Source organism: Amycolatopsis sp. NPDC045836 (assembly GCF_056431745.1).
Window position 1 is genome coordinate 1 of record NZ_JBWKKF010000003.1, and the last position, 57,671, is coordinate 57,671.

Genomic DNA, 57,671 nt, shown 5'->3' on the forward strand with positions numbered 1-57,671 from the left:
CTGGACAAGCGGATCATGGACAAGTACGGCAAGGCCACCCCGGAGGCGCTGGCGGAGTCGGCGCTGTGGGAGGCGAGCCTGTTCGCCGAGCACGACTTCCGCGACCTCAAGATCTCGGTCAAGCACAACGACCCGGTGGTCATGGTGCGCGCCTACGAGATCCTCGCCGAGCAGTGCGACTACCCGCTGCACCTGGGGGTGACCGAGGCGGGTCCGGCGTTCCAGGGCACGATCAAGTCCGCGGTGGCCTTCGGGGCGCTGCTGCGCCAGGGCATCGGTGACACCATCCGCGTGTCGCTGTCGGCGCCGCCGGTGGAAGAGGTCAAGGTCGGCATCCAGATCCTGCAGTCGCTCAACCTCAAGCAACGCAAGCTCGAGATCGTGTCCTGTCCCTCGTGCGGTCGTGCGCAGGTCGATGTCTACACCCTGGCCGAGCAGGTCACCGCCGGGCTGGAGGGCATGGAGGTGCCGCTGCGCGTGGCGGTGATGGGCTGCGTGGTCAACGGGCCGGGTGAGGCGCGCGAGGCCGACCTCGGGGTCGCCTCGGGCAACGGCAAGGGCCAGATCTTCGTCAAGGGCGAGGTCATCAAGACCGTGCCCGAGCACGCCATCGTGGAAACGCTGATCGAAGAAGCCATGCGCATCGCCGAAGAAGCAGGCGAGACGGCCGGTGCGGGCGAACCCACCGTCACCGTCGGCTGAGCGAACACCATCACCCCACGTCGAGGAGAAACCCAGGCCATGACAGACGTCGACATCACCGTCCCGCCCTTCTACTGCCCCGTTGCTCCCGCGATCCAGCCACACGCCCGGGAACTGGCCGAAAGCTCCGTGCACTGGGCCGAACAGATCGGGATCTGCCCGGACCGGGGCCACCACGCCCGGGTGCTCGCCTCCGCCTCCGCGGAATTCGCCGCCCGCACCGCCCCCCACGGCCGCACCGACCGCCTGCGCGTCTACGCCGACTTCGTCCACTGGGCCTTCGCCTTCGACGACGTCCGCTGCGACGGGCAGGACCTCACCGAACTGATCTCCCTGGTCGCCCGCCTGCTCCGCATGCTCGACGGCGTCAACGACCGGCTGTGCGGCACCGACCCGTTCCTCGTCGCGCTGCACGACATCGCGCTGCGCTTCCAGGACTGCGCCACCCCCGTCCAGTTCCGCCGCTGGATCGAAGCACACCGGCAATGGCTCTTCGGCGTCGTCCAGATCAACGCCCGGGCACGCCCCGGCCGCCCCCTGCCCGTGGACGAGTACATGATCGCCCGGCTGCACGACGGCGGCGGCCCGGTCGTCACCACCATGATGGAGGCGATGGAACTGGGCCCCGGGCGCGACGTGCCCGGCCAAGACATGGACGCACCCGCCGTGCGAGCGCTCACCGAAGCGTGCTGGACCATCGCCATCTGGGACAACGACCGGATCTCCCGGTACAAGGAAATCCGCGGCCGCACCGATCGGTGCAACCTCGTCGACGTCTTCATGGAAGCCAACGCCTGCTCCCCGGAACACGCTCTCCACGAAGTCGTCACACTGCGGGACCAGGCCCTGCACCGCTTCCTCGAACTACGCGAACAGCAACTGGCCGGCGCCGGCCCCGAACTCCGCGACTACCTGCTCGGACTCGGCCACGTCATCCGGGGCAACATCGACTGGAGCCTCTCCGTCGCCCGGTACAACACCGTCTTCGACCCCGACGACTGGTCCATCACCGAACACCTCGACATCAACGCCCGGGTCACCGGAAACGAGACGACCGGCAACCACTCCGCACCCGCGGTCCCCGCCATCGCCTGGTGGTGGGACTTGGGCTGAGGCGGCGTCCCACGTGGGTCGGTCATGATCTGTCCGTGGTGACGTCCAGCGGGTAGTTGAACAGCACCGTCACCGTGTCGAAGAGCAGTGAGGCCGCGAGCGGCGACGGCCGGGCCGAATCGCGGCCACGACCGCGCTGGGTGGCCAGCTCGGCGGCGACCGGGTCGGTCGTGGCCGGGGTGTGGAAGGGCGTCCGCAGCGAACCGGCTCCACCCCGGCGGGACGCCTGAGGGTTGCACCGGTCAGGCGCGGGTAGCCGGACGGCGAGAACGGCGGAGCGAAGGAGTGGCTGCCATGCCCGGACGGGAAGACCTGCCCAGCACCCTGCTGCGATCACCGCGCAAGGCGCAGAGCACCTGGGTGAAAGCCCACGATTCGGCGTTGCGCACCTACGGCCCCGGACGGCGGGCGCAGCAGACCGCCTACGCCGCGCTGAAGCACACCTTCGAGAAGGTCGGCGACCACTGGGAGCCGAAATCCCGGCGGGGCCCCTCCGACCAGCAGGCCGCGCGCGGCGCCGGGCAACCGCAGCGGCCCACTCGCGGCGGAGTCGACGCCAACGCCACCAAAACGCACCTCTACCAGCGAGCCAAGCAACTCGGCGTCCCCGGGCGCTCGCGGATGTCCAAAGCAGAACTGGTGCAGGCGCTGGAGAAGGCCAGCAACCGGGAGACCGCGAAAGCCAGGAAACGGAACTGAACCGGCTCGGGTGACCGGAAAATGCCCCGGTCGATCACGAATGAGGACGGTCGGGGCGGGTAATCGCCCCGATACCGGAACGGTATCGGTGTTCGGCCCCGGGTGCACTGGACCGCCGTTCCCGCAAGAGCCACCCGCAACCGAGATTCCCAGGAGGTCCGGCATGCACCGCGAAAGCGACCTGCACTCACCCCGCGAAGACGACGAACTGAAAGCCGAACTGGAAGGCACCCCGCGCAGCGGCGGCCCCACCCGCGCCGACGAAGCCCGGGACCCCGAAGGCCCCGCCGACGACGACCCCGACGTCCCACCCCTCGGCGGTGGCGCCTGACCCAGCTCAATCCGGTAGCGCCCACTGGGTTGAGCAGTCAACAGTGGACTGTCACACACCGTCAGCTCGTGTCATGTGATTCCGGACCGAACCCACTGCGCCGCCTTGGCCTCATCAGCGGCGCCAGTCCCGCCGGGCCGCACCGACGGTGGCAGCCACCGTGGCACGCAGGGGCGGACGGCCCGGCCGGAGCCTTGGCACCGCACCCGGCCGAACTGAGCACCCGCAACCGAGCCCGGTACCGGCAATCGATCAGCTGACGTTGAAGTTCTGCGCCACAGCGCCCGCCAGGCCGTCGAGGGCGCGGTCGAGGTGCTCGGCCACCCCGGCGGCCGAACCCGGCGGCTGCACCCGCAACTCGGCGACGCTGGACCCGGCCCCGCCATCGGACACCCGCAACTGTCCCGGCCAGCCACCGGGGTCCGCGGGCGTCCAGGACAGCGTTTGGCGCGCCGGGTCGAGAACGACCTGGTAAGCGAGCTCACCGCCATCACCAGCCGCGACGTGAACCGTGCCGTCACCGGCACGCACGTCGATCTGCCCCGAGTTCACCAGCCGCACCGAGGCGGGCAACCAGGCAGGCACCTGCACCACGTCCGCAGCGGTGTTGAGCACCAGTTCGGCCGGCGCGGCGATCGACCGCTGCCGGGCGACGAAATCGTCCTGTCGTTCAACCATGCCCCTCGCATACCCGGTGAACGGTCCCCGCGAACCGTCTCAGCCGGAAACCGGCGTCGAGCAGAACCGCGTCACCGCGGCGGTGGTCCGCCAGGGAGGTGCGCGGAGCAGGCAGAACGCCCCTTCGGGGGTGGGGCCGCGGCGGGCCACGAGGATGCCCCTTGGCCTCGCCGACGACGTCCCGTGAGTCGATCGCGCGCCGCATCCGCCGGCCCATCGGCTCCCGCTGGGTGACCACTGTGACGTGGGTCAGCGCCAGGGAGGTCTGGGTGGCCACCCGCAGCGCCACGACATGGTCGGCGTCGTCGAGCCCGCGTGCGCGGCGGGCTGGAGCGCGGTGGAGAGCACGGCGCCGAACCCGCGGGTCGGCAGCGGCCGGGCCGAATCGCGGCCCGGAACGCTCAGCGGCCGGGTTCACGCTGGTCGCGGCGGCGTTCAGGCACGGGAGTCGGCACCCGAGCCAACCGGATTCCCGGTGGCACGTGGTCCGAACCGGCAGCGAAATCCTCCGAGACGCAGCTTGGATCGCTGGCAGGTCGGCACGTCCGCCACGGTGGCTCGGCGGCTTCGGCTGCGGAGATTCCATCGCTGTCCACTTCGGGCAAAGTCGTGTGCCGACCGGTCCCGGACACGACCGGCGCTCCGGAATCGCTGTCTGCCATGCACAGCACCGCGTGACGACCCGGCCACGACAGCCGTGACCGGTTGCGTTCGCAGCAGGTCGTGATCGGCATCCGTCGTTTATCGTGGCAGCGCCTGGGCACCCCGACCCCCATGGGACGTCCGCGCGGTGTGGTCGACAGTTCGTTGTCCGTGTTGCTCGAGGGTTACAGCTGGCTGCCGACCAGGCGCGCGCGGTCGGCGTCGGGGGTGGCGCACACCCGGGTGCTGGGCCAGCGCGCGGTCGGGCTGTGCGGTCCCGAGGCCGCGCGGTTCTTCTACGACGAAGACCACGTGCGCCGGCACACCGCGATCCCGTGGCCGGTGCAGAACACGCTGTTCGGCCGCCGCGCGGTGCACACGCTCGACGGCGACCGGCACCGCACCCGCAAGGGCATCTTCCTGGGTGCCGTGACGCCCGCGACCACGCGGGCGCTGGCCGAAGGAGTCGCGGCCGAGTGGGACGAGGCCGTTACTTCGTGGCGCCCGGGACAGCCGGTGGTGCTGTTCGACGAAGCCGCCCGGATCATCACCCGGGCCGTGTGCCGTTGGGCGGGTGTCCCGCTCATCGAGGTGGACGTGCCCGTCGTGGCTCGGGACCTCGTGGCGATGGTGGACGGCTTCGCGACTCCGGGGCCCCGGCACTGGAAAGCGCGGATGGCTCGTGGCCGCCGGGAAGCCTGGCTCGGGCGGTTGGTGACCGAGGTCCGCGAGGGTGGCACCACCGCGGCCCCGGGTTCGGTTCTCGAAGTGGTCGCCCGGCACCAGGAGGCCGACGGTGAGGAGCTGTCCCCGCGGCTGGCGGCGGTCGAATTGCTGAACACCATCCGGCCGACGGTGGCGGTCAGCTGGTTCGCCGCCTACGCCGGGCACGCCCTGCACCGCTGGCCCGAGCACCGCGAGCGGCTGCGTGAGGGGGACACCGCGTTCGCCGAAGCGTTCGCGCACGAACTGCGCCGCTTCTACCCGTTCGCGCCGTTCATCGGCGGCCGGGCGGTCCGGGACCTGACCTGGCGCGGTGAGCGCATCCCGAAGCACGCGATGGTGCTGCTCGACCTGTGGGGCCACAACCACGACGAACAGCTGTGGGCCGATCCCTACGCCTTCCGGCCGGAGCGCTTCCTCGGCCACGAAATCGGCGCGTTCGAGCTGGTGCCGCAGGGGGCGGGCGATCCGCACACCGGCCACCGCTGCCCCGGTGAGCCGTTCACGGTGTCGATCCTGGGCACCCTGGCCACGCGCCTGGCCCAGCTCGGCTACCAGGTGCCGGAACAGGACTTGACCATCTCACTGCGGCGGGTGCCCGCCCGCCCCAGGAGCGGGTTCGTCCTGGAACCAGCGAGCCAGGTCCCGACCGGCTGAGCAGCCTGGTGCTTGAAGCCAGCTGGACGAAGAAGCTGCGGATTCCACCGGTGCCCCAGTCCGGAGGAGGGGTTTCCGCGATCAGCCGGCTCGGCCACATCGAAGGCGGTGGCCGCGGCTCCCCGCTGCCCGAGCACGGCATCGAGCCGGTCTGCCCGGCCGGGTGGGCCCGGAACTGATCAGGGGAAGTAGATCGAGTATCCGGCGGGCATTGTGAGGGTTTCGCCGCGGTGGAGGAACCGCTGGGTGAAGTGCTCGGATGTGCACTTGGTGGCGGCGAAGATGTATCCGACCGTGTCGGTCCTGTTGAAGAAGGTGGCGCTTCCCCTGGCGGGGTCGCTGGCGATGCAGGCGCGGGTGGCCGGGTTGGCGTGCGTGGTGGTCTGGCCGTTCTGCGTGATGTACAGCGCGCCGGTGGCGGCACTGGCCGGTGCTGCGGTGAGCAGGCCGGCGGTGACCAGGGCGCTGATCGCGGTGCCGATTCTGCGCATGCCTTCTCCTCGTGCTCGGTGGTCTTCGGTGACCTCTGTCGAACCGTAGTGCCCGTCACCGGCTGGATCGCGATTTGTCCCCCATACGAATGGCGCACACCGTTGCTCGCCGGAAAGGGCTACGGTGACCGTACCTCGGCAAACTCGCGGTCAGCCCGTCTCCGGCGGCTGGCCACTTCCGAGGGAGCGTGATGGCCTGGCATGGACCGCGAGCACGAGAATCAGCTCGTCCTTCCCAATGGCTCATCGTCGATAACCCCCGGTCGTTTTCCGCAGGCCGCGAGGCCGTGGATTCGACCCGCGCACTCGATCTCCTCGTGCCGTCTCGCCGCATTTCCCGGGCATGGCCTGCCACAGCGATGCGGCTTTTCGAATCATCCCTCGCACCGAGCCGGGCAACCACGGCTGGCCAACCACACCACCCTTCCACCCGAAAGGCCGTCATGAGCGAGACGACACGTCGCGACCTTCTCCGATTCGCCGCCGCGACCGCCGTGGCGGGCGTCGCCGGAGCTGCCTCGGGCCGCGCGCCGTCCGAGGCGGCCGCCGAGGGACAGGAGCGGACCTTCCTCGCGCAGAGTCCGGACGCCATCCGGGGTCTGAAGTGGCGCGGGGCGCAGCTCACGCCGCCGCCCAACCCGACGCTGACGGCCCGGTTCGACACCCGCGGCCTGCCCTACGCCACGGCGGCGTTCTCGCTGGCCAACAACAACCTCGACACCGTGGCGCTGCGGGTCGCGAACACGGGCGACCTGCCCGACGGCACCACCCGGCAGCAGCGCGACGACGAGGTCCTCGCGCTGCTGCGGGAACTGCACCGCCAGGGGGTCAAGGCCTACCTGTTCAAGCGGCAGTGGTTCCAGCGCAGCGGCACCATCATCAGCTACCAGCGGCCCTTCACCGAAGCCGGGGCGGACGAGTTCATCGACGACATGAGCAGATTGATCAACCGCGCCCGGCAGGAGGGCACCGCGGGCGCGCTGCACGGCGTGGCCGCGATCGAGACCAACCTCAACAACTGCGCCGAACTGCGGGAACGCGCTCTCCACGTGGCCCGGGGCATCAACGCCCGTACCGGCAACTGGCTCAGGTCCCGCACGCTGCTGGTACCCGGTGCGGGCATGGGCCCGTACTTCAAGGGCATCCACAACGGCGGCGAGGCGTGGCTGACCCAGCTCCGGGCCCAGACCGGCCAATTCGCGTTGATCTACAAGCACATGCGCAGCCAGGAGAACGGCCTGTGCCGGCTGGAGAGCCTCAACGAGCAGTGGGACCAGGCCGTCGGCTGGGACGCCGCCAGGACTCCGGAGCAGCAGATCGCGTTCCTGCGCACCACGATGGGCATCTCCGACCTGGAGTGGTACTTCCGCACCCACCGGGCCGAGTACCCCGGCCACACCCACGTGGTGTTCTGGGGCGACCAGGGCGACGGCGTGGCCGGCCTGTCGGCCCGCGACGGCCAGCCCCAGTGGAACTACAACACCCTGCGCGCCCTGCACCGGTTGCTGGTCAAGACCAACCGCTGGCACGGCTACTTCTTCAACTTCCCCTTCACCCGCGAGGGCGCCACCGAGCACGACCTCTGGCGCTACCTGATCACCGTCGCCGGCGACGGCACCAACACCCGCAGGAAGAACTGGGAGTGGAACCGGTCACACACCCACAGGGTCTGGGACGAGTGGCACCTGTGGCCGCAGGAGAACGCGGCGTACTGACAGCTCCGCCGCCAGCCCCACGCCCCGGCGGCCATCACGCGGGGCACCTTCTCAGGACCACCCGGCCGCAAGGCCCGGCACGGAAGAGACACGGTCGACATGAAACCGAAGAAGGCACTGTTCACCGCTTTGGTGATGGCGGGGGTGGTGGCCGCCACCGTGGTGCCGCCCGCCGCCGCGACCCCGGACGCGCCCTCCTCCGGCACCGGCGACGCCGCGGTGCACAACCCGGCCGCGGACGTGTACTGGAGCGGCTCCTGGGCGGCTGCGCAGCAGCCGCTCAACCCCTACGTCCCCGGTTGGTCGCAACGCGGTTTCACCGACCAGTCGCTGCGGCAGGTCGTCCGGCTCAGCGTCGGCGGCACCCACGTGCGCATCCGCCTGTCCAACCGCTACGGCGACACCCCGCTTCCGGTCACCGGCGCCACCATCGCCCGAGCCGGGACCGGTGCCGCGCTGCAACCCGGATCCCAGCGCCACCTCACCTTCGGCGGCCGGCAGTGGGCCCAGCTCCCCGCCGGGACGGAATTGGACAGCGACCCGCTGCTGATGCGCACCTCACCGCTGGAACAGCTCACCGTGACGCTGTACTTCGCCCGCCACACCGGCCACGCGACCTACCACAGCCGAGCGACCGCAACCAGCTACCTGGCCAACGGCGACCACCGGGTCGACCCCGCCGCCACCGCGTTCACCGGCAAGTCGGGTTCCTGGTACTTCCTGACCCGCGTGGACGTCCGAGGCGACCAGTCCCGCCCACCCGACGGAATCGTCGCCCTGGGCGACTCCATCACCGACGGCTACGGCTCCACCCCCAACGCGAACAACCGCTACCCGGACGAACTCGCCGAACGCCTGGAGCGCCACAACACCCCCCGCCCGGTCCTCAACGCGGGCATCAGCGCCAACCGCGTGCTCAGCGACTCACCCTGCGGCGGGGAATCGGCCATCGCCCGGTTCCGGCGCAACGCGGCCACCCAGCCCGGCGTGCGCACGGTCATCGTGCTCGAAGGCGTCAACGACATCCGCACCCGAGGCGGCACGACCGGCTGTGCGCAAGGCGCGCCGGTGATCACCACGCAGCAGCTGATCGACGGCCACCGGTACCTGATCAAATGGGCACGCGAACGCGGGCTCACCGCAATCGGCGCGACCCTCCCGCCATGCGGCTGCGCCGGCGGTGAGGAAGCCATGCGCACCGAGCTCAACCACTGGATGCGCACCACCGCGGGCACCGCGGGCGGCTACGACGCCGTGGCCGACCCCGACACCGCACTGGCCGACCCCGCCAACCCCCGCGCGCTGCGTCCCGCCTACGACAGCGGCGACCACCTCCACCCCAACAACGCCGGCTACCGCCGCATCGCCGACACCATCCCCCTCGCAGAGCTCTGAGCCTCCCAGCGACATCACCGACCGGTTCAGCAGCAGGTCGGCGGACGCCCGGTACCCCGCTGGGAGCGCCCGTCAACGGGCAGGCAGCCGGGAGTGTGCGCAGGACCCCACGCCTTTCGGTCCTCGATGCGAGCGATGGCAACGACCACGGGGGGCTCGGCACGGGTAGCAGCGGAGCTTGGCGAAGCTTCCAGCCCTTGAGCAGTGGCACGGCGCGTTCACCGAGGGCGCGGATGCGGGCGTGACCGCCTTCTGCCCGTGTGGCAGCTTCGAGCCACTGGCTCTGGGGTGGACGGCGAGTTCGGCTACCCGCGGCTCATCGCCTCGATCAGGGACTTCGGCCGCAGATCGGTCCAGTAGGCTTCGACGTAGTCCAGGCAGTCCTGGCGGCTCGCCTCGCCGTGGACCCGGGTCCAGCCACCGGGGACGTCGATGAAGGCGGGCCACAGCGAATGCTGGCCCTCGTCGTTGACCAGCACCAGGAACACGCCGTCTTCCTGGTCGAACGGATTGCTCATCGGCAGCGCCCTTCTCCCGGTTCCCACCTTTTGTAGTGGACCACCGCGGGCGCGTTCCAGTGTTCAGCACTGCGCCACCCCCAGCTCGGCCGGATCGTCGTCCTCCAGCGAGGCCGCCAGGTCCGTCCACGCCGCGGCGTACATCCGCGCGAAGCTCGCCACCGGTGCGGTGCTGTGGCTCGGCACCGACCGGGCGAGCTGCGCCCACTCCTCCATGCCCCCGGCGTGCCGGTCGAGCCACCGCAGCAGGCCCCGGCCGGTCTCGCTGAACCGCAGCGCCGGATCCCGCTTCATCCGCTCCAGCGACCGCCGCAGTTCCACCGCCGACACCCGCCACGCCCGGCCACCGGCGGGCAGCCGCTCAGGGGCCCGCCGCGGCGCGGGCACCGGGTCGTCCCCGGCCCGCAACCGCCGTCGCACGTCCTGCACGGTGGCGGGCGAGACCCCGGCCCGCCGCGCGATCGAGCGCAGCGAAGCGTCCGGGTTCTCCGCCAGCAGTTCCCCGGCCAGGCGGCGGCCCGCCGCCGCGTCCACCGGCCGGCGGCGGCCGTCGCGGCCCACCCGGACGTTCGACTGCTCACCCTGGCCGGTCGAACGCTCGCGCAGCGCCGCCACCGTGCCCGCGGCCAGCCCGGCCGCCGCCGCGACCCGCCGGTTCGACCAGTGCGGGTGCGAGGCGAGGATCCGCTGCGCCGCCGCCCGCCGGTCGGCCCGCGCCAGCGGCAGCCCGTGTGCGGTGTTCAGGTACACCGACAACACGAACGCGTCCGCCTCGCTGCCCCGGTAGCACCGCGCCGCGATGTGCGTGCTCCCGCGCACCAGTGCCGCGCGCACCCGGTGCGCGCCGTCGATCACCCGCATCGACGGGCCGTGCACCAGGATCGGCGGCAGCTCGCCGTGGGCTTCGGCCAGCGACTCCACGTGCGCCTCGTCCTCGCCCGCGCGCCGCGGCGAGCCCGAGACCGACAACCCGGCGACCGCCACCAGCTCCACCGGGCACCCCTGGAGCTCGGCGCGGACCCAGTCCGCGCAGGCCCCCGACGCACCTCGAACGCCACCACCCTGCTGCACCATCAGCACCCCCACAGGAACAATCGGTTCACGGAACAATTCTGGAATCCATGGTTCAATGAGACCGGCGGACGCAATATTGGCGTGCGATCGGCAGACGACCCCCCAGGCCCCACCACGTCAAGGCATACTGACAATCCGAGCCTAGCAACGGGAGTTTCGCCTCCGCAACAACGCGGAATTCCGCCGCGCGGCGTCGCCGTGCCCGCGAATGACCGGTTTGTCCGAGTGATTCACCGGCGGGTAGAATGATCACCGTGACTTCGTTCGTCCAATTTGGACACGGCCGCGAGGAGGAGTCGTGAGCGCACCGCCCGGCCCACTGGCCGGGCTCCGAGTCCTCGAACTGGCCGGGCTCGGGCCCGCACCGCACGCCGCGATGCTGCTGGCCGACCTCGGCGCCGACGTGGTCGGGGTGGACCGGCCCGGCGGCGGGTTCGACCTCACCGGCGGCCGGCCGGACCACCTCCAGCGCGGCAAGCGGGCGCTGGTCGCGGACCTGAAGTCGGCCGGCGGGCTCGACCTGGTGCGCCGCCTCGCCTGCCGCGCGGACGTGCTGCTCGAAGGGTTCCGGCCGGGGGTCGCCGAACGCCTCGGCCTCGGCCCGGACGACTGCCACGCCCGCAACCCCCGGCTGGTCTACGGGCGGATCACCGGCTGGGGCCGCACCGGCCCGCTCGCCGACCGCGCCGGCCACGACATCAACTACCTCGCGCTGACCGGTGCGCTGCACGCGATCGGCACCGGCGAGCGCCCCGCGCCCCCGCTCAACCTGGTCGGCGATTTCGGTGGCGGCTCGTTGTTCCTGGTCGCCGGGGTACTCGCGGCGCTGTGGGAGCGGGAGCGCTCCGGGCTCGGCCAGGTGGTCGACGCGGCGATGATCGACGGCACCGGGTTGCTCATGCAGATGATCTGGATGCTGCGGGGTTACCGGTCCTGGCAGGACGAACGCGGGGTCAACCTGCTCGACGGCGGCGCGCCGTTCTACGACACCTACACCTGCCGCGACGGCCGCTGGGTCGCCGTCGGGGCGATCGAGCCGCAGTTCTACCGCGCCCTGCTGGACGGGCTCGGCCTGGCCGGGGCGGACCTGCCCGGCCAGGCCGACCGCGACGGCTGGCCGGTGCTGCGCGCCCGGTTCGCCGGCGCGTTCGCCGCGCACCCGCGTGACCACTGGACCAAGGTCTTCGAAGACACCGACGCCTGCGTCAGCCCGGTGCTCTCCCTCGACGAGGTCGCCGAGCACCCGCACCACCGGGCCAGGGGCCGGTTCTTCACCCGCGACGGGATCCGCCAGCCCGCCCCGGCGCCGGAGTTCTCCCGTACCGGCGCGGGGACGCCCGCCGCGCCCCCGCCGCCCGGTGCGCACCACGAAGCGGTGCTGCGCGACTGGGGCGCCTGAGAGAGGAAAGCCATGCCCGCACTGGGGAACTACAGCGCCGCCGGGGTTCGCGCGGCGGTCGGCATGCCCGCGGCCGTGGAGGCGGTCCGCGAGGCGTTCGCCGACCTGGCTTCCGGGCACTTCGCCCAGCCGCCCCGGCTCGTCTTCGGCACCGACGACCAGGCGGTACTGGTGATGACCGCGCACCACGCCCCCAGCGGCGCGGCCGTGGTGAAGACGGCGGGCGTGGTGCTCGACCGCGATCCGGCCATCGTGGCGACTCTCGTGTGGACGGACGACGGGGGCCAGCTCACCGCCGAGGCCGGGGCGGTCACCGCCCTGCGCACGGGCGCCGTGGCGGGAGTCGCGACGGATCTGCTCGCCGCACCGGATGCCACCCGGCTCGCCCTGCTCGGGGCCGGAGCGCAGGCCGCCGACCAGGTCCGCGCGGTACTGGCGGTCCGGGAAATCCGCGAGCTGAGCGTGTGGAACCGGAGTGCGCGGCGGGTGGGCCCGCTGCTGGACACCCTGGCCGCCGAGTTCCCGCACTTGCACCTGAGGGTCGCCGATAACGCGGCCGACGCGGTGGCGACCGCCGACGTGGTGTGCTGCGCGACCTCGTCCGCCGATCCCCTGTTCGAGCTTTCCGCACTCCCGGAACGCGTGCACGTCAACGCGATCGGCTCGTTCCGGCCGTCCATGCGCGAGCTACCCGCCGAGTTGCTCGGCACCGCGTCGGTGGTGCTGGTCGACCAGTTCGCCGCCGCCGAAGAAGCCGGGGAAATCCGGCACGCGCTGGACAACGGGCTGCTGCGGCGCGGTGACGTGCTCGAACTCGGGGACGCGTTGTCGGCGCCCCCGGAGGCGAACGGCCGCACGGTGTTCAAATCGGTCGGCGTGGCCGCCCAGGATTGGGCCGTCGCACGTTTGCTGGCACAGCACGCCCGTCGCTGACAGAACGCCGCCCGATCGCATTCCGCTCGGTTTTCCGCGTCTCATTTGGCGTTCAATGGAAGACGTTTTCCGGACGCATTCCCCTCGCTAGTTTGACGGTTGCCGGTACCGCACGAGCGAGGGGTTTTCCGTGGCCAGTCCCAACCTGTCCCGCGTCGCGGCCGAGCAGCGCGCGGCGTTGCTGGCCGTCGAGTCGTACCGGATCGCGCTCGACCTCACCGGCGGCCCGGCCTTCTCCTCGACCACCACGGTCCGGTTCACCGCTTCCCGGCGCGCGCCGAGCTGGATCGACCTGATCGCCGACCGGGTCCACTCCGCCACGCTCAACGGCACCCCGCTCGACGTCTCCGGCTACCGCGAAGAGGACGGCATCGCGCTGCCCGGACTGGCCGAGACCAACGAACTCGTGGTGCACGCCGAGTGCCGGTACACGAACACCGGCGAGGGCCTGCACCGCTTCGTCGACCCGGTCGACGGGGGCGTCTACCTCTACACGCAATTCGAAACCGCGGACGCCAAGCGCGTGTTCGCCTGCTTCGACCAGCCCGATCTGAAGGCGAGCTTCGAACTCGAAGTGACCGCGCCCGCCGAGTGGTCGGTCGTCAGCAACACCAGCCCCGCCACCACTCGGCCGGCCTCGAACGGCGCGGTCACCACGGTGTTCGCCCCGAGTGGCAGGCTCTCGACCTACCTGGTCGCGCTCGTCGCGGGCCCGTTCGCCTCGTGGCACGACACCTACGTCGACAGCCACGGCGAGATCCCGCTCGGCATCTACTGCCGCGCCTCGCTGGCCGAGCACATGGACGCCGAGCGGCTGTTCACCGAGACCAAGCAGGGCTTCGCCTTCTACCACGAGAAGTTCGGCACCCCGTACCCGTTCGGCAAGTACGACCAGCTGTTCGTACCCGAATTCAACGCGGGCGCGATGGAGAACGCCGGCGCCGTCACCTTCCTCGAGGACTTCGTGTTCCGGTCGCGCGTCACGCACTACGCCTACGAACGCCGTGCCGAAACCCTGCTCCACGAGATGGCGCACATGTGGTTCGGCGACCTGGTCACCATGCGCTGGTGGGACGACCTGTGGCTGAACGAGTCGTTCGCCACCTTCGCCAGCGTGCTCGCCCTGACCGGGGCGACCGAGTACCGCAACGCGTGGACCAGCTTCGCCAACGTCGAGAAAGCCTGGGCGTACCAGCAGGACCAGCTGCCCTCGACGCACCCGATCGCCGCGGACATCGTCGACCTGCACGCGGTCGAGGTGAACTTCGACGGCATCACCTACGCCAAGGGCGCGAGCGTGCTCAAGCAGCTCGTCGCCTACGTCGGCCAGGACAACTTCCTCGCCGGGCTGCGGCTGTACTTCGGCAAGCACGCCTGGGGCAACGCCACCCTGGCCGACCTGCTGGCCGCGCTCGAAGAGGCCTCCGGCCGCGACCTGTCGTGGTGGAGCGCCGAATGGCTGGAGACCACCGGGCTGAACACCCTGCGCCCGCGGTACGAAGTCGATGGCGATGGCCGGTTCACCAGCTTCGCCGTGGAGCAGAGCGGCGCCGAGCCCGGGGCCGGTGAGCGCCGGACCCACCGGGTCGCCATCGGTGTCTACCGCACCGGCAACACCGGGAAACTGGTCCGCGCCCACCGGGTCGAGCTGGACGTCACCGGCGAACTGACCCCGGTCCCCGCTCTCATCGGCACTCCGGCGGGCGAGCTGGTGCTGGTCAACGACGACGACCTGACCTACTGCAGCCTGCGCCTTGACCCGCGGTCGCTGACCACGCTGCTCGACCGCATCGCCGACATCACCGAGCCGCTGCCGCGCACGCTGTGCTGGTCGGCGGCCTGGGAGATGACCCGCGAAGCCGAGTTCCGCGCCCGGGACTACGTCAAGCTGGTCGCCGGGGGCATCCCCGCCGAGACCGAGCTGAGCGTGGTGGAAGCGCTGCTCACCCAGGCGCGGACCGCGCTCGATTCCTACGCCGAGCCCACGTGGGCACAGCAGCAAGGCTGGCCCGAGTTCACCCGCGTGCTGCGGAAACTGGCCGCCGACGCCGAGCCCGGCTCCGACCGGCAACTCACCTTCGTCAACGCCCTGGCCGCCGCCCCGCTGGACGGCGAACTGCTCGACCAGCTCGCCGGCTGGCTGAGCGGGATCGCACCGCTGGCCGGGCTGACCGTGGACACCGACCTGCGCTGGCGGCTGCTGCAGGCCCTGGTCGCCCACGGCCGTTCCGGCGACGAGGAAATCGACGAAGCACTCCAGCTCGACAACACCGCCGCGGGCCGCCGCCAGGCCGAACGCGCCCGCGCCCTGCGGCCCACCCCGGAAGCCAAAGCCGAGGCGTGGCGGCGGGCGCTGACCGACGACGAACTGCCCAACGCGGTCAGCGACGCCATCATCAGCGGCTTCCGCCACCCCGCGCAGCGCGAGCTGCTGGCCGGGTACGGCGCCCGCTACTTCGCCGAGATCGGCGAGCTCTGGGCGCGGCGGTCCAGCGAGCGCGCGCTGCCCGCGGTGGTCCACCTCTTCCCCGGCTGGGAACCCACGCCGGAGAACCTGGCGGCGGCGGACGACTGGCTCACCGGGCCGCACCCCGCCGCGCTGCACCGCCTGATCGTCGAACTGCGCACGGAAATGCTGGTGCGGCCGCTGGCTGCCCGCGAACGCGACTCGACTCCCCCGACCACCTGCTGACGAGAGGGCATCCTTCGGTGGACTTCAGCATCACTGCCGAGCAAGCGGCGCTGCGCCGGTCGGTCATCCGCTTCGCCAGGACGGAGCTGAGCGAAGCGGCGGCCGAGAGCGACCGGCAGGCCCGGCTGGACCGGGACTCGTGGAAGAAGTGCGCGGCCTTCGGCCTGACCGGCTGGCCGATCCCCACCGGCTACGGCGGTTCCGGGCTCGACCCGGTCACCACCGCCGTCGGGCTGGAGGCGCTCGGGTACGGCTGCCGGGACAACGGCCTGGTGTTCGCGCTGAACAACCACCTCTGGGCGTGCGCGGTCTACCTGGTCGAGCACGGCACCCAGGAGCAGAAGAAGCGCTTCCTGCCGGGACTGGCCGACGGTTCGCTGATCGGCGCACACGCACTGACCGAGCCCGAATCCGGCTCGGACGTGCTCGGCATGCGCACCACCGCCGTGCGCGAGGGCGGCGAATACGTGTTGCACGGCACCAAGACCTTCATCTCGAACGCTCCGGTCGCCGACGTGTTCCTGACCTTCGCCCGCACCGGCGGCCCGGACGCCCCGGCGGCCCGGGCGCTGACGGCGTTCGTGGTGACCAGGGACCTTCCCGGGGTCACCGTGAGCCGCAGCTGGGACAAGGCCGGGCTGCGCTCGACCGAGATGGGGCAGGTGGAGCTCGACGGCTGCCGGGTGCCCGCGGCCAACCTGCTCGGCGCCGAGGGCAACGGGTTCAACCTGTTCACCAGCTCCATCGACTGGGAGCGCAGCCTGCTGTTCGCCAGCCAGATCGGCGTGATGGACCGGGTGCTCGACGACTGCGTCGCACACGCCCGCGACCGCGTGCAGTTCGGCAGGCCCATCGGCGCGAACCAGGCGGTCCGCCACCGCATCGCCGACATGAAGGTCCGCCTGGAGCTGGCCAGGCTGGCCCTGTACAAGGTCGCCTGGCGCAAGCGCGAAGGCCACCTGGCGCCACTGGACGCCGCGATCGCCAAGCTGGCGATCAGCGAGAGCCACCTCAGTTCCATGCTCGACGCGGTCCAGTTGCACGGCGCCCGCGGGTACCTCACCGAGTTCGGCGTCGAACGCGAGCTCCGAGACGCCCTCGGCGGCACGATCTACGGCGGTACCTCGGAAATCCAGCGTGACATCGTCGCCAGCCTGCTCGGCGTGCCCAGCTGAGCGCTACCGCCGAGGAGGCACCCATGGCCGAACACCGCATCGCGCTGACCGAACCGCTCCCCGCCGAACTGGCCGGTGAACTGGCGCAGCGCATCTACTTCCTGTCCGAGTCCATAGTGGACTTCGAACTACCCGGGCACGGTGGCGACCTCACCGAGGTGGTGCTCAGCACCGAGGGGCCCGCCGATGCCGCCGAGCTGGCGGCCAAGGTCAACCGGATGGCCGACGAGGAGGTCCGCCCCCAGCGCGCCGGGCCGCCGCGGGTCGTCTGGACCTCGCCGCACGCCGGTGGGGTGCACGACGTCGCCGAGGAACTGCTCGCCTCGGGGGAACTCGTCCACCTGGGGCCGGGGCAGTTCGCCCTCGGGCCGACCGTCACCGCGCTGCTGGAGTACTTCGACCGGCGGCTGACGGACCTGGTCACCGCCGAGTTCGGCGCGCGGCAGTACCGGTACCCGACGCTGATCGCGACCGAGACGATGCGCCGGTGCGGGTACTTCACCTCGTTCCCGCACTTCCTGATGCTGGTCACCCGGCTGCACGCGGACGCGGACAACTACCGCGGCTTCCTCGGCGACGTCCAGGCGGGCGCCGGTGAGCTGCCCGGCCTGCTGGACTACTGCGGCGACACCTCGCACTGCCTGCCGCCGACCATGTGCTACCACACCTACCGGCACCTGCAGGACCAGGCGCTGCCCGGCCCCGGCCTGGTGATCACCGCGCGTGGCAAGTCCTTCCGGCACGAGTCGCGGTACTGGCGCTCGCTGGAACGCCTGTGGGACTTCACCATCCGCGAGATCGTCTTCCTCGGCACGCGGGAGCGGGTGCTCGACCAGCGCCGCCGCATGCTGGAGCTGACCACCGCGTTCGCCGCGGAACTGGGACTGGGCGGGCACTGCGAGGTCGCCAACGACCCGTTCTTCGGCAGCGTCGAGTCCCCGCAGCGGGCGTGGTCGCAGCGGATGCTGGAACTCAAGTACGAACTGCGGCTGCCGATCGGACCGGACCGGACCCTCGCCGCGGCCTCGTTCAACTTCCACGACGACTTCTTCGGCCGGTCGTTCGGCATCCGGCCGCACGACGGCGGTCCCGGCCCGGTGCTCACCGGCTGCGCGGGCATCGGCCTGGAGCGGTTCACCTACGCGTTCCTGTGCCGCCACGGCTTGGACCCGGCCGGGTGGCCGGTGGACGTGCGAATCGAGACGAATCCGAGGGTGAGGCTGTGATGGCTGGCAAAGAGCACATCGGGGTGGTCGGTGCGGGCACGATGGGCACCGGGGTGGCGCACCTGTTCGCCGCGGCCGGGCACCAGGTGGTGCTGGTCGACACCGCCGAGGCGGCGCTGACCAGGTCCCGTGAGCTGATCGAGCAGAACGTCGCGGGCTACCCGCTGGTCGACGCCTCCCTGCCGCGGCTGGACCCGGCGGAGGTGACCGGCCGCATCGTGTTCTCCACCAATCCGCACGACCTGAAGAACAGCGACTTCGTGGTGGAGAACGTCACCGAGAAGCGGGAGGTCAAAGAGGCGCTGTACCCGCAGCTGGACTCGATCTGCCCGCCGCACTGCGTGATCGGCGTGAACACCTCGGCCATCTCGATCACCCGGCTGGCCGGGCGCACCGAGCGGCCCGACCGGGTGATCGGCACGCACATCATGAACCCCGCGCCGCTCAAGCCGCTGGTCGAGGTGATCCGCGGGACGCACACCTCCCCCGAGACGGTGGCACGCACCCAGGCGCTGTTCCGCGAGACCGGCCGCGACAGCATCGTGGTCAACGACGCGGCGGGCTTCGTCACCAACCGGGTGATGATGCTGACCGTCAACGAGGCGATCTTCCTGCTGCACGAGGGCGTCGCCGATTCGGCCGCCGACATCGACCGGTTGTTCAAGGACTGCTTCGGGCACCGGATGGGGCCGCTGGCCACCGCCGACCTGATCGGCCTCGACACCGTCCTGCTGTCGCTGGAGGTGATCCACGACAGCCTGCGGGACAGCAAGTACCGGCCGTGCCCGCTGCTGACCCGGCTGGTCGACGCCGGCCTGCACGGGGTGAAGAGCGGCCGCGGCTTCTACGCATACCCCTGAGCGAAAGGTGCCACCCATGGAAAACCGCGAGAACCACCTGGCCACGGTGCGCGAGTACATCACCGCGCACCTCGGCGGCAAGACCCTGCCCGACGACGAGGACCTGTTCACCGGCGGGCACCTGAACTCGCTGTTCGCCGTGCAGATCGTGGTCTGGCTGGAGAAGGAGTTCGGCATCGCGGTGCGCGGCGGAGACCTCACCCTGGACAACTTCCGGTCCATCGGGGACATCGCCGCCTTCATCGAGAAGAACAGCGCCCCGGTCGGCTGAGTTCGTCGTGCGAGGCCCCCGCTCCCGCTGGGAGCGGGGGCTTTTCCTTGGCCGGGCAGCAGCGCGGCGAAGGGCCCCGATCCCGGCGCGGGATCGGGGCCCTGATCGGTGGAGCCGCTCTCAGCTGTCGTCGCGGTCGGTGTAGAGCTTGGCCGACGAAAGCTTGTCGATCTTGGCGTTGAGGTCGTCGAGCGAGGCCTTCAGCTCGGTCAGCTCGTTGATGTGCGCGGTGTTGTCCCCGCTGCTGACCGGCGCCTTGATCGAACCCCAGATGTCGTTCTCGGCGTACTCCACCTCCCGCAGCACGCGGTCGATGACGCCCTCGGTGCTGCGCACGATGCTGGCCAGGTACAGGAAGATGGTGTTCTTGTCCCGCTCGACCAGGTCCTTGGTGCTGCCGAGGATGTCGTTGATGTAGTTCTTGATGAAGTTGCCTTCTTCGGTCTTCTTCTCTTCGGTCTCGGCCATTTCGTTCCTCTCCTTGGGTCTCAGGGTCGCCTCCGCGCCCCGGTCACGCCCGGCGCACCGCCACCGGGATCCGCCGCGGCGCCCACATGCCCTGCTCGTAGAAGGGCAGCGGGTCGCCGCTTTCGATGCGGAGGTCGGCGAAGCGGTCGAACAGCAGGTTCGCCGAGACCGCCGCCTCCATTCGGGACAGCGGGGCGCCCACGCAGAAGTGGATGCCGTGCCCGAAACTGATGTGCCCGTTGGGCGTGCGGCCGATGTCGAACTCGTCGGGCCGGTCGAAGCGCCGCTCGTCGCGGTTGGCCGAGGAGAACCACAGCATCACCAGCGACCGCGCCGGGATCGGGGTGCCGGCCACCTCGGTGTCCTGGCTGGTCACCCGCATGAACCGGGTGCCGGAGGGCCGGTACCGCAGCACTTCCTCGACCGCGGCCGGGATCAGGCTCCGGTCGGCGCGCAGGCGGGCCGCCACCCCGGGGTGCTCGTCCAGGCAGAGCAGCATGTTGCCGATCAGCCCGTTGGTGCTGAAGTGCCCGACGAACAGCAGGGCCAGGCAGATGTTGACGACCTCGTCCTCGTCCAGCCTGCTGCCGTCGTCCTCGGCCGCGGCGAGCTTGCTGATCAGGTCGTCGCCGGGGGTGGCGAGCCTGCTCCGGTACTGCTCGGTCAGGTAACCGCGGATCTCGCCGGTGACCCGGCTCATCTTGCCGCCGTACCCCTCTTCGTCGTCGGTCGGATCGCCGACCTGCAGCGAAGCGAGCTTGTCCGCGTAGCTCAGGAACAGCTGGCGGTCCGAGACCGGTACCCCCAGCAGTTCGGCGATCAGCATCGCGGGCAGCGGCCAGACGAACTTCTCCACCAGGTCGAACCGGTCCTGGCCGTCGAGTTCGTCGAGCAGTGCGTTGCCCAGCTGGTAGGTGCGCCGCTCGTACTCACGCACGCTGGTCCGGGTGAACGCCTGGCCGACCAGCGCGCGCAGCCTGCGGTGGTCGGGCGGGTCGGTCCACGCCGGGTTGCCGCGGGTGATGTCCTCCGCGCCGAGCACATCGCGGTTGAGCCCGGAGGAGAACACCCCGGGATCACTGGCCACCCGCCGCACGTCGTCGTACCGGACGATGTGGAACACCCCGTGCTCGTCGCGGTGCACCGGTTCCTCGGCCCGCATCCGCCGCAGCCACTCCAGTTGTGCCGCGCCGCCGTCGGTCAGCGGCGGTGGCGGCCCCGGGTGCGTGGCGGCCGCTGTGGTTTCGGTCATCTCAGCCCTCTTTCCACTGACTCGCGCTCAGCCGTTCCAGGCGCTGGTGCAGTTCGTCCACATAGGTCTCGGACTCGGGTTTCATCAGCACGCTGCGCAGGATCCGCGTGGCCTTCGCGTCCGGCCGCACCGCCGGGTGCAGTTCGGTGAAGGCGTCGCGTTCGATCCGCATCAGGCTGAGGAACACCGGGTCGGCGCCGTCGTGCATGCCCACCTCCAGCATCGCCGCGCACTCGCGGTCGATCCCGGACAGCGACGCCCCGGCCATCCGGGGGAAGTAGGTGACGATGTCCAGATCGGGTTCCTGGTGCAGTTGCAGCCGGTCCGAGTCCGCCATCAACCCGGCCAGGCGCAGCGCGGCCCGCCGGTTGGCCGCGAGCACCTCACCGAGGCCGTCCGCGGTCGGCGGCAGCAGCTGGAAGGTGAACCACAGCGCGGCGGCCGCGGCGCCGGCCCGCGAACACTCCAGGCTGATCTCGCCGAGGTGCAGGTCCGCCGGGGTGAAGTAGGTGTACGGCGAGTCGTGCACGTAGAACTTCGCCACCGCGGGATCGGCGAAGATCACCGAACCGCAGCCGTAGGGTTGCAGGCCCTGCTTGTGCGGGTCCACCACCACCGAGTCGCAGGCGCGGATCGCCGCCCACGGCGCCGGGTCCAGCCCGTGCGTACCCGCGAGCACCGAGTAGAACCCGCCGTACGCGGCGTCGACGTGGAACCGCACGTCGTACCGCTCACGCAGGTCCATCGCTTCGGCCAGCGGGTCGATGGCGCCGACACCGGTGGTGCCGAGGGTGAACACGACCGTGCCCACCCGCCCGGTGCGCAGCAGGTCCTCCAGCGCGTCGAGGTCCATCCGGCCGTACCGGTCGGCGGGCACCGCGTGGGAGTCCATGCCCAGCAGCCGGGTCATCCGCTCGTGCGTGTAGTGGCTGGCCGAGCTGTAGGCCACGCCCCGGTCCGGGTGCAGGCAGCGGGCGACGTAGAGGGCCTCCAGGTTCGCCATCGTGCCGCTCGAGGTGAGGTGCCCGAGGTGGCTGTCGAAACCGAACATGGTGGCGAGCTGGTCGATCACCTCGCGCTCCATCCGGTCGGTGACCGGGCCGCCGTCGGAGGAGTGGTTGTTCGGGTTGATCAGCATCGCGCTGAGGTAGGCGACCACCGCGGCCTCGTGCGGTGGCTTGAGCATCTGCCCGATGTAGCGGGGGTGGAAGAACGGGTAGTTGCCGTGCAGCAGCTTCTCGTAGTTCTCGAACACCGTGCTGAAGCGGTCGTCGCTGATCTCCAGCGAGGGGTGCCGCGCGTACGGCGCGAAGGTCGACGTCCACTGCCCGTGCCCTTCGACCGCACGCCCGATCCAGTAGGGAAGATCCACCGTGTCCAGCCTTTCGACGAGCTTTCACCTGGTGACGGTCACCGGCAGCGTCTTGATCCCGTTGACGAAGTTGGACCGCAGCCGGGTCACCGGGCCCGCGAGCTGGATCTGCTCCACCCTGGCCAGCAACTCCTCGAACAGGATTCGCAGTTCGAGGCGGGCCAGTGCGGCGCCGAGGCAGAAGTGGGGACCGCCGAGCCCGAAGGTCAGGTGCTCGTTGGGCCGGCGCCCCACGTCGAATTCGTACGGCTTCTCGAAGGCGGCCTCGTCGCGGTTGCCGGAGGCGAACCACAGCACCACCTTGTCGCCCTCGCGCACGCGCTGCCCGCTGATCTCGGTGTCCCGGGTGGCGGTCCGGCGGAAGTGGTAGACCGGCGACGACCAGCGCAGGAACTCCTCCACCGCGGTGTCCAACAGCGACGGGTCCGCCTTGAGCCGCCACCACTGCGCCGGGTGCTCCGCGAGCGCGTGCACCGCGGCCGAGATGGCGTGCCGGGTGGTCTCGTTGCCCGCGACCACCAGCAGCAGGAAGTAGTTGTCGAAATCGGTCGGGGTGAGCGGGACCCCGTCGCGGGGCACGGTGTTCACCAGCCTGCTGACCAGGTCGGTGCCGGTCCCGCCACGGCGTTTCTCGGCCAGCTCCCGGCCGTACTCGAAGATCTCCAGCGCGGCCGGGCTGCGGAACGGGACGTGCTTGTAGCGCTCGCTGTCCTCGCTCTCCAGCAGCACGTCGGCGCAGTCCGGGTCGTTGTTGCCGATGATCCGGTTGCCCCAGGCGATCAGCCTGCCGGTGTCCTCGGCGGGCACGTCCAGCATCAGCCGGGCCAGCACCATGATCGGCAGCTCGGCGGCGATCTCGGCGACCAGGTCGAACGAATCCGCGGCCAGCGCGTTGTCCAGCGTGGAGGCGGTCAGCCCGCGCAGGAACACCGCGTACCGCGAGACCAGCTTCGGGCTGAACTCACGGCTGAGCAGCAGGCGCATGGCGCGGTGCCGCTCACCGTCGGTCTCCATCAGCGAACGCCGCCGGTCCCGCAGCGCCGGATCGGTGACCTCCTCCAGGTTGGTGAACTGCTCGGAGGTGAAGGTGGCCGGGTCGCGGTTGACCGCGACCAGGTCGTGGTAGCGGGTGACCGCCCAGAACCCGCTGTTCGGCGCCGCTTCGGGCTGCCAGTGCACCGGGCTCTGCTCGCGCAGGACGTCGAACATCCGCCACGGGGCCGCTGGCTCCAGGAAACGGTCCACATCGGACAGGTCGACTTCGTCCAGGCGCATCGGGAATCCTCGTCAGCTCGGTCTCGGGAGTGCGTCACAGGTGCGGCAGGTACTCACGCAGTTCCCAGTCGGTCACCCAGCGCCGGAAGCGGGCCGTCTCGTCGCGCTTGACCCGCTCGAAGGCGGCCACCAGGTCCTTGCCGACCGCGTCGGCGAACTCGTCGTCGGCCACCAGCGCGTCCAGCGCGGCGTCGAGCGTTTCCGGCAGCGCGGGCGCGCGGGTGCCGTCGTAGCCGTAGCCGCTGGTCGGGTCGGGTGGTTCCACGCGGCCCTCGATGCCCAGCGCCACCGCGGCCAGCACCCCGGCCACGGCCAGGTACGGGCTCGCCGCGGCGTCACCGAGGCGCACCTCCAGCCGGGTGGCGGCGCCGCGCTCGGGCGGCACCCGCACCATGGTGGAGCGGTTGTCCATCCCCCAGTCGGCCAGCGCGGGCGCCAGCGTGTCCGGCCCGAGCCTGCGGTAGGCGTTCACCGTGGGCGCCAGCAGCGCGCACAGCGCCGGGGCGTGGCGGAGGAGGCCGCCGACGGCGTGCCGCGCGGTGGCCGACAGCCCGGCGGGCGCGCCGGCGGCGGCGAACTGGTTGTGGCCGTGCTCGTCGATCAGGGACAGGTGCAGGTGGAAACCCGACCCGCCCTCCTCGTTGAACGGCTTGCCGACGAAGGTCGCGGTCAGCCCGCGCTGGGCGACGAACTCGCGCACCGCGTGCTTGAACCGGAAGGCGCGGTCGGCGGCGTCCAGCGCGGCCGAGTGGCCGAGGTTGACCTCGAACTGCCCGGCGGCGAACTCGTGGTTGACCGCGGTGACGTCCAGCTCGGCCGCACGCAGCACGGTCAGCAGTGCCGGGGCCAGCCCGTCCGGGTCACCGCGGTGCCCGACGCGGTAGACGTTGCCCGGGGAATCCCCGTAGCGGGTCCAGCCACCATCCTGGCCGGACAGCACGAAGAACTCCAGTTCCGGCCCGATCACCGCGCGGCTGCCGAGCCCGGCGAGCCGCTGGACCGCCGCCTTCACCGCTCCGCGCGGGCACTCCCCGATCGCCAGTCCGGTCGCCGGGTCGAGCACGTCGCCGAGGCAGGACTGGTAACCGGGTTCCCACGGCATCGGGGCCAGCGTCGAGCGGTCCGGCTGGAACACCACGTCCGGCAGGCCGTCGGACAGCGAGTGCTCACCGTCGAGCGTGCCGCCCTGGGTGGTGGTGTAGTAGACCGCGCGGCAGAAGTGCAGTCCGCCGGAAAGGGAACCGAATACCTCCGACGGCAGATCGCGGCCGCGTTCGGTGCCGATCAGGTCGGGATACTGGATCCGCACCGTTCCGGCGTTCTCCACGATGAACCATCGCCTTTCCGGGAAAATGGTGGGGCAGAGACAGGAATGGCCACGGTGGCCGGCGCGTCGTCCGCGATCTCGGTTCAGCGTAGCGAGCCAGAAGACGCCTAGCCACGGGAAAACCGTCTCCATTGGCGACCGGTTGTCTCGGATGGCCATTGGCTCCGGTGCAGTTGATTGCCGCAGCGGCAGCACGCGGATAACGTCACCGCTGTCCACGCAGAATTCGTTCGAGGGAGCCACATGCCGGTTACGACGGTTTCCGGAACCCCGGTCGGCACCGGGCACTGGATCGGCGGGAAACGGGTCGAATCCACCGAGCGCTTCACCTCCTGGTCGCCGATCGACGGGCGCCCGCTCGGGGAGTTCGCGCGTGGTGGCGCGGCCGAAGTGGACGGTGCCGTGCGGGCCGCGGCCACCGCGTTCGAGCAGTGGCGCCGCACCGATCCGGCGCGGCGGGCCGAAGTGCTGCACCGGATCGCCGACGAGGTGGAGCGCCGCACGCCGGAACTCGCCGCGGTCGAAACCGAGGACAACGGTGCCCTGTTGCGCTCGCACCTGCTCGGCGTGATGCCGAGGGTGGCGCACAACTTCCGCTTCTTCGCCGACTGGCTCACCGGCGAGCTGGGCCACCCCGACTTCGACACCCGGGGGCACCGCAACCGCGTGTCGTGGGACCCCGCCGGGGTCTGCGCGCTGATCACCCCGTGGAACGCGCCGCTGATGCTGGCGTCGTGGAAGATCGCCCCCGCGCTGGCCGCGGGCAACACCGTGGTGCTCAAGCCGGCGGAGTGGTCGCCGATGACCGCGTCCCTGCTGGCCGACATCACCGCCGGTGCCGGACTGCCCGACGGGGTGTTCAACGTGGTGCAGGGGCTCGGCCCGGAGGCCGGCGCGCCGCTGTGCGCGCACCCGGACGTCCGGCGGATCAGCTTCACCGGCTCCGAGGCGACCGCCCGGCGCATCTCGGTGGCCGCCGCCGACCACCTCACACCGGTGTCGATGGAACTGGGCGGCAAGTCACCGCTGCTGGTCTTCGACGACGCCGACCTCGACCTCGCGGTCGACCTGGCGGCCGGGCAGTTCGACAACGCGGGCCAGGTCTGCCTGGCCGCCACCCGGATCCTGGTCCAGGCCACCGTCGCGGCGGAGTTCACCGCGCGCCTGCGGGCCGCCATCCGCGGCCTGCGCCAGGGTGATCCCCGGCTGCCCGAGACCGACCTCGGCCCGAACATCCACCCCGACCACGTCGAGCGCGTCGACGGTTTCGTCCGGCGGGCGGTGGCCGAAGGCGCCCGGGTGCTCGAAGGCGGTGGCCCGAACACCGATCTCGGCGGCAACTACTACCGGCCCACGCTGCTCGCCGACGCGCCCGCGGAGGCGGAGATCCTGCGCGAAGAGGTGTTCGGACCGGTGCTGACGCTGGAGGAGTTCACTTCCGAGGAGGAGGGCGTCGCGCTCGCCGGGAACACGCGCTTCGGGCTGGCGGCCACCGTCGTCACCGGCGACCCGGCCAGGGCGGAACGGGTGTCCGCCGCGCTGACCGCGGGCACGGTCTGGGTGAACTGCTTCTTCGTGCGCGACCTGCGCGCACCGTTCGGCGGTGCCCGCCGCTCCGGGATCGGCCGGGAGGGCGGCACCTGGAGCTTCGACTTCTTCTGCGACGTCAAGAACACCGTGACCAGCCCGAAGGGATGGATGTAGATGGGTGAGATAGCCGGCGGCGGGCTGCTGTCCCACGTGCCGACGATCATGCTGCCGGAACCGGTGCGGCGGGAACTGAACCACGGCAACGAGTCCACCCTGGCCACCGGACTGCACCGGCTGCGCTCGGAGGTCTTCGACACCGCCGACTACGACACCGTCGTGGTCTTCGACTCGCACTGGGCGACCACGGTGGAGTTCGTGGTCGCCTCGCACGCCCGCCGGGCCGGGCTGTTCACTTCGGACGAGCTCCCGCGCGGCATGAGCCGGATCCCGTACGACTACCCCGGCGACCCGGAACTGGCGCACGCCCTGGCCGCCCGCGCCGGTGCCCACGGCACCTGGATCACCCCGATCGACGACCCCCACCTGCCGGTTTCCTATGCCACCTTGAACCTGTGGGTGTATCTGGGGGTTCCCGGGAAGCGCTGGCTCAGCATCGGCGTCTGCCAAACCGGCGACGCCGAAGACCACCTCCGCCTGGGCCGCGCCCTCGCCGACGCCGTCGCGGCCACCGATCGCCGGGTACTGCTGATCGCCTCGGGCGCGCTCAGCCACCGCTTCCACGCACTGCGCGAGCTGCGGGACCACGAGGCGGCGGGCCCCGAGCACATCCACAGCCCGGAGGCGGTGGTCGCCGACGCCGAGCGCATCGACTGGCTCGAGTCCGGTGACCACGCGAAGGTGCTGGCCACCATGCCGGACTTCCTCCGGTTCAAGCCGGAAGCCGGGTTCGCGCACTACCTGATGCTGGCCGGTGCGCTCGGCGAACAGGACTGCACCGCCCCCGCGCGGCGGTACAGCGAATACGAGAACGCGATCGGCACCGGTCAGGTCCACCTGTGGTTCGACCGGCCGGCCGGCGGATGGACAGGAGCAACCCGATGACCACCGAGTACCGACGAATCCTGCTGGACGGCACCCCCACCGAAGTCCGCCGCGACGGCGACACCCTGCTGGCCCCGGACGGCCGCACGGTGGCCGCCGAGACCGCCATCCACCTCCCGCCGGTCACGCCGAGCAAGATCATCGCCGTGCACCTCAACCACCGGAGCCGGTTCGAGGAGTTCCGCGCGAAACCGCGCTCGGCGCCGACCTACTTCCACAAGCCGGTGTCCACCCTGACCGGGCACAACGGCCACGTGGTCCGGCCGGAGGGGTGCAGGTGGCTGAACTACGAGGGTGAGATCGCCGTGGTCATCGGCCGGACCGCCCGCAACATCGGCGTGGACGAGGCCCCGGCGTACATCCGGGGTTACACGCTGGCCAACGACCTGGGCCTGCACGACTTCCGCGACACCGACGAAGGCTCGATGCTGCGGGTCAAGGGCGCGGACACGCTGTGCCCGCTGGGCCCGGGCCTGGTCGAGGGCTGGGACCCACGCGGCCGGTGGCTGCGGACGCGGGTGAACGGCGAGGTGGTCCAGGAAGGCACCACGGACGAGATGACCTGGGACGCGCACTACCTGGTGGCGGACATCGCCCGGCTGATCACCCTGCACCCCGGGGACGTGCTGCTGACCGGCACCCCGGCGAACTCGCGCCCGATCCAGCCGGGCGACACCGTCGAAATCTCGGCGGACGGCCTGGGCGTCCTGCGGAACACCGTGGTCACCGGGCCGGTCCCGGTCACCGGCCCGATCGGTGCCCAGCCCACCGAATCCGAACAAGTCCTCTCCACCGCCCAGGGCGGCGACTGGGAATTCCGCGGCATCCGCCCCCCGCACCCCGCCTGACCCGAGGCACGCGGCCCTTCCGTGTCCCTCCCGGGCCCACCACCCCGGCACCCGCAGGGAGCCGGGGCCCAACCCCACCCCCGGACACCCACCGCCCAAGCCAGGCGCCCCAATCCCAGGCACCCACCACAAACCAGACACCTCACCACCACCCAGGCACCCCAGCAGCCAGGCACCTCAACACCCCCAGCCACCCACCGGAAGCCGGGCACCCCAGCACAACCACCCACCCCCGGACACCCACCAGAAGCCAAGCACCCATCGCAAGCCAGGCACCTCAACACCCACCCACACACCCACCGAAAGCCGAGCACCCAACACCTCCCCCACACACCCACCACAAACCAGACACCCACCCCCACACACCCACCCACCGGAAGCCGGGCACCCAACGCAACCACCCGCCCACCCAGCCCTCCCCCATCCCCGGTCCACAGCCAAGAACACGGCGAAGGCCCCGATGTCAAGGCATCTTCCCGCCTTGACATCGGGGCCTTCGCCGTAGTCACAATAAAAAACCGGGGGCCCCCAGCGAAGAATCACACCTGAACCGCCACCCAATCCCCACCCAGGATCGGCACGTTCTCGTCGTACCGCCCCGCCGCCGCCTGCCCCGTCAGGTACAGCCAGGCGGGCACCTCCGCCCACTCCCCGTTCGCCGCGAGGTAGGCAACCGGCCGCGTCACCCGGGTGTACAGGCAGTCCCCGGGACGGTCGGGGTGGTACCGCTCCAGCCGGTCCAGGTCGGCCATCGCCGCCTCGTAGCCGGCCTCGGTGAGCACCATCAGCTCACCGATCACCTGCTGCCCCGGGCGTTCCAGCGCGAACGGGATCCGATCCCCGAACAAGCCCAGCCCGCTGACCCTGGCCGGGAACCGCTCGGCCACCCGCTCCGCGATCAGCCCGTGGTTGCGCTGCCCGCTGCGCAGGGTCCCGTACACGAAAACCGGAAGCCGTTCCACCGCGACCACCACCCTCCACTCAGTACCAGCGCAGCACGGCCGCGCCGGCGGTCATCCCGGACCCGATCGCCGCCATCATCACCAGGTCACCCCGCTCGGCCTCCAGCTGGCTCAGCACCAGCGGGATCGACGCCGAGCCGGTGTTCCCGCTGTAGACCCCGGGCACCGGGCACTTCGCCGGGTCCAGCCCCATCGTCTCGATGCAGTCGGCCAGCATCTGCGGGTTGGCCTGGTGGAAGACGAAGTGGTCGATCTGGTCCAGCGAGACCCCGGCCTGCTCGGCCACCTCGTGCACCAGCTTCGGCACCACGTCCTCGAAGTACTCGCGCACCGGGCGCCCGTTCATCACCATGTACCGCTCACGCGAGTCCACCGTCTCCGCGTCGAGCGGGCGGCGGCTGCCACCGGCGGGCTGGCCGACGAAGTCGGCGTTGCACCCGTCGGTGATCAGGGAGTGCGCGAGCAGGCCGTAACCGTCCGGCACCCGGCCGACGCGGGTGGCGGCCGCGCCGTCACCGAACACGGTGACCGTCTTGCGGTCCGGCTTGTAGAGCACCTTCGAAATGGTGTCGGACCCGATGACCAGCACCTCGTCCAGCGACGGGTCGGCACACAGCAGGGAGTGCGCCATCACGAACGAGAACACGTACCCGGAGCAGGCGGCGCTCAGGTCGAACGCGAACGCCCGGCCCAGCCCCATCCGGCCCTGCACGATCGCCGCGGTGGACGGGAAGTTGTGGTCCGGCGTGCTGGTGCCCAGGATGACCGCGCCGACGCTGGCCCGCTTCTCCTCGCAGCCCTCGTACAGCTTCTCCACCGCGAGGCACGCCATGTCCGAAGTGGACACGTCGTCGGCGGCGTAGTGCCGCTCGACGACCCCGGTGCGTTCGAGGATCCAGCCCGGCTCCTGCCCGACCCAGGCACCCACCTGGTCGTTGCCGACCACCCGGGGCGGCAGGTAACCGGCGGCGCCGAGAATTCCTGTGGACATGACAAAGCTCCTTCTGACGCGGCAAAGCGGGGAAAAGGCCGATTCATCCCGGAATTTACCGTCCGGGAACAGGCCGTTCAAGGAATACCGAAGCGACAACAAGAACCCGGTGTTTCAAATGGTGACCCCGCCCCCGCAGGTCAGCACCTCCCCGGTGACGTAATCGGAATCGGGACCGCAGAACAGGTAGATCGAACCGGCCGCCTCGGCCACCGTGCCGAACCGGCCCAGCGGCACCGTCGACCGGATCCGCTCGAGCACCTCCTCGTTGATGCCGATGGGTATTTCCCGTTCGCCGACGGTGATCGTGCCGTTTTCGCCGACCGCGCGGATCAGCCGGGTGTCGATCAGCCCGAACGCCACCGAGTTCACGTTGACGCGGTAGCGGCCCCATTCCTTGGCCAGGGTTTTGGTCAGCCCGATGATGCCCGCCTTCGCCGAGGCGTACCCGGCCTGCCCGACGTTGCCGAAAACCCCGGCGATCGAGGAAACGTTCACCACTTTCCGGTGCACCCGGCGCCCCTTTTCCTCGTCCTCGCGGACCTGCCCCCGCAGCACCGGCTGGGCGGCGCGCAGAATGCGGAACGGCGCTTTCAGGTGTGTGTCGAGCACGGTGTCCCACTGCTCGTCGGTGGTTTTCTGGATCACGTTGTCCCACGGGAACCCGGCGTTGTTCACCACGATGTCCAACGAGCCGAACTCGCGGACGGCGGTCTGCACGAAGTGCTCGGGGAAGCCGTCCGCGGTGACGTCGCCGACGCACGCCACCGCGGCGCCGCCCGCCTCGGTGATCGCGGCCACGGTGTCGTCCACCGCGCGCTTGTCCATGCCGTTGACCACGACCGCGGCGCCTTCGGCCGCCAGCCGTTCGGCGACCCCGCGCCCGATGCCCCGGCTGGACCCCGAAACGATCGCGGTCCTGCCCGCCAGTGGTGTGCTCACTGCTGTCCTCCGGTGTTCGTCGTTCGCCCGGCCGTCACGGCCGGTTCGGTCCGGGGCAGGAACCAGGCCACCACCCCGCAGAGCAGGACCAGCCCGGCCCCGGTGAGCTGAGCCGCCGAGATCGCCCCGGCGAAGGCCGAGCGCGCGTGCTCGGCCTGGCCGCCGGACTCCGCGCGGCCGAGCGCCTCGGCCAGCGATCCCGCTTCGAGATCGCCGGGCAGGCGCCAGGTGAACAGCGCCGCGCTCACCGCGCCGAGCACCGCCACCCCGAGGGACGCCCCGGTTTCGTGCAACATGCCCTGCACCCCCGAGGCCGCCCCGGTCTGTTCCGGCGGCACCGAGCCGAGCAGCGCGTTCGCCACCAGCGGCCCGGCGATGCCGAGCCCGCAGCCCGCGGCGAGCAGTCCGGGCGCCAGTGCCGGATAGCCCGCCGACGAGGGCACCAGCGCGATGGTGGCCAGTCCGGCGGCGGCCAGCGCCATTCCGGTGGTGATCCCGCGTGCGGCCCCGAGCCGGGCGCCGACGCGGGCGCTGACCAGGCTGCCGCAGACCAGGAGCCCGGCGGCCATCGGCAGCGTGCGCACCCCGGCGTCCAGCGGCGAGTAGCCGAAGTCGAGCTGCAGGTGCTGGGTGAGCAGGAAGATCGACCCGGCCAGGCCGAAGGCGGCGAGCAGGCTGGTGACCACCGAGAGCCGGAACGCCGGCACCCGGAACAACGCCATGTCCAGCATCGGCTCGCGCGTGCGCAGCTCGTGGCGGACGAAGGCCAGCAGCAGGAGCACCCCGAGCACCAGTGCCGCCAGCACTTCGGGTGCTGACCAGCCCCGGCCCGGCGCGGCGATGATGGCCCAGCCGATGCCGACCATGGCCGCGGCCGAGAGCAGCGCGCCGGCCACGTCCGGCCGCCGCCCGCCCGGCCCGCGGAACTCCGGCACCCAGGACCGGGCGAAGACCAGGCACAGCACCGCGATCGGGATGTTGAGCGCGAACACCGCCTGCCACGGGAACCGGACCAGCAGCACCCCGCCGACCAGCGGCCCGAGTGCCTGCCCGCCCGCGGCCACCGCGGTCCAGATGCCGATCGCGCGCGGCCGTTCCTCCGCCGGGAACACCCGGGTCAGCACGGCGAGCGTGGCCGGGAGGACACACGCGCCGCCGACCCCCATACCGGCCCTGGCCACGATCAGCTGCGCCGGTGCGGTGGCGCTGACCGCGAGCACGGAGAACCCGCCGAACAACGCCAGCCCGATCAGCCACATCGCCCGGTAGCCGATGCGGTCGGCGATCCCGCCCGCCGCCACGGCCAGCGAACCGACCGCGACGGTGTAGGCGTTCACCATCCACTGGATGTCCGCGGTGGTCGCGCCGAGCTGCTCGATGATCGACGGGATCGCGACGTTGACCACCGTGTTGTCCAGCACGGTCATGAACAGCGTCAGGCACAGGGCGAACAGCACCCACCAGCGCCGGGGCCCGGCCGTGCTCACGCCCGGCTCCGGCGCCGCGCCAGCCGGGCACGCCCCGCCGCCGCCCGGGCGCCCAGCTCGGCAGCCGTCCGCTCGGGCTCGGCGGGCGCGGTTTCCCGGCCGGCTGCCGCGATGGCCCGCGCCTGCGCGGTGACCGTGGTGTGCCGGAACAGTTCCACCACGCCGAGCCGGACCCCGGTGGCCGCGCTGAGCCTGCTCTGCAGTTTCAGCAGCACCACCGAATGCCCGCCGAGGTCGAAGAAGTTGTCGCGCACGCCCACGCGTTCGATGCCGAGCAGTTCGCCCCACACCCCGCTGACGATCCGCTCCAGCCGGTCACGCGGCTCGACGTACCCGCTGTCCCCGCCGGGACGGGCGCGATCGGGCACCGGCAGCGCGCGGCGGTCGAGCTTGCCGCTCGGGGTGCGCGGCAGGCCCGGCACCTCGGTGAGCACCGCGGGCACCATGTACTCCGGCAGCCGGTCGCCGAGGAAGGCGCGGACCGCGGGCAGGTCGACCGCGCCGTTCCTGGGCACCACGAACCCGGCCAGCCTGCTCCCGCCCTCGTCGGTGTGCACGGTGACCGCCGCCTCGCCGACCTCGGGGTGCGCGGTGAGCGCGGCCTGGATCTCGCCCAGTTCCACCCGGAACCCGCGGATCTTGACCTGGTCGTCGATGCGGTCGAGGTATTCCAGGAAACCGTCCGGAGTCCAGCGCACCAGGTCGCCGCTGCGGTACATCCGCGTGCCGGGCGGGCCGAACGGGTCGGGCACGAACCGGTCGCCGGTCAGCGACGGCCTGCCGGAGTACCCGCGCGCGACCTGCGGTCCGGCGATGAACAGCTCACCGGGCACCCCGGGGGGGGTCAGCCGCAACCCGGCGTCGAGCACGTACATACGCATGTTGCCCAGCCCCCGCCCGATCGGGACGCGGTGCGGCCAGCTGCCCGGCGCCGGGTCGAGCAGGTGCGCGGTGGCGGCGTGGGTTTCGGTGGGGCCGTAGAAGTTGTACGCCCGGCGATCGGGGTGGGCCAGGAAGAACTCCCGGATCGCGTCGGTGACCATGAACGCCTCACCGCCCTGGAGCACGTCGGTCAGCGAGTCCAGCTCGCTGCCCTGCGCGGTCGCGGCCTCGATCATCGCCTCGATCGCCAGCCGGGGCGCGAACAGCTCGTTCACCCGGTGCCGGTCGATCCAGCGGACCAGCTCGTCCGGGTCCCGGCGCACCTGCTCCCCCGGGATCACCAGCGCCTTGCCCATCAGCAGGGTGACCAGCGTTTCCTGGACCGAGAAGTCGAAGCTGATCGCGGTGAACTGCGCGGTCCGCCAGCCCGGCCCGCCACGCAGGGTGGCGCGGTGCCAGTCCAGCACGTTGACGATGCCCGAGGTCGGCATGACCACGCCCTTGGGCCTGCCGGTGGACCCCGAGGTGTAGATGACGTAGGCGGGATTGCCCGGCAGCGCCGGGCGCACCCGGTCCGCGTCCGTCGGCGCGGTGTCCGTTGCGGACAGGGCGTCGAGCGTTCCGGTGCCGGTCACCACCAGGCGCGGCGCACCGTCCGGCACCAGGTGTTCCAGGCCGGGCGCGGTCAGCACCAGCCTGGGGGTGCTGTCGGCGATCATGTAGCGGACGCGGTCGGCCGGGTACTCCGGGTCGATGGGCAGGTAGGCCGCGCCCGCCTTGAGCACGCCGAGGATTCCGGCGACCAGTTCGAAGGATCGCGGCAGCAGCAGCGCCACCACCTCCTCGGTGCCGATGCCCTGCTCGATCAGGTGGTGGGCGAACCGGTTCGCGGTCCGTTCGAGCTCGGCGAAGGTCATCGACGCGTCGTCCTGGACCAGTGCCGTGGCCCCGGGCAGCGCGGCGGCCCGTTCCTCGAACAGTTCGGCCACGCTCGCCGTGGTCACCTCTCGGCCCACGTCGTTGAACTCGACGAGCAGCCGGTGCCGTTCGTCCTCGGACAGCAGGTCGGGCGTGCCGATGCGCTGCCCCGGGTCGGCAGCCAGCGCGCGCAGCAGCCACCGCCAGCGCCGGACCAGCAGGTCGATGTCCTCGGCGTCGAACAGGTCCGTGCTGAACTCGATGTCACCGTCGAGCCCGCCGGTGCCCGGCCGCTCGGTCAGGCTGAACACCAGGTCGAACCGCGAGGTGCCGGTGGCCACGGTCACCGGTTCGCCGTCCACCCCGGCCAGCGACAGCGCCGCGCTGCCCGCGTTCTGCAGCACGAACATGATCTGGAACAGCGGGTGGTGCCCGGTCGAGCGCACCGGGTTCAGCTCCTCGACCAGCCGCTCGAACGGCACCCGCTGGTGTTCGTAGGCGGCCAGATCGGTTTCGCGGACGCGGTCCAGCAGTTCGGCGAAGGTGGGGTCCCCCGCGGTGTCGGTGCGCAGCACCAGCGTGTTGACGAAGAAGCCGACCAGTTCGTCGAGCACCTCGTCGGTCCGGCCGGCGATCGGGCTGCCCAGCGGCAGGTCGGTACCGGCGCCGAGCCGGGTCAGCAGGGCGGCGAGCCCGGCGTGCAGCACCATGAACAGGGTGCAGCGGTGCCGTCGCGCCACCTCGGCCAGCGCGGCGTGCAGTTCGGCGTCCAGGGTGAACTCGACGGTCCGGCCGCGCTGGCTCGCCCGTTCCGGCCGCTGCCGCGCCATCGGCAGGGTCAGCTGCTCGGGCGCGCCCGCCAGCCTTTCGCGCCAGTACTCGATCTCGGCGTCGGCCGCCGCGTCGCGGTCGAGCCAGAGCGTGTAGTCGGCGTACTGCACCGGCAGCGGTGCCCAGTCCGGCGCCCGGCCGCCCAGCCGTGCGAGGTAGGCGGTGGCCAGGTCACGGCACAGCGGTGCCAGCGACCAGCCGTCCCCGGCGATGTGGTGCAGCGACAGCAGCAACGCGTGCTCACCGGGGGCGGTGGTGAACAGGTAGGCGCGCAACGGCGGCTCGGCCGCCAGGTCGAAACCCTCGCGCGCGGCCGTTTCCAGTGCCGTGGTCAGGTCGGCCGGGTCGACTTCGGCCGTGTGCAGCCGGGTCCGGGCGTCGGCGAGCACGAGCTGTTCCGGTTCCCCGCCGGTTTCCGGGAAGACCGTGCGCAGGCTTTCGTGTCGCTCGGCGAGATCGGCCAGCGCCTGCTCCAGCGCATCGGCGTCCAGTTCGCCGCGGAGCCGGAAGGCGAGCGGCATGTGGTAGGCCGCGCCGGGCCCGGAAGCGTGGTGCAGGAACCACAACCGGCGCTGCGCCGAGGACAGCGGCACGCGCTCCGGGCGTGGCACGGCGGTCAGCCCGGTTTCCTCCGTGCGGTACCCGGCGATGCGCGGCGCGAGCGCGGCGACGGTCGGCGCCTCGAACAACGCGCGGATCGGCACGTCCGCGCCGAGCACCGGGCGGATCCGGCTGACCAGCCTGGTGGCCAGCAGGGAGTGCCCGCCCAGCGCGAAGAAGTCGTCGTGCACGCCCACCTCGGGCACACCGAGCACCCCGGCGAAGATGCGGCACAGGGTCTCCTGGAGCGGGGTCACCGCCCCCGCCGCGGCGGTCGTCTCCGGCGGCTCGGGGTCGGGCAGCGCCGAGACGTCGAGCTTGCCGTTCGCCGTGACCGGCACCGTTTCCACCGGCGTCCAGGTCGCGGGCACCAGTTGTTCCGGCAGGCGTGACCGCGCGAACGCACGCAGTCCGGCGGAGTCGACCACGGCCGAGGGCACCACGTAGGCGTCCAGGCGCAGCGAACCCCGGCCGTCGTCACGGGCGAGCACCACGGCCTGCCGCACCGACGGGTGGGCCCGCAGGACCGCCTCGATCTCGCCGGGCTCGACACGCAGGCCGCGGATCTTCACCTGCCGGTCCCCGCGGCCGGTGTAGGCGAGGCTGCCGTCGGCGCGCCAGCGGCAGCGGTCGCCGGTGCGGTACACCCGCGCTCCGGCGGGCCCGAAGGGGTCCGGCGCGAACCGCTCGGCGGTCAGGTCCGGTCGCCCGGCGTACCCGCGGGCGACCTGCACCCCGCCGATCCACAGTTCGCCGTCGACGCCCGGCGGGAGCAGGCGGCCCCAGGCGTCGGTGACGTAGAGCAGGGTGTTCGGCGCGGCGAAGCCGATCGGGACGTCGGGTTCGCGCTCGCGGCCACACGGCCACCAGGTCACGTCGATCGAGGCTTCGGTCGGCCCGTACAGGTTGTGCAGGCGGGCACCCGGCAGCACCTCGGCCACCCGGTCCCGCAGCGCACCCGGCAGGACCTCACCACTGCACACGATGTCGCGCACGCTCGTGCAGCCCGCCGCCGACGGCTCCTCGGTGAACACGCCCAGCATCGACGGCACGAAGTGCAGCACCGACACGCCTTCGTCCTGGATGAGCCCGGCCAGGTAGCGGGGGTCGCGGTGCCCGCCGGGCTCGGCCAGCACCAGCCGGGCACCGGTGATCAGCGGCCAGAACAGCTCCCACACCGACACGTCGAAGCCGATCGGCGTCTTCTGCAGCACGACGTCGTCCTCGGTCAGCTCGAACGCGCGCTGCATCCAGTCGAGGCGGTTGACCACCCCGGGTTCCTCGACGACCACGCCCTTCGGCCGTCCCGTGGAGCCGGAGGTGAACATGACGTACAGCGCCCGGTCGCGGCGTTCGCCCACGGCGGCCGCGTCCTCGGGCAGGTCGTCGACCGCGAGCCAGCCTTCCCCGGGCAGGTCTTCCCGGAGCTCGGCGAGGGTCAGTCCGGTGGTCGCGCCGGCGTCGGCGAGCATGGCCGCGATCCGCTCGGCCGGGAGTTCGGGATCCACGGGCAGGTAGGCCGAGCCCGCCTTCAGCACGCCCCAGAGCGCGACCATCAGCTCCGCCGACCGCGGCAGCGCCACGGCCACCACCGAGCCGCTCGCGCGGGCGGCCAGTACACCCGCCACGCGGTCCGCGCGCCGGTCCAGTTCGGCGTAGGTGAGCCGTTCTTCGCCGGAGACCACGGCGATGGCGCCGGGCTGGCGGCGCACGACCTCGGCGAAGCGCCCGGTGAGCGAGGCGTCGCCCGGATCGGTCCGCTCGCCGGTGCCCCAGTCGAGCACCCGGCGGGTTTCGGCGGGGTCGAGCACCGGCACCGCGGACAGCTTGCCGTCCGGGTTGGCCGTCACCGCGTCGAGCAGCCTGCCGAAGTGCGCGGCGAAGGCACGCACGGTGTCCTCGTCGTAGAGATCGGTGTCGTATTCGAGTTCCCCGGCCAGCTCACCGTCCTGCTCGGACAGGTAGAGGGTCAGGTCGAGCTTGGCGGTGCCGTTCGGCACGAACGAGACCTCGGTCTCGGCTCCGGGCAACGGCAGTTCCGCGCCTTCGTCCCGGACCACGAGCATGGTGCGGAAGAACGGGTTCGCGCCGAGCGCGCGATCCGGCTGGAGCCGGTCGACCAGCTTCTCGAACGGCACGTCCTGGTGCCGGTACGCGCCGAAGCAGGCTTCGCGGACGCGGCCGAGGAAGGTGCGGAAGTCCGGATCACCGGCCAGGGAAACCCGGATGGGCAGCGTGTTCAGGAAGTAACCCGCGACCCGCTCGAAGTCGGGATCGGTGCGGGCGGCCATCGGCGTGCCGGTCACCACGTCGCCGGCCCCGGTCCGGGCACCCAGCGCGGCCTGGAAGGCGGCCAGCAGCACCATGAACGGGGTGCACCGCTGGGCCCGCGCGAGGTCCTTCACCCGGCCGGCCGCCGCGCCGGGCACGGTGAACCGCAGTTGCGCACCGCGGAACGACGGTGCCCCGGTGCGCGGCCGGTCGGGTCGCAGGCCGGTGTCCGCGGGAGCACCGGCCAAATTCGCGGCCCAGTACTCCAGCTGTGCCGTGAACGCGTCGTTCTCCCGTTGCCCGGCCGCGAAATCCGCGTACCCGGCGGCCGGTGGCGGCGGGAGTTCCTCGCCGCGGTAGGCGCGGGCCCAGTCCTCGAACAGCAGGGACAGCGACCACGCGTCGCAGACCAGGTGGTGCAGCACGACACCGATCAGGTGATCGCACTCCCCCAGCTGCCACACGGTGACCCGCACCAGCGGCTCGGCGGCCAGGTCGAAGCGGTGCGCCGCCTCGGCCCGCAGTTCCTCGTCCGCCCGCGACGGGTCGCCCGCCCGGACGGCGGCGACCTCGTCGACCTCCAGCAGAGCGGGGCGCGGTTCGCCGTGGTCGGCGCGGACGACCGTGCGCAGCACCTCGTGCCTGGCCACCACACGCGCCCACGCCCTGGTCAGCGCCGCGACGTCGAGTTCACCGCGGACCCGGACGGCCACCGGCACGTTCTGCGCGTGCCCGGTGGCGTCGAGCTGGTGGGTGAACCACAGGCGTTCCTGACCGAAGGACAGGTTCATCGCAGGGGACTCCTCACTCGGGTTCGGGCTCAGGCCACGCCGTCCATCTGGCGGCGCACGCTCAGCGGGCGCATGTCGGTCCACACGCCTTCGATGTGGGTGAGGCATTCGGCCTTGAGCCCGTGGTAACCGGCGTCGCGCCAGCCGGCGGGCAGGTCGCGCTCGCGCGGCCAGATCGAGTACTGCTCCTCGTCGTTGACCACGACGGTGTAGACGGTGGTGCGGTCGTCGTCCTCGAAAGCCATGTCCTTCTCTCCTTCGGGTGGGCCGCTCAGCGCAGGGCGGCGAGCGGGGTGGCGGGCCGTTCCACGACCGCCTCGATCAGGGTCAGCACCGACTGCGCCAGCCCGGCGAACTCCCGGACCACCTCGCGCGGCGGCCCGAGGTGCTCGGTCACCGCGAAGTGGAACGCCGGGGTCGCGAGGTCGATCACCAGCACCGCGGCCGTGCCGGGCGCCGGATCGAGCCGCGTGCCGGTGGTGGTCACCGCGAGGGCGAGCGGCATCGGCCGGTTCGCCAGGCCGTGCAGCGGATACCGCGCCGGGAGGTCGCGGAGGTAGCTGCCGCGCGGTCCGGCCAGTGCCCGCTCGACCGCGGCCGTCGCCCCGGCGAAGCCGAGTTCCGGCGGCAGTTCGACCGGTAGTGGCACGTCCCTGGTGACCAGTGCCTCCAGCCCGGCCACCGCCGCGCGCCGGTCGTCGTCGCTGTACCGGACGGTCCCGTACCGGGTGCCGAGGCAGGCCAGCCAGGCGGTCAGCAGTTCGGTCGCCGGGTCGCGCAGCCGGTCCACCAGCGCACGCCGGACCAGTGTGGTCCCGCGTGTCACCGGCGAGGGCGTCCACAGCGGGCGAACCACCCGGTCCGGGACGCCGGTGCACGCGGTGAGCCGGTCGAGCCAGGCACCCTCGCGGGGTGCCCATTGCTCGAACCAGGTGGTGAAACCGCCCTCCGGCGCACCGAGGCGGTCACCCGCACTCAGCACCGCACCCGGCGACACCGTCTCACCATCCACCGTGGACAACCTGGTCAGCTCGACCGCGCCGTCCGGGGTGCTCACCCGGACCGGTTCCGTGCCCAGCACCGTGCCCGGCTCGGCCTCGACCGGCCCCGGCCGCGGGCGCAGCCCGGTCACCAGGAACGCCTCGTCGCCGGCGACCAGCCGTGGCCTGCCGAACCGGTTGTCGAACCGGCCGAACTCACCCGCCCGGCACCAGCGGTCCAGCTCGGCCGCCGTCTGCTCCCCGGTGACCAGGCCGCCGCCGGGGAACAGCCGGCGGGCCGGGAAGTAGGTGCGCCCGGCGGGGTCCTGCGCGATCGGGTTCAGCGTGTCCGCCTCCAGGTCGTCCAGCAGTTCCTTCAGCGACAGCAACGCGTGTTCGTGGCAGCGCACGTCCAGCGCGAGCGTGGTGTCGCCGGGTTCGACCGGGAATGCGGCCTGCTTGAGGATCCGGCCCGCGTCGACCTCGGCGACCATCTCGTGCCAGGTCACGCCGTGCTCGGTCTCGCCGTGCAGCAGCGCCCAGGTCGTCTGGTGCACACCCGCGTACTTCGGCAGCAGCGAGCTGTGCAGGTTGATCGCCATCCGCCGGGGCAGCGCCAGGTCCGCCTCCCGGAGCACCACGTCGTTGGTGATGCTGAACAGGTAGTCCGGGCGGCCGGGCAGCTCGCCGAGCCGGGCCGCGGCCGGCACGCCGTGCTCGCCGGCCCAGTCGAGCGCGGGCGGGTACCGGGTGACCACGCCGGTCACCCGGTGCCCGCGCGCGGCGAGCAGCTCGGCGCTCTCCACCAGCAGCGCGCCCCAGCCGATCAGCAGGCAGTCGTACCCCGTCACGGTTCGACCAGCGATCCGGCCAGCACCTTGGCGACCGTGGCCACGTGGGGTTCACGCAGCATCGTCTCGTGGCCGCCGGGCACCTTGTGCGGTTCGATCGCGCTCGCGTAGGACCGCCAGCCGTAGCAGTCCGCGCCGTCCGCGCCGCTTTCCTCGGCCTGGAGGAAGACCACGCGCCCGGCGTAGGGCTCGGGCCGGTAGGACCGCCAGGCGCTCAGGTTGTGGTGCGCGGCCACGAACAACCGCACCAGCCGGTCGGTGTCCGGGCCGGGCTCGACCAGCCCGCGTTCACCGGCCCAGTCGGCGTAGGCGCGCATCCGCTCGGCCACCGGACCGGGGCCCGGCTCGGGCAGGTCGGTCACCGCGACGTCGCGGGCGTCGAGCAGGGCCAGCACGATCTCGGCCTCGGTGGTGCGCACCGGCTGGTCCGGGTCCGGCGGCTCGACGTCCATGACCACCACTTCGGCCACCCGCTGCCCGGCAGCGGTGAGCTGCCGGGCCATCTCGTAGGCGATCGCCCCGCCGAGGGACCACCCGCCGAGGTGGTACGGGCCCTCCGGCTGTTCGGCACGCAGGTCGGCGACGTAGCGGGCAGCCAGTTCCGGGACCGAGGACGGCCCAGCCGGGCCGTCGCCGGACACCGACGGCGACTGCAGCCCGTACAGCGACCACTCGGGGGCCAGCTGACCGGCCAGCGCGTGGTAGCAGAGGACCGTGCCGCCGAGCGGGTGCACCAGGAACAACTTCGGCGCACCCGGGGTGGTGCGCACCGGGACCACGCACGAGGCGCTCCCGCCGGACGGGGTGCCCGCGACCGCCCCGGCGAGCAGTTCGACCGTGGTCGCCTTGAGCACGGTGGCCAGGGAAACCGTGGTGTCGCCGAACTCCGCCTGCAACGCGCTCACCAGGCGGACCGCCAGCAGCGAATGCCCGCCCAGCTCGAAGAAGTTGTCCCGGACGCCCACCCGGTCGATGCCGAGCAAGCCCTGCCACAGCCCGGCGATCCGGCGTTCGGTCTCGTCGCGCGGAGCCAGGTACTCGGTGGCGAGGTCCGGCCGGGGATAGACGGTCTCACCGGTTCCCTGCGCCGTGTCACCGGTTTCCGGACCACCCGCCGCCTCGGCGATGCGCGCGGGCAGGTTCCCGGTGGACACCACCAGCTGCGGCAGCGGATCGGCGGCGAGCACCCGGCGCAGCACCTCCCGCGCCTCACCGCCGTCCAGGCCCAGCTCGCCGGTGTTCCGCCAGCTGTCCCAGGCGACCGCGATCCACGGCGTCTCCCCGGCCATCGACTGGCGCGCGGCGAACAGTTCGGCGTAGACCGCCGCGGCCGAGTAGGTGGCGAAACCGGCACCGCCGAGCACCGAGGAGATCGACGAGCAGAGGAACACGAAGTCCAGCTCCCGCCCGGCGAACACCCTGGCCAGCACCGCGGCACCGTCGGCCTTGGCGGCCAGGTGGGCCCGTGCCGATTCGGCAGTCGCGTCGGCCACCGGGACCAGCCGCTCACCGGAGACCACCCCGGCGGCGTGGAAAACGCCGTCGAACCGGCCGAGCCGCTCCTCCAGCTGGGCGACCGCGTCGCTGAACGCGGTCTCGTCGGCGACGTCGGCGGCGATCGCGGCCACCTCCGAACCGGCGGACTCCAGTTCCCGGATCACCCGGATCTCGTCGGCGGCCGGGGCCGAACGCCGGATCAGGCCGATCCGGGCCCCGGCCAGCACCCGCGCGATCTCCGTGCCCATCCGGCCGAGCCCGCCGACGATCAGGTAGCAGCCATCGGGCCGCAACACCGAGGAACCGGCTTCCGGCAGGGGAACCGCGACGTGGTCGGGCACCCAGCGGTGCTCACCGCGGTAGGCGGCGCACGGCTCGTCCCCGGCGAGCAGTTCGGCGGCGAGCCTGCCGAGCAGGCGTGCACGCCGCTTCCCGGTCCCCACCGGGCCCGCGTCGACGAACCGGCAGCGCAGTCCCGGCGCTTCCTGCGCGACCACGCGCAGCAGTCCGGAGATCATGCCGCGTTCGGGCAGCACGCGCGGCTCGTCGGCGATGGCGAGCCCGGAGACGGTGAGCACGGACAGGTTCACCCCGGTGACCCCGGCCTTGGCGAGCGCCCTGGCGTGGAACAGCACGGCGAGGAACGAGTCGTAACCACCGGGAGCGTCGTCGTCCATCACCCCGGCTCCGTGCACGACGTGGTCGGGCGCCTCGCCCGCTTCCCGCAGCGCCTGGACCAGGCTTTCCCAGTCAGCCGGTGATTCCGGGTCGACCAGGTAGCCGTCCTCGCCGAGGTCGGCGAACGACCGTCCCCAGTGGACCGGGATCACCCGGTCGGCGCCGAGTTCGGCGACGTCACCGGCGATCGTGTCCATTCCGGCCACCAGCCAGGTGCCGCCGGTGCCCGCCGCCACCGGGCGGGTGGCGCGCTTCCACGAGGGCGCGTAGAACCAGTCGGCCGGATCGGTGACCCGCTCGCCCGCCGGTACCGCGGTCGCCGACGGCTTCGCCTCGGCGGGCGGCTCCAGCCAGTAGCGGCTGCGCTCGAACGGATAGGTCGGCAGCCGCAGGCGCGCCCGCCGCTGTCCCTCGAACAACGACTTCCAGTGCACCACCGCGCCGGAGAGCCACAGCCTGCCCAGCGCCGCGGCGAAGTCGTACTCGGCGTCGGCCGAGTCCTCCGGCAGCACCTCGACCAGCTCACCCGACGGCGGTTCCCAGCCCGGCACCGAGGCGGTCGCCCCGGCCACCACCAGCACCTGCGCGGGGTCGTCCAGCAGTGGTTCGAGCACCTCGCCGAAGTCGCCACCGGCCCAGATGCCGCCGGTCCAGAACTCCGGATCGGCCAGTTCGTCCCCGGTGACAAAACCGCCGCACGCCACCGAACTCCACGGTGTCTCCGGCGCGGCACCGGCCTCCGGCGCGCCGTGGCCCAGCAGCACGGACACCGCCTGCCGGAGGTCCAGCACACCGGTCAGGCACGCGGCCACCAGCTCACCGGCACCGGACGCGGCGAGCTCGTCCGGCCGCAGGCCCAGCTCGGTCAGGCCGCGGGCCAGGGCGTAGAGCGTGACGAACCGCGCGGCGTTCTCGAACCGCGGGTCCACCGGTTCGTCGGCGGGCGCCAGGAACACCGACTCGCGCAGGTCGGCACCGAGGCCCGGGGTGAGCAGCTCGCAGCAGTCGTCGACCGCCGACCGGATCACCGGCAGCCGCCAGTACAGCTTCGCCAGCCTGCCCGGCGCGACCGGCAAGGCACCCGGCAGCACCAGCGTCCAGGAACTCTGCGCGTCACCGCTTTCGCGAACCCGCAGGAACTCCTCACCACCATCAGCACCATCGCGCGCCAGTTCGGCGGCCTCGGCGGTGGTCCTGGCCAGCACCACCCGGCGCTGGTCCAGCGCGGTCCGGCCGAGTTGCAGCGTGTACGCCACGTCGGCGAGGTCGGTGTCCGGCGCGCCGGCGAGGTGGTCGGCCAGTTCCTTGGTCGCGGTGTCCAGCGCGCCGCGGCTGCGTGCCGAGAGCGGCAGGATCTGCCAGCCCCGGCCCGGCGTCGACGGCTGCCGCGCCGGCGGCTGTTCCAGCACGACGTGGGCGTTGGTGCCGCCGATCCCGAGCGCGGTGACCCCCGCGCGGCGCGGGCCGTCACCGGGGAAGGCGGCCGGTTCGCTGCTGACGAAGAACGGGCTGCCGTCGAGCTCGGTGTTCGGGTTCGGGTGTTCGAAGTGCAGCGACGGCGGCACGACCCCGTGCTCGACGGCGAGCGCCGCCTTCATCAGCCCGGCGACCCCGGCCGCGGTCCCGAGGTGGCCGAAGTTCGACTTGGCCGAGCCGAGCGCGCAGGACGCGGGCGGCAGCGGGCCGTGCTCGGTGAACGCCTGGGTCAGCGCGGTCACCTCGATCGGGTCGCCGAGCACCGTGCCGGTGCCGTGTGCCTCGATCAGCCCGATGCTGCCCGGTTCGGTGCCCGCCGCGGCCAGCGCCTTGCGGATCACCTCGGCCTGCCCGGCCACACCCGGCGCGGTGTAGCCGACCTTCGCCGAACCGTCGTTGTTGATCGCCGAACCGCGGATCACCGCGTGCACCGGGTCGCCGTCGGCGAGCGCGTCGGCCAGCCGCTTGAGCACCACCACCCCGACGCCACTGCCCGGCAGCGTGCCCTGCGAAGCCGCGTCGAACGGGCGGCAGTGCCCGTCCGGGCTGAAGATCCCGCCCTCGACCCACTTGTAGCCGACGTTCGGGATGAGGATCGACGCGCCACCGGCCAGCGCCATGTCGCACTCACCGGCGAGCAGCGCGCGGGCCGCGACGTGGGTGGCCACCAGCGAGGTGGAGCACGCGGTCTGCACGGTCATCGCCGGGCCGCGCAGGTTCAGCTTGTAGGACACCCGGGTGGCCAGGTGGTCCTTGTCCCAGGAGATCAGCAGGTGCGCGCCGTTGGAGTTCGGCACCGTCTCCTGGTTGACGAAGGTGTTGTGCCACATGTAATCGCTGTGCCCGACCCCGGCGTAGACGCCGATGCCGCCGTCGAACTGCTCGGGGTCGTGCCCGGCGCGTTGCAGCGCCTCGGCCGAGCACTCCAGGAACAGCCGCTGCTGCGGGTCGATCAGCTCCGCTTCGCTGGGGCTGTACCCGAAGTAGCCCGCGTCGAAGTACTCGATGCCCTGGAGCGCGCCACCGCGTGGCACGAAGTCCTCGGCGAAGGCGTCGTCGCCGAACCCCGCCGCGCGGATCTCGTCCGGGGTGGCGGTGGTGATCGTTTCGAGGCCGTCCAGCAGCACCCGCCAGTACTCTTCCGGGCTGCTCGCACCGGGGTACCGGCAGGCCATGCCGATCACCGCGATGCCGTTCTCGCTGGCGCTGGGGTTCTCGCTGCTGCGCACCGGTTTCTCCTCCTTCGGAACGGCCTTCGGCGTGACGGGTTCGACGAGTTGGCGCAGGTAGGCGGCGAGCGTGCTGACCGTGGTGTGGCGGAACAACTCGGCGAAGGGCACGGTCACCGGCAGCGCCTCGGTCAGCGCGGTGTGCATGCGGATCAGCAGCAGCGAATGCCCGCCGAGGTCGAAGAAGTTGTCGTGCGGCCCGACGTCGGGCCGGGACAGCACGTCCTGCCAGATGCCGAGCACCAGCTGTTCCATCCGGTTGCGCGGGGCCACGCGCCGGGGCTCGCGAGCGGCGGGCCGCGGCTCGGGCAGGCGCGAGCGATCGGGTTTCCCGCTCACCGTGCGCGGCAACTCGTCCAGCCGGACCAGCACACCGGGCACCAGGTAGGCGGGCAGGCGTTCGCGCAGGAACGCCTTCACCGCGTCGGTGTCCACGCCCCCGGTGAAGTACCCGGCCAGCAGCCGCTCCCCCGCCTCGGTGGTGACCACCTTCGCGGCCGATTCGGTGACGCCGGGGAACCCGGCCAGCGCCGCCTCCACCTCACCCAGCTCGATCCGGAACCCGCGGATCTTCACCTGGTGGTCGGCCCGGCCGCGGAACTCCAGTCCGCCGTCGGACCGCCAGCGCACCACGTCGCCGGTGCGGTACATCCGCGCCCCCGGACCGCCGAAGGGATCGGGCACGAACCGCGACGCCGTCAGCGCCGGGTTGCCCAGGTAGCCGAGCCCGACCCCCGGACCGCCGATGTACAGCTCGCCGAACACCCCGGTCGGCGCGAGGGCACCCGTGTCGTCGAGCACGAACACCCTGGCGTGGCCGAGGGGCCGGCCGAGGTGCACGTCCGGCTGTTCGCCGGCGGTCAGTTCCAGGCTGGTGGCGACGACCGTGGTTTCGGTGGGGCCGTAGACGTTGACCACCCGGCGGGCACCGGCGTCGAAGATCGCGCGCGCGGTGGCCGCGGGCAGTTCCTCGCCCCCGGCGATGTAGGTGCGCAGGCCACCGGGCAGGTGCCCGGCCCGCAGCAGTTCACCGACCACCGAGGGCACCGCGAAGAAGTACCGCGCCATCGCGGCCGCCTCCTCCGGCAGCGTGCCGACGTGCAGCGCGTTGTCCACCAGCACCACCCGGCCGCCGAAGGCCAGCGGCACCCACAGGTCGAGCACGGAGGCGTCGAAGCAGACCGAGGAGGTCGCGACCGCGCCGGCCAGTTCGTCGTCGTCGAGCAGGTCGCGGCCCCAGGACAGCAGGTGCCGCACCGCGTCGTGGGAGATGACCGTGCCCTTCGGACGACCGGTCGAGCCGCTGGTGTAGATGACGTAGGCAGCGCTCTGCCCGGACGGCGGCGTTTCCGGCAGCGGCGCCTGGGCGCCGTCGCCGCCGACCGCGAGCACCTGCCCTTCGTAGCCGCCGAAGGCGCCGGGGTCGTCGGTGATCAACGCGGGAGCGTCCGCGTCGGTGAGCATGAGCCGCCGCCGCTCGGCCGGGTACTCCGGGTCCAGCGGCACGTAGGCGCCTCCGGCCCGCAGCACCGCGAGCAACGCGATGACCAGGTCCGGGGTGCGCGGCAGGCACACGCCGACCCGCACGTCCGGCCCCACCCCGGCCGCCCGCAGGCGCCGGGCCAGGTGCGCGGATTCCCGGTCCAGCTCGCGGTAGGTCAGCACGCGGTCCCCGTGCCACACCGCGGTCGCGTCCGGAGGCGACCCGAGCACCAGTTCCGGCAGGGTGGCTTCCGGTACCGGAACCTCGGGCCAGCCGCGCTGCCCCCACTCCAGCAGGCGGTCGCGCTCACCGCCGTCCAGCAGCGGCAACGCGGACAGCGGCGTGCCGGGGTCCGCGGTGATCCCGGTCAGCAACGTGGTGAAGCGGCGGCCGAGGCGTTCGACGGTCTCGGGGTCGAACAACGCGGTGGCGTACTCGAAGGAACACCGCAGCCCGTCCTCGGCTTCGCCCGCGTACAGGGACAGGTCGAACTTCGCCGTGTTGTTGTTCTTCCCCTGGTACTCCAGGGACAGGTCGCCGACGCCGACCTCGGCGCTCGCCGGTCCCTGGAACACCAGGATGTTCTGGAACAGCGGGTCGTGGCTGGGGTCGCGGTCCGGCGCCAGCTCCTCGACCAGCTTCTCGAACGGCACGTCCTGGTTGGCCACCCCGTCCAGGCAGGTCCGGCGCACCCGGGCGAGCAGTTCGGTGAACGCCGGATCACCGGAGAGGTCGACGCGCAGCGGCAGCGTGTTGACGAAGAACCCGACCAGGTCCTCCAGTTCCGGGCGGCCCCGGCCGGTGATCGGCGAGCCGATCACCAGATCGTCCTGCCCGGCCGAACGCGACAGCAGCACCGAGAAGGCCGCGAACACCACCATGAACAGCGTGCAGTTGTGCGCTCTGGCCAGCGTGCGCAGCTCGTCGAGCACGCCGGCGGGGACCACGAAGTCGTGCCAGGCACCGCGGTGGTCCCGCTTCGCCTGGCGCGGCCGGTCCAGCGGCAGCGCCGAGAGCCGGGGCGCGTCACGCAGGTGCTCGCGCCAGTGGTCCAGCTGGCTGGCGAACTCCGGCGTCTCGGCCAGGTCGCGTTGCCAGATCGCGAAATCCGGGTACTGCACGGCGAGTTCGGGCAGCTCGGGCGGCTCGTTCCTGGCGAAGGCGGCGTAGCACTCGCCGAGCTCGCGGAAGAAGATGTCCTGCGACCAGGCATCGCACACGATGTGGTGGATGGTGATCAGCAACTGGTGGTCGGCCTCGCCCAGCCGGACCAGCAGGGCACGCAACAGCGGCGGCTCGGCCAGGTCGAACGGGCGCGCGCCGAGTTCGGCCTCCAGCCGGGCCAGCTCCGCCTCCGGGTCGGCGTGCGCACGCAGGTCGGTCACCGGCAGCGGCACGTCCACCCGGCCGCGCACCACCTGCACCGGCTCGCCGTCCTCGACGGCGAAACCGGTGCGCAGCGCCTCGTGCCGGTCGACCACGGCCGCCAGCGCCCGCCGCAGCGCAGGCACGTCGAGGTCACCGCGCAACCGCATCCCCATCGGGATCAGGTAGAACGGGTTGCCCGGGTCGACCTGCTGGACCAGCCACAGCCGCCGCTGGGCGAAGGACGCCGGGAACCGGTGGATCTGCTCGTGCTCTGCGCTCACTGGGTCATCGCTCCTGTCGGCTCGGCCGCTTCGCGGCGCTGCCGGTAACCACCGCGGTCGACGCGGGTGATCGACGGCGCCGCCGGCGCGGCCTTCAGTTCCGCCACCGCGGCGGCGAGTTCGGCCACCGTCGGGCTGGTCAGCAGGGTGTGCAGCGGCACCTGGACCCGCAGTTCCTTCAGCACGCGCGAGATCACCCTGGTGCCGAGCAGCGAGTGGCCGCCGAGTTCGAAGAAGTTGTCGTGCACGCCGACCCGGTCGACGCCGAGCAGGCCGGCCCACACCCCGGCGAGCAGCTTCTCCAGCTCGGTGGCCGGTGCCACGTAGGCGGTTTGCAGGTCCGGGCGCGCGTGCCCGCCACCGTGACGGGGTGCGGGCTCACCGTCGTCACCGCCGCCGGACCACTGGTCGAACCGGGACTCCAGGTCGCCGGTCGAGTTCACCAGCTGGGCGGGCAGGCTCCCGGCGAGCACCCGGTCGAGCACACCCCTCGCGTCGTCCTCGTCGATCAGGTACTCGCGCAGCGTGGCCGCCGCATCGTCGTCGCCCTCGACGGTCCAGCCCTCCCAGGCCAGTGCCGTCCACGGGGTGCCGTCGGCGGCGGACCTACCGGCCGCGAACAACTCGGTGTACAGGTTGGCCGCGGCGTAGGCGGCGAACCCGATCCCGCCGAGCACCGACGCGATCGACGAGCACAGCAGCACGAAGTCGAGTTCCCGCCCGGCGAACACCCCGGCCAGCACCCGCACCCCGCGTGCTTTCGCGGCCAGGTGCGGTTCCGCGCTTTCCGGCGTCGCCCCGGCCAGCGGCACCACGCCGTCCGCGGTCACCACCCCGGCCACGTGGAACACCCCGTCGAACGGGCCGAGTTCCTGTTCCAGCCGCGCCACCGCGGCGGCGAAGGTCTCCTCGTCGGCGACGTCGGCCGAGGCGGTGGCCACCGTGGCGCCCGCGGCTTCCAGCCGCCGGATCGTGGTGATCTCCGCGGCGACCGAGTCGTCCGGATCGGCTTCCGCCAGGTAGTCGTCCCACTGTTCGCGGGCGGGCACCACCGACCGCCGGATCACGCCGATTCGCGCCTTGCGCGTGGCCAGCAGGTCCCCGATCACCGCGCCGATCCGGCCGAGCCCGCCGGAAACCAGGTAGCACCCGCCGTCACGCAGGCGCGTGGCACCGGTGGCCGCGAGCCGGGCCGGCACGAAGCCGCGCACCCAGCGGGTGTCACCGCGGTAGGCGACACAATCGTCCTCCCCCGCCACGACCTCCGCGTGCAGGTGGGTCAGCAGCCGCTCGCGCTGCCGGGCCCAGACCGCCGGGGCGGTGTCGATGAACCGGCAGCGCGCCTGCGGCAGTTCCTGGCCGATCACCCGGCACAGCGCCGCCACCATGCCGCGTTCCGGCCGCACCTCGGTCTCCCCGGCCACCGCCAGCCCGGACACCGACAGCACGCCGATCTCCACGTCGTCGACCAGTCCGCATTCGGTCCACGCCCGCATCAGCAGCACCAGCCCGTGGAAGGCGGTGAAGTCCCACTGCGGACCGTCCACCCCGAACACCACGCGCCCGGGCACGGAGCCCTTCAGCCCGCGCAGCAGGGTCAGCCAGCCGTCCAGATCGCCGGGATCGACGGTGTAGCGGTCCTCGCCGTGGTCGGTGAACGCCTCGCCCCAGCTCACCCGGATCACCCGGGCGGCCGAGCGGGCGGCGACCGCACCGGCGATCGACTCGGCGTCCCCGGCCACGAGCCAGGTCTCCCCGGCCGCCGCGTCCGCGGCGGCCTCCGGCGGCAGGGCGCGGGAGAAGTTCGGCAGGTGGAACCAGTCCGCCGGATCGGCCTGCCTGCCGGTGGTTCGCGGCACCGGGGCGGTCTTGCCCGGCGCCCGTGCGGACAGCCAGTAGCTGTTGCGCTCGAACGGGTAGCCGGGCAGGCTCACCCGCCCCCACCCACCGCTCGCGTGCAGTTCCGGCCAGTCCACCTCGACCCCGGCGAGCCAGGCCCTGGACAGCGCTTCGAGCAGGACCGCCCGGTCGTCCGCGTGATCGTGCGCGGCGGGTGCGGTGGCCAGCACGAGGCCGTCGTCGGCGCGGCCGGGGTGCTGCACGAGCAGGCTCCCCAGCGCGCGGCCCGGCCCCAGTTCGACCACCACCGGCGCGGTCAGCTGCCACATCGCCTCGACCTGGTCGGCGAAGCGGACGGTGGCCACGCTGTGCCGGGCCCAGTGCCCGGGGTCGGTCGCCTCGGCCGGGGTGACCCACTGCCCGGTGACGTTGGACAGGTACGGGATCTCCGGCGCCTTGAGGCTCACCCCGTCGAAATCGGCGCGCAGGCGTTCCTCCAGCGGGCGCATCATCCACGTGTGGAACGCGTGCTCGGCGGGCACGCGGCGGCTGGCGATGCCGTCGGCGAGCAGGCGGTCGGCGAGCGCGTCGACCTCCTCCGCCGGGCCGCCGACCACGCACAGCGAAGGCGCGTCCACGGCGGACAGGGACAGCCGGTCACCCAGCAGCGGTTCGATCTGCTCGGCTGCGCTCATCACCGCGAGCATCGCGCCACCGGGCAGGCCGCCGATGTACCGCGCGCGGCGGGCAACCAGCCAGGTGGCGTCCGCGAGCGAGAACACCCCGGCGATGGCGGCCGCGACGTACTCGCCGACGCTGTAGCCGAGCAGGGCGTCCGGGCGCACGCCGTAGTGCATCCACAGCCGCGCCATCGCGTACTGGACGGCGAAGAGCAGCGGCTGCGCGACGATCGTCTCGTCGAGCGGACCCGCCTCGCGCTCCTGGAGCAGGCGGGCGAACGGGTCGGCGGGCAGCTCACCGCGTTCGGCCGTGTCGTTGCCGGTGTCGAACAACCGCTCCCTCAGGTCGAAGCCGAGGTGCGGGGTGAACAGCTCGGCGCACCGGTCGAGTTCGGCGCGGAACACCGGTTCGTCCCGGTACAGCCCGGAGCACAGGTTGACGTACTGGTCACCCACGCCGGAGAAGAGGAACACCACCGAACGGCTCCCGGCGGGCCCGGCCGAGGTGAACACCTCCGGCGACCGGCTTTCCAGCGCCTTCGCCGCGTCCGCGAGGTCGGCCGCCACCACGGCCCGGCGGTGGGCGTGCACCCGGCGGCCGGTGGCGAGGGTGCCCGCCACGTCCGCCAGGGCCACCTCGTGCGCCCGCAGGTGCTCGGCCAGCCGGTCGGTGGCCCGCTCCAGGGCGGCGGGGGTGCGCGCGGAGAGCAGGATCGGCCACCACCCTCCCCCGGGCGCCCGCCGCCGCGGGGGCGGGGGCTGCTCGACGACGATGTGCGCGTTGGTGCCGCCGATGCCGAACGAGCTCATGCCCACCCGGCGCGGTACCCCGGGCACCGGCCAGTCGGCGAGTTCGGCGTTGACGTGGAACGGCATCGAGGCGAAGTCGATGTTCGGGTTCGGTGTCCGGAAGTGCAGGCTCGGCGGGACCTTGCCGTGCTTGACCATCAGCACCGACTTGATGAACCCGGCCACCCCGGCCGCCGAGTCGAGGTGCCCGATGTTCGACTTCAGCGAGCCGATCGCGCACGCGCGGTCGTGGTCGGCGCCGAGCGCGCGGAAGGCGTCGGCGAGCGCGGTCACCTCGATCGGGTCGCCGAGCGGGGTGGCCGCGCCGTGCGTCTCGACGTAGCCGATGGTGTTCACGTCCACACCCGCGGCGCTGATCGCGTCGGTGATCACCTGGGTCTGCCCGCGCGTGCCGGGCGCGGTGTAGCCGACCTTGGCCGAACCGTCGTTGTTCACCGCCGAACCGCGGACGACCGCGTGGATGAGGTCACCGTCTTCGAGCGCGTCCTCCAGGCGCCGCAGCACCACCACGCCGACCCCGCTGCCCGGCACGGTGCCCTTGGCGTCGGCGTCGAAGGAGCGGCAGTGCCCGTCCGGGGAGAGCACGCCGCCCTCCTCGTACACGTACCCGCGGACCTCCGGCAGGATCAGCGACGCCCCGCCGGCCAGCGCGATGTCGCACTCACCGGTGAGCAGGCCCTGGCAGGCCAGGTGGATGGCCACCATCGAGGTGGAGCAGGCGCTCTGCACGGTCACCGCGGGCCCGCGCAGGTCGAGCTTGTACGCCGCGCGCGTGGCCAGGTAGTCCTTGTCCACCGACAGGATCATCTGCATCTGGCTGACGTCGGCCAGCTCGCTTTCGCTGGGGTAGATGTTGTTCCACATGTACGAGCTGAGCCCGACCCCGGCGTAGATCCCGGCCACGCCGTCGAACCGCGCCGGGTCGTACCCGGAGTCGTCGAGCGCGCCCGCCGCGCATTCGAGGAACAGCCGCTGCTGCGGGTCGATCAGCTCGGCCTCGCGCGGGCTGTAGCCGAAGTAGGCGGCGTCGAACCGGTCGATGTCGCTGAGCACCCCGCCCCGCGGCACGAACCCGGGGTGGTCCAGCAGCGCCGGGTCGACCCCGGCCGCCCGCAGCTCCGCCGGGTCGAAGGTGGAGATGGACTCCACACCGGCGGTCAGGTTGGCCCAGAACCGCTCGGGGTCGTCCGCGCCGGGGAACCGGCAGCTCATGCCGACCACCGCGATCGCGTCTACCGGATCACTCACAAACCTCACCTGACCGTCTCGTAGTCATTCCGTCGTTCACCGCGCGCCCCTGGCCCCGAGGCGCTTCTGCCGCAGTTCGGCGGCGGCCCGCCGCCTGCCCGCCCGCGGTCGCGCGGCGGGTTCGCCACCGTCGGCGCCGCCGAGGTGCGCGGCCAGCGCCCGCACCGTCGGGTGGCTGAACAGGTCCACGATCCGCAGTGGCCGGTCCAGGGCCCGTTGCAGCCGGGCGTGCACCCGCAGCAGCAACAGCGAATGCCCGCCGAGGTCGAAGAAGTTGTCCGTCACCCCGGGCACCGGGCGGTCCAGCGTCTCCGCCCACACCGCCGCGATCGCCGCCTCCAGTTCGGTGGCGGGCACCACCGCCGCCGAGTTCTCGGTGACGTCGTCCGGGGCGGGCAGCGCGCGGTGGTCGAGCTTGCCGTTCGCGGTGACCGGGAGCGCGTCCAGCACGGTCCAGGTGGCCGGGAGCATGTAACCCGGCAGCACCACCCTGGCGTGGGCCCGCACGTCCGCTGTGGACAGTTCGGTCCCGGCGGGCACCAGGTAGGCGTCGAGCAGCACGTCGCCTTCGCCGCGACCGCCGTCGCGGGCCCGGACCACCGCTTCCCGGACGTCCTCGTGCTGCGCCAGCACCGCTTGGATCTCGCCCAGTTCCACGCGCTGGCCCCGGATCTTGAGCTGACCGTCGTCGCGGCCGAGGTAGTCCAGCGCGCCGTCCGCGCGCCACCGGCAGCGGTCCCCGGTGCGGTACACCCGGGCACCGGTAAGGCCGTGGGGATCCGGCACGAACCGTTCGGCGGTCAGGTCCGGTCGCCCGGCGTACCCGCGCGCCACCTGCACCCCGCCGATGCACAGTTCACCGGCCACCCCGGGCGGCACCAGCCGGCCCGCCGCGTCGACCACGTGCAGCGTCGTGTTCGGCACGACCCGGCCGATCGGCACCGACGGCCCGGAATCCTCGGCGCACGCCCAGCGCGTCACGTCGATCGAGGCTTCGGTCGGCCCGTAGAGGTTGTGCAGGCGGGCACCCGGCAGCACCTCGGCCACCCGGTCCCGCAGCGCGCCCGGCAGGACCTCACCACTGCACACGATGTCGCGCACGCTCGTGCACTCCGGCGCTTCGGGGTCTTCGGCGAACACGCTCAGCATCGACGGCACGAAGTGCAGCACCGAGACCCCCGCCGCGCGGATGACCTTCACCAGCTGGCCGGGATCGCGGTGGGCGCCGGGCGGCAGCACCTCCAGCCGCGCCCCGGCGACCAGCGGCCAGAAGAACTCCCAGACCGAGACGTCGAACCCGGCGGGGGTCTTCTGCGCCACCACGTCGGCGCCGGTCAGCTCGAACTCCTCCTGCATCCAGTGCAGCCGGTTCACCACACCGCGGTGTTCGACGACCACGCCCTTCGGCCGTCCCGTGGACCCGGAGGTGAACAGCACGTACATCGGCGTCCCGCCGGAGATCTCCGGTTTCAGGTCGTGCGGGGGCAGTCCGGCCAGGCGTGCCGACGCGGCTGCGTCGCCACCGTCGTCGGCGTCGTCGAGCACCAGCCACTCCAGCTCGGGCAGGACCGGCAGGGTGCCGGTGACGGTCAGGCCCAGTTCCGCCCCGGCGTCGCCGATCATCATCGCCACCCGCTCGGCGGGCAGTTCCGGGTCGATCGGCAGGAACGCGGCACCGGTCTTGACCACGGCCAGCAGCGAGACCACCAGCTCGGCCGAGCGCGGCACCGCCACGGCGACCACTTCGCCGGGCCCGGCACCGAGCGCGACCAGGTCGCGGGCCAGCCGGTTCGCCTGTTCGCCCAGTTCGCGGTGGGTGAACTGCCGGTCCCCTTCGGACAGGACGACGGTGTCCGGCTGGGCCGCCGCGGTGTGCTCGACCCACTCCAGCACCGTCTCCCAGCCCGGTTCGACCGCGGCACCGGTGCCGACCCGCCGCAGCCAGGCTTCGGCTCCACCGTGCACCGACGGCACCGCGGACAACGGGCCGCCGGAGACCGCGGCGACCGCGAACCGGGCGAACGCGGCGGCGAAGTGCTCCCCCCACAGCAGCTCCGGCGCGCACTGGAAGAGCAGTTCGATGTGGTCGTCGTACTCGCGCAGGGTCAGGTGCGCCTCGTCGAACGGCACGTCCTCGTAGGTGGCGTACGCGACGTCGCCACCCACCTTCGCGACCAGGTTGGCCGGCAGGAAGTTGAAGACGAACCGGAGGTTGTCCTCGGGCAGGATCCGGCGCTGCTGGAAGGCGGAGACGGCCTCGTGCCCGCGTGCGTCCCGCCGCCGGCGGCGGAAGCGCGCGGCGTAGTCGGCCGCCGATTCCGCCGGCCCCGGCCGGGGCACGTGCACCGGCACGACGTGCAGGTAGCAGCCGAGCGAATCGGCCTGCTCCGGCGGACGGCCACCGGCCAGCGTGTAGACGAAGTAGTCGTCCTCCCCCGCCGAATGCCGTCCGGCGAAGGCGGCGAACAACGCCAGCAGGAAGCCCGGCAACCGCTGGCCGTTGGCCTCGCACCAGGTGCGGACGGCCGCCAGGTCGTCACCTTCGAGCGAGGCCACCGGCCGCAGCACGGCCCGGCCGGCGCCCTCGGGCACCGGCGGGATCTCCAGCGCCGCCGAAGTCGCGGCCAGGCCGCGCCAGTAGTCCAGCGTTTCCGGGCGGTCGAAGCGCGCGGCGATCTCGGGCACGCGGTCGAGGAAGGACTCGGCGCCGTCCCGGCCCCCGTCCCGGCCGTGGTAGGCGTCCACCAGCCGCCGGAACATCAGCGGCACCGAGGGTCCGTCGATCACCGCGTGGTGCGCGCCGACGACCGCCTGCAGGTGCCCGTGCTCGTCGCGGACCAGCAGGTGCCGGATCAGCGGCTCACCTTCCGGGGCGTAGGGCCGTTGCGCGTGCTCGGGAATCGCGTCGAGCAGGCCGTACGGCTGCTCGGCCGCCTCGCGCACGTCGAGCAGCGGGCAGGCCACTTCGGCCGGGGACAGCACGGCCAGCACCGGTTCGCCGTCGAGCAGCACCGGGGCGGAGCGCATCAGTTCCTCGGCCGCGGTGACCGACCGCACGGCGGCACGCCAGCGGTCCGCGTCCCCGTCCGGCCCGAGGTCCAGCGAGAAGGCCGGGATGAACGCGCCGACGTCGGGCCGGGCGGCGTGTTCGAGGTACAGGTCGCGCTGCACCGGGGTGAACGCGGAGATCCGCTCGACCCCGCCCGGCGGCAACCCGAACCGCTCGGCCACGCGGTCGGTGAGCCCGGTCGGCCTGCCGTACGGGGCGGCCGGATCGGCGGCGAACCGCTCCAGCGCGGTCAGGTACCGCCCGGCCACCTCGTCGATCCAGTCGGCGCCGAAGCGGTGCCCGTCGTACTGGACCCGGATGAGGATCTCGGCGTTCTGCGGATCCGCGACGAAGTAGACCGCGAACGGGAACTCGGTCTCCTCGAACAGGGTCGAGTCGAGCACGTGCACGTCTTCGTTGTCCGCCAACGATTCGTAGGCGAGGTAGCGGACGAAGTTGACGCCGGTCTCCACGGTCGATCCCGCCCCGGCGAGCTGGTGCACCTCGGCGTAGGGGAAGTGCCGGTAGGGCATCAGCTCGCATTCGGCGTCGAACACCGTGCGCGCGAGATCGGTCCAGCTGCCGTCGGCGAGGGTGGTGCGCACCAGCGCGCCGTTGACGAACAGCCCGCATTCCTCGGCGACGCCCGACTGCGGTGGCCGCCCGTTCGCGGCGAGCGCGGTGTAGACCTCGGCGTGCCCGGTCACCTGGCCGAGCACCCACAGGTGCGCGGCGAGGCAGGCGTACTTGACCGTGAGCCCTTCGGCGCGCATGGCCTCGCGCAACCGGTCGGCGACGCCGCCGTCCAGCAGGTACTGGCGGGCCGCGCCACGCGGTCCGGCCACCGTGCCCGCGGTCTCCGGCAGGCGCAGCGACGGCAGCGCACCGGTCTTGCGGTACCAGTAGTCCCGCTGCTCCGGGTCGCGGGCGGCACGGCGTTCCAGCGCGACGAACTCGCGGTAGGCCCCGGTGTCCCGCTCGTCCAGTCCACCGGGCTCACCCCGCAGGCGGCGCCGGTAGTCGCTGAGCCAGTGGCCGAACAGGGTCGAGATGCTCCAGCCGTCGAGGATCGAGTGGTGGAAGCTGACCACGATGGTGA

Annotated in this window: 38 protein-coding genes (1 of these 38 running past the window's edge); 19 read left to right on the forward strand and 19 right to left on the reverse strand. The window is 72.1% G+C overall.

Features of this window, described 5'->3' with window-relative positions:
* The 5 genes from AC07EG_RS05320 to AC07EG_RS05340 form a co-directional block, all read left to right on the forward strand.
* Positions 1-702 (forward strand): flavodoxin-dependent (E)-4-hydroxy-3-methylbut-2-enyl-diphosphate synthase (locus tag AC07EG_RS05320; protein ID WP_478251772.1); only part of this gene is annotated, 702 nt, incomplete at its 5' end.
* 39 nt (positions 703-741) lie between these two features.
* Positions 742-1,815 (forward strand): terpene synthase family protein, encoded by a 1,074-nt coding sequence (locus AC07EG_RS05325; protein WP_478251773.1) that lies wholly within the window; start codon positions 742-744, stop codon positions 1,813-1,815.
* A gap of 74 nt (positions 1,816-1,889) precedes the next feature.
* Complete coding sequence (locus AC07EG_RS05330) at positions 1,890-2,045, forward strand: hypothetical protein (RefSeq protein WP_478251774.1); 156 nt, start codon at positions 1,890-1,892, stop codon at positions 2,043-2,045.
* A 64-nt stretch (positions 2,046-2,109) separates the two neighbouring features.
* Entirely contained in the window at positions 2,110-2,514 is a 405-nt protein-coding gene (locus AC07EG_RS05335; RefSeq protein WP_478251775.1) for a ChaB family protein, read from the forward strand.
* 163 nt (positions 2,515-2,677) lie between these two features.
* Complete coding sequence (locus AC07EG_RS05340) at positions 2,678-2,845, forward strand: hypothetical protein (protein WP_478251776.1); 168 nt, start codon at positions 2,678-2,680, stop codon at positions 2,843-2,845.
* Positions 2,846-3,097: 252 nt separating this feature from the next.
* Here the strand turns inward: AC07EG_RS05340 and AC07EG_RS05345 are convergent, their stop codons facing one another.
* Positions 3,098-3,523 (reverse strand): SRPBCC family protein, encoded by a 426-nt coding sequence (locus AC07EG_RS05345; RefSeq protein WP_478251777.1) that lies wholly within the window; start codon positions 3,521-3,523, stop codon positions 3,098-3,100.
* Between the two features lie 774 nt (positions 3,524-4,297).
* Here AC07EG_RS05345 and AC07EG_RS05350 point away from each other — a divergent pair.
* Together AC07EG_RS05350 and AC07EG_RS05355 are read left to right on the forward strand one after the other, a co-directional pair.
* Positions 4,298-5,545 carry a cytochrome P450 gene (locus AC07EG_RS05350; RefSeq protein WP_478251778.1) on the forward strand — a complete coding sequence of 416 codons (1,248 nt, stop codon included), beginning with the start codon at positions 4,298-4,300 and terminating at the stop codon, positions 5,543-5,545.
* Positions 5,546-5,553: 8 nt separating this feature from the next.
* A complete protein-coding gene (locus AC07EG_RS05355; RefSeq protein ID WP_478251779.1) occupies positions 5,554-5,724 on the forward strand; it encodes a hypothetical protein in 171 nt (56 codons plus the stop codon).
* Here the strand turns inward: AC07EG_RS05355 and AC07EG_RS05360 are convergent, their stop codons facing one another.
* Positions 5,725-6,036: a hypothetical protein gene (locus AC07EG_RS05360; RefSeq protein WP_478251780.1), complete on the reverse strand. Its 312-nt coding sequence runs from the start codon at positions 6,034-6,036 to the stop codon at positions 5,725-5,727.
* 443 nt (positions 6,037-6,479) lie between these two features.
* Between AC07EG_RS05360 and AC07EG_RS05365 the strand changes: the two genes are divergently transcribed.
* Positions 6,480-7,751 carry a hypothetical protein gene (locus AC07EG_RS05365; RefSeq protein ID WP_478251781.1) on the forward strand — a complete coding sequence of 424 codons (1,272 nt, stop codon included), beginning with the start codon at positions 6,480-6,482 and terminating at the stop codon, positions 7,749-7,751.
* Between the two features lie 99 nt (positions 7,752-7,850).
* A complete protein-coding gene (locus AC07EG_RS05370; protein WP_478251782.1) occupies positions 7,851-9,146 on the forward strand; it encodes an SGNH/GDSL hydrolase family protein in 1,296 nt (431 codons plus the stop codon).
* Positions 9,147-9,451: 305 nt separating this feature from the next.
* On the opposite strand, the gene AC07EG_RS05375 is transcribed toward AC07EG_RS05370, so the two are convergent.
* Positions 9,452-9,664: an MbtH family protein gene (locus AC07EG_RS05375; protein ID WP_478251783.1), complete on the reverse strand. Its 213-nt coding sequence runs from the start codon at positions 9,662-9,664 to the stop codon at positions 9,452-9,454.
* A 63-nt stretch (positions 9,665-9,727) separates the two neighbouring features.
* Positions 9,728-10,738 (reverse strand): streptomycin biosynthesis protein, encoded by a 1,011-nt coding sequence (locus tag AC07EG_RS05380; RefSeq protein WP_478251784.1) that lies wholly within the window; start codon positions 10,736-10,738, stop codon positions 9,728-9,730.
* Between the two features lie 298 nt (positions 10,739-11,036).
* On the opposite strand from AC07EG_RS05380, the gene AC07EG_RS05385 reads away from it, so the two are divergent.
* The 7 genes from AC07EG_RS05385 (at position 11,037) to AC07EG_RS05415 (ending at position 19,294) form a co-directional block, all read left to right on the forward strand.
* Entirely contained in the window at positions 11,037-12,137 is a 1,101-nt protein-coding gene (locus AC07EG_RS05385) for a CaiB/BaiF CoA transferase family protein (RefSeq protein ID WP_478251785.1), read from the forward strand.
* A 12-nt stretch (positions 12,138-12,149) separates the two neighbouring features.
* Positions 12,150-13,070, forward strand: coding sequence for an ornithine cyclodeaminase family protein (locus tag AC07EG_RS05390; protein WP_478251786.1), 921 nt, complete (start codon positions 12,150-12,152; stop codon positions 13,068-13,070).
* Between the two features lie 130 nt (positions 13,071-13,200).
* Positions 13,201-15,762: an aminopeptidase N gene (pepN, locus tag AC07EG_RS05395; protein ID WP_478251787.1), complete on the forward strand. Its 2,562-nt coding sequence runs from the start codon at positions 13,201-13,203 to the stop codon at positions 15,760-15,762.
* A gap of 17 nt (positions 15,763-15,779) precedes the next feature.
* Positions 15,780-16,937: an acyl-CoA dehydrogenase family protein gene (locus AC07EG_RS05400; protein ID WP_478251788.1), complete on the forward strand. Its 1,158-nt coding sequence runs from the start codon at positions 15,780-15,782 to the stop codon at positions 16,935-16,937.
* A gap of 23 nt (positions 16,938-16,960) precedes the next feature.
* Entirely contained in the window at positions 16,961-18,163 is a 1,203-nt protein-coding gene (locus AC07EG_RS05405; RefSeq protein ID WP_478251789.1) for a class-II aminoacyl-tRNA synthetase family protein, read from the forward strand.
* Positions 18,163-19,023, forward strand: a complete 861-nt coding sequence (locus AC07EG_RS05410) for a 3-hydroxyacyl-CoA dehydrogenase family protein (protein WP_478251790.1) — start codon at positions 18,163-18,165, stop codon at positions 19,021-19,023. Before AC07EG_RS05405 ends, AC07EG_RS05410 begins: the two co-directional genes overlap by 1 nt.
* Positions 19,024-19,039: 16 nt before the next feature.
* Positions 19,040-19,294 (forward strand): acyl carrier protein, encoded by a 255-nt coding sequence (locus AC07EG_RS05415; protein WP_478251791.1) that lies wholly within the window; start codon positions 19,040-19,042, stop codon positions 19,292-19,294.
* Positions 19,295-19,414: 120 nt separating this feature from the next.
* On the opposite strand, the gene AC07EG_RS05420 is transcribed toward AC07EG_RS05415, so the two are convergent.
* From AC07EG_RS05420 to AC07EG_RS05440, 5 genes are read right to left on the reverse strand one after another with little or no spacing between them, the layout of a single operon-like run.
* A complete protein-coding gene (locus AC07EG_RS05420; protein WP_478251792.1) occupies positions 19,415-19,762 on the reverse strand; it encodes a hypothetical protein in 348 nt (115 codons plus the stop codon).
* Positions 19,763-19,805: 43 nt separating this feature from the next.
* A complete protein-coding gene (locus tag AC07EG_RS05425) occupies positions 19,806-21,014 on the reverse strand; it encodes a cytochrome P450 (RefSeq protein WP_478251793.1) in 1,209 nt (402 codons plus the stop codon).
* A 1-nt stretch (position 21,015) separates the two neighbouring features.
* On the reverse strand, positions 21,016-22,386 hold the full coding sequence (locus tag AC07EG_RS05430) for a pyridoxal phosphate-dependent decarboxylase family protein (protein ID WP_478251794.1): 1,371 nt from the start codon (positions 22,384-22,386) through the stop codon (positions 21,016-21,018).
* A gap of 24 nt (positions 22,387-22,410) precedes the next feature.
* Positions 22,411-23,661, reverse strand: a complete 1,251-nt coding sequence (locus tag AC07EG_RS05435; RefSeq protein WP_478251795.1) for a cytochrome P450 — start codon at positions 23,659-23,661, stop codon at positions 22,411-22,413.
* A 34-nt stretch (positions 23,662-23,695) separates the two neighbouring features.
* Positions 23,696-24,988: a glutamine synthetase family protein gene (locus tag AC07EG_RS05440; protein ID WP_478251796.1), complete on the reverse strand. Its 1,293-nt coding sequence runs from the start codon at positions 24,986-24,988 to the stop codon at positions 23,696-23,698.
* A 243-nt stretch (positions 24,989-25,231) separates the two neighbouring features.
* Between AC07EG_RS05440 and AC07EG_RS05445 the strand changes: the two genes are divergently transcribed.
* From AC07EG_RS05445 to AC07EG_RS05455, 3 genes are read left to right on the forward strand one after another with little or no spacing between them, the layout of a single operon-like run.
* On the forward strand, positions 25,232-26,692 hold the full coding sequence (locus AC07EG_RS05445) for an aldehyde dehydrogenase (RefSeq protein ID WP_478251797.1): 1,461 nt from the start codon (positions 25,232-25,234) through the stop codon (positions 26,690-26,692).
* On the forward strand, positions 26,693-27,580 hold the full coding sequence (locus AC07EG_RS05450; protein WP_478251798.1) for a DODA-type extradiol aromatic ring-opening family dioxygenase: 888 nt from the start codon (positions 26,693-26,695) through the stop codon (positions 27,578-27,580).
* Complete coding sequence (locus AC07EG_RS05455) at positions 27,577-28,428, forward strand: fumarylacetoacetate hydrolase family protein (RefSeq protein WP_478251799.1); 852 nt, start codon at positions 27,577-27,579, stop codon at positions 28,426-28,428. Before AC07EG_RS05450 ends, AC07EG_RS05455 begins: the two co-directional genes overlap by 4 nt.
* 539 nt (positions 28,429-28,967) lie before the next feature.
* Here the strand turns inward: AC07EG_RS05455 and AC07EG_RS05460 are convergent.
* The 10 genes from AC07EG_RS05460 to AC07EG_RS05505 form a co-directional block, all read right to left on the reverse strand.
* Positions 28,968-29,390, reverse strand: a complete 423-nt coding sequence (locus AC07EG_RS05460; protein ID WP_478251800.1) for a gamma-glutamylcyclotransferase family protein — start codon at positions 29,388-29,390, stop codon at positions 28,968-28,970.
* Positions 29,391-29,409: 19 nt separating this feature from the next.
* Complete coding sequence (locus AC07EG_RS05465; RefSeq protein WP_478251801.1) at positions 29,410-30,381, reverse strand: 3-oxoacyl-ACP synthase III family protein; 972 nt, start codon at positions 30,379-30,381, stop codon at positions 29,410-29,412.
* Between the two features lie 114 nt (positions 30,382-30,495).
* Positions 30,496-31,323 (reverse strand): SDR family NAD(P)-dependent oxidoreductase, encoded by an 828-nt coding sequence (locus AC07EG_RS05470; protein WP_478251802.1) that lies wholly within the window; start codon positions 31,321-31,323, stop codon positions 30,496-30,498.
* Positions 31,320-32,810 carry an MFS transporter gene (locus tag AC07EG_RS05475; protein WP_478251803.1) on the reverse strand — a complete coding sequence of 497 codons (1,491 nt, stop codon included), beginning with the start codon at positions 32,808-32,810 and terminating at the stop codon, positions 31,320-31,322. Before AC07EG_RS05475 ends, AC07EG_RS05470 begins: the two co-directional genes overlap by 4 nt.
* Positions 32,807-39,103 (reverse strand): amino acid adenylation domain-containing protein, encoded by a 6,297-nt coding sequence (locus AC07EG_RS05480; RefSeq protein ID WP_478251804.1) that lies wholly within the window; start codon positions 39,101-39,103, stop codon positions 32,807-32,809. The genes AC07EG_RS05475 and AC07EG_RS05480 overlap by 4 nt, the downstream gene beginning before the upstream one ends.
* A gap of 29 nt (positions 39,104-39,132) precedes the next feature.
* Complete coding sequence (locus tag AC07EG_RS05485) at positions 39,133-39,348, reverse strand: MbtH family protein (RefSeq protein ID WP_478251805.1); 216 nt, start codon at positions 39,346-39,348, stop codon at positions 39,133-39,135.
* A 26-nt stretch (positions 39,349-39,374) separates the two neighbouring features.
* The gene (locus AC07EG_RS05490) at positions 39,375-40,934 is read right to left on the reverse strand and encodes a formyltransferase family protein (protein WP_478251806.1); all 1,560 of its coding nucleotides are present in this window, start codon (positions 40,932-40,934) and stop codon (positions 39,375-39,377) included.
* Positions 40,931-48,946 carry a hybrid non-ribosomal peptide synthetase/type I polyketide synthase gene (locus AC07EG_RS05495; RefSeq protein WP_478251807.1) on the reverse strand — a complete coding sequence of 2,672 codons (8,016 nt, stop codon included), beginning with the start codon at positions 48,944-48,946 and terminating at the stop codon, positions 40,931-40,933. The genes AC07EG_RS05490 and AC07EG_RS05495 overlap by 4 nt, the downstream gene beginning before the upstream one ends.
* Positions 48,943-53,523 carry a type I polyketide synthase gene (locus AC07EG_RS05500; protein ID WP_478251808.1) on the reverse strand — a complete coding sequence of 1,527 codons (4,581 nt, stop codon included), beginning with the start codon at positions 53,521-53,523 and terminating at the stop codon, positions 48,943-48,945. The genes AC07EG_RS05495 and AC07EG_RS05500 overlap by 4 nt, the downstream gene beginning before the upstream one ends.
* Before the next feature lie 36 nt (positions 53,524-53,559).
* Positions 53,560-57,671, reverse strand: partial view of a type I polyketide synthase gene (locus tag AC07EG_RS05505; protein WP_478251809.1) — the 3' end only. The gene runs 7,390 nt beyond the window's last position; only the last 4,112 of its 11,502 coding nucleotides appear in the window; the start codon falls outside the window, past its right edge; its stop codon occupies positions 53,560-53,562.

Excerpts from the sequence above, each read along its gene's own strand:
- AC07EG_RS05325 (WP_478251773.1), top strand. The coding sequence starts at position 742 with ATGACAGACGTCGACATCACCGTCCCGCCCTTCTACTGCCCCGTTGCT.
- AC07EG_RS05335 (WP_478251775.1), top strand. The coding sequence starts at position 2,110 with ATGCCCGGACGGGAAGACCTGCCCAGCACCCTGCTGCGATCACCGCGC.
- AC07EG_RS05340 (WP_478251776.1), top strand. The coding sequence starts at position 2,678 with ATGCACCGCGAAAGCGACCTGCACTCACCCCGCGAAGACGACGAACTG.
- AC07EG_RS05345 (WP_478251777.1), bottom strand. The coding sequence starts at position 3,523 with ATGGTTGAACGACAGGACGATTTCGTCGCCCGGCAGCGGTCGATCGCC.
- AC07EG_RS05350 (WP_478251778.1), top strand. The coding sequence starts at position 4,298 with ATGGGACGTCCGCGCGGTGTGGTCGACAGTTCGTTGTCCGTGTTGCTC.
- AC07EG_RS05360 (WP_478251780.1), bottom strand. The coding sequence starts at position 6,036 with ATGCGCAGAATCGGCACCGCGATCAGCGCCCTGGTCACCGCCGGCCTG.
- AC07EG_RS05365 (WP_478251781.1), top strand. The coding sequence starts at position 6,480 with ATGAGCGAGACGACACGTCGCGACCTTCTCCGATTCGCCGCCGCGACC.
- AC07EG_RS05370 (WP_478251782.1), top strand. The coding sequence starts at position 7,851 with ATGAAACCGAAGAAGGCACTGTTCACCGCTTTGGTGATGGCGGGGGTG.
- AC07EG_RS05375 (WP_478251783.1), bottom strand. The coding sequence starts at position 9,664 with ATGAGCAATCCGTTCGACCAGGAAGACGGCGTGTTCCTGGTGCTGGTC.
- AC07EG_RS05380 (WP_478251784.1), bottom strand. The coding sequence starts at position 10,738 with ATGGTGCAGCAGGGTGGTGGCGTTCGAGGTGCGTCGGGGGCCTGCGCG.
- AC07EG_RS05390 (WP_478251786.1), top strand. The coding sequence starts at position 12,150 with ATGCCCGCACTGGGGAACTACAGCGCCGCCGGGGTTCGCGCGGCGGTC.
- AC07EG_RS05405 (WP_478251789.1), top strand. The coding sequence starts at position 16,961 with ATGGCCGAACACCGCATCGCGCTGACCGAACCGCTCCCCGCCGAACTG.
- AC07EG_RS05410 (WP_478251790.1), top strand. The coding sequence starts at position 18,163 with ATGGCTGGCAAAGAGCACATCGGGGTGGTCGGTGCGGGCACGATGGGC.
- AC07EG_RS05415 (WP_478251791.1), top strand. The coding sequence starts at position 19,040 with ATGGAAAACCGCGAGAACCACCTGGCCACGGTGCGCGAGTACATCACC.
- AC07EG_RS05420 (WP_478251792.1), bottom strand. The coding sequence starts at position 19,762 with ATGGCCGAGACCGAAGAGAAGAAGACCGAAGAAGGCAACTTCATCAAG.
- AC07EG_RS05425 (WP_478251793.1), bottom strand. The coding sequence starts at position 21,014 with ATGACCGAAACCACAGCGGCCGCCACGCACCCGGGGCCGCCACCGCCG.
- AC07EG_RS05435 (WP_478251795.1), bottom strand. The coding sequence starts at position 23,661 with ATGCGCCTGGACGAAGTCGACCTGTCCGATGTGGACCGTTTCCTGGAG.
- AC07EG_RS05445 (WP_478251797.1), top strand. The coding sequence starts at position 25,232 with ATGCCGGTTACGACGGTTTCCGGAACCCCGGTCGGCACCGGGCACTGG.
- AC07EG_RS05450 (WP_478251798.1), top strand. The coding sequence starts at position 26,693 with ATGGGTGAGATAGCCGGCGGCGGGCTGCTGTCCCACGTGCCGACGATC.
- AC07EG_RS05455 (WP_478251799.1), top strand. The coding sequence starts at position 27,577 with ATGACCACCGAGTACCGACGAATCCTGCTGGACGGCACCCCCACCGAA.
- AC07EG_RS05465 (WP_478251801.1), bottom strand. The coding sequence starts at position 30,381 with ATGTCCACAGGAATTCTCGGCGCCGCCGGTTACCTGCCGCCCCGGGTG.
- AC07EG_RS05480 (WP_478251804.1), bottom strand. The coding sequence starts at position 39,103 with ATGAACCTGTCCTTCGGTCAGGAACGCCTGTGGTTCACCCACCAGCTC.
- AC07EG_RS05485 (WP_478251805.1), bottom strand. The coding sequence starts at position 39,348 with ATGGCTTTCGAGGACGACGACCGCACCACCGTCTACACCGTCGTGGTC.